At 57.9% G+C, this 57671-nt stretch carries 41 protein-coding genes (1 of these 41 only partly in view); 9 read left to right on the top strand and 32 right to left on the bottom strand.

The window, feature by feature from the left end; translation table 11 throughout:
• Positions 1 to 307: 307 nt before the first annotated feature.
• On the bottom strand, positions 308 to 877 hold the full coding sequence (gene dcd, locus PVT68_RS17295) for a dCTP deaminase (protein WP_280320296.1): 570 nt from the start codon (positions 875 to 877) through the stop codon (positions 308 to 310).
• A gap of 217 nt (positions 878 to 1094) precedes the next feature.
• Between dcd and imuA the strand changes: the two genes are divergently transcribed.
• From imuA to PVT68_RS17280, 3 genes are all read left to right on the top strand, one after another.
• Positions 1095 to 1781, top strand: a complete 687-nt coding sequence (gene imuA / locus PVT68_RS17290; RefSeq protein ID WP_280320294.1) for a translesion DNA synthesis-associated protein ImuA — start codon at positions 1095 to 1097, stop codon at positions 1779 to 1781.
• A gap of 112 nt (positions 1782 to 1893) precedes the next feature.
• On the top strand, positions 1894 to 3399 hold the full coding sequence (locus PVT68_RS17285) for a Y-family DNA polymerase (RefSeq protein ID WP_280320292.1): 1506 nt from the start codon (positions 1894 to 1896) through the stop codon (positions 3397 to 3399).
• A gap of 92 nt (positions 3400 to 3491) precedes the next feature.
• Positions 3492 to 6578 carry an error-prone DNA polymerase gene (locus PVT68_RS17280; protein WP_280320290.1) on the top strand — a complete coding sequence of 1029 codons (3087 nt, stop codon included), beginning with the start codon at positions 3492 to 3494 and terminating at the stop codon, positions 6576 to 6578.
• Positions 6579 to 6917: 339 nt separating this feature from the next.
• On the opposite strand, the gene PVT68_RS17275 is transcribed toward PVT68_RS17280, so the two are convergent.
• The 6 genes from PVT68_RS17275 to arfB form a co-directional block, all read right to left on the bottom strand.
• Positions 6918 to 8126, bottom strand: a complete 1209-nt coding sequence (locus tag PVT68_RS17275; protein ID WP_280320287.1) for a pyridoxal phosphate-dependent aminotransferase — start codon at positions 8124 to 8126, stop codon at positions 6918 to 6920.
• Entirely contained in the window at positions 8123 to 9577 is a 1455-nt protein-coding gene (locus tag PVT68_RS17270) for an amidase (protein WP_280320285.1), read from the bottom strand. The genes PVT68_RS17275 and PVT68_RS17270 overlap by 4 nt, the downstream gene beginning before the upstream one ends.
• A 223-nt stretch (positions 9578 to 9800) precedes the next feature.
• The gene (locus tag PVT68_RS17265; protein WP_280320284.1) at positions 9801 to 10607 is read right to left on the bottom strand and encodes a hypothetical protein; all 807 of its coding nucleotides are present in this window, start codon (positions 10605 to 10607) and stop codon (positions 9801 to 9803) included.
• Positions 10608 to 10767: 160 nt separating this feature from the next.
• Positions 10768 to 13365 carry a TonB-dependent receptor gene (locus tag PVT68_RS17260; RefSeq protein ID WP_280320282.1) on the bottom strand — a complete coding sequence of 866 codons (2598 nt, stop codon included), beginning with the start codon at positions 13363 to 13365 and terminating at the stop codon, positions 10768 to 10770.
• 143 nt (positions 13366 to 13508) lie between these two features.
• Positions 13509 to 14561, bottom strand: a complete 1053-nt coding sequence (locus tag PVT68_RS17255) for an Ldh family oxidoreductase (RefSeq protein WP_280320280.1) — start codon at positions 14559 to 14561, stop codon at positions 13509 to 13511.
• Between the two features lie 22 nt (positions 14562 to 14583).
• Entirely contained in the window at positions 14584 to 15000 is a 417-nt protein-coding gene (arfB, locus tag PVT68_RS17250; RefSeq protein WP_280320278.1) for an alternative ribosome rescue aminoacyl-tRNA hydrolase ArfB, read from the bottom strand.
• A gap of 115 nt (positions 15001 to 15115) precedes the next feature.
• On the opposite strand from arfB, the gene PVT68_RS17245 reads away from it, so the two are divergent.
• Positions 15116 to 17101, top strand: coding sequence for a BCCT family transporter (locus PVT68_RS17245; RefSeq protein ID WP_280320277.1), 1986 nt, complete (start codon positions 15116 to 15118; stop codon positions 17099 to 17101).
• A 131-nt stretch (positions 17102 to 17232) separates the two neighbouring features.
• On the opposite strand, the gene PVT68_RS17240 is transcribed toward PVT68_RS17245, so the two are convergent.
• The 3 genes from PVT68_RS17240 to PVT68_RS17230 are packed head-to-tail and all read right to left on the bottom strand — an operon-like array spanning position 17233 to position 20615.
• Positions 17233 to 18939, bottom strand: coding sequence for a sodium:solute symporter family protein (locus PVT68_RS17240; protein WP_280320275.1), 1707 nt, complete (start codon positions 18937 to 18939; stop codon positions 17233 to 17235).
• Positions 18940 to 18948: 9 nt separating this feature from the next.
• Positions 18949 to 19266, bottom strand: a complete 318-nt coding sequence (locus PVT68_RS17235) for a DUF4212 domain-containing protein (RefSeq protein WP_280320273.1) — start codon at positions 19264 to 19266, stop codon at positions 18949 to 18951.
• A gap of 29 nt (positions 19267 to 19295) precedes the next feature.
• On the bottom strand, positions 19296 to 20615 hold the full coding sequence (locus tag PVT68_RS17230; RefSeq protein WP_280320272.1) for a DcaP family trimeric outer membrane transporter: 1320 nt from the start codon (positions 20613 to 20615) through the stop codon (positions 19296 to 19298).
• 302 nt (positions 20616 to 20917) lie between these two features.
• Here PVT68_RS17230 and acs point away from each other — a divergent pair, with 302 nt between their 5' ends.
• Both acs and PVT68_RS17220 read left to right on the top strand, forming a co-directional pair.
• Entirely contained in the window at positions 20918 to 22879 is a 1962-nt protein-coding gene (gene acs / locus PVT68_RS17225) for an acetate--CoA ligase (RefSeq protein ID WP_280320270.1), read from the top strand.
• Positions 22880 to 23189: 310 nt separating this feature from the next.
• Positions 23190 to 23915: a response regulator transcription factor gene (locus PVT68_RS17220; protein WP_280320268.1), complete on the top strand. Its 726-nt coding sequence runs from the start codon at positions 23190 to 23192 to the stop codon at positions 23913 to 23915.
• Positions 23916 to 23948: 33 nt separating this feature from the next.
• Here the strand turns inward: PVT68_RS17220 and PVT68_RS17215 are convergent, their stop codons facing one another.
• Entirely contained in the window at positions 23949 to 27482 is a 3534-nt protein-coding gene (locus PVT68_RS17215; RefSeq protein WP_280320267.1) for a hybrid sensor histidine kinase/response regulator, read from the bottom strand.
• Positions 27483 to 27636: 154 nt separating this feature from the next.
• Positions 27637 to 29130, bottom strand: a complete 1494-nt coding sequence (locus PVT68_RS17210; protein ID WP_280320264.1) for a catalase — start codon at positions 29128 to 29130, stop codon at positions 27637 to 27639.
• 435 nt (positions 29131 to 29565) lie between these two features.
• Between PVT68_RS17210 and PVT68_RS17205 the strand changes: the two genes are divergently transcribed.
• On the top strand, positions 29566 to 29856 hold the full coding sequence (locus tag PVT68_RS17205; RefSeq protein WP_280320262.1) for a DUF1540 domain-containing protein: 291 nt from the start codon (positions 29566 to 29568) through the stop codon (positions 29854 to 29856).
• 206 nt (positions 29857 to 30062) lie between these two features.
• Here PVT68_RS17205 and PVT68_RS17200 read toward each other — a convergent pair whose 3' ends face one another.
• The 18 genes from PVT68_RS17200 to PVT68_RS17115 form a co-directional block, all read right to left on the bottom strand.
• The gene (locus PVT68_RS17200; protein ID WP_280320260.1) at positions 30063 to 31919 is read right to left on the bottom strand and encodes a glycoside hydrolase family 6 protein; all 1857 of its coding nucleotides are present in this window, start codon (positions 31917 to 31919) and stop codon (positions 30063 to 30065) included.
• A 92-nt stretch (positions 31920 to 32011) separates the two neighbouring features.
• Complete coding sequence (locus PVT68_RS17195) at positions 32012 to 34045, bottom strand: cellulase family glycosylhydrolase (RefSeq protein WP_280320258.1); 2034 nt, start codon at positions 34043 to 34045, stop codon at positions 32012 to 32014.
• A 209-nt stretch (positions 34046 to 34254) separates the two neighbouring features.
• A complete protein-coding gene (locus tag PVT68_RS17190) occupies positions 34255 to 34974 on the bottom strand; it encodes a hypothetical protein (protein ID WP_280320257.1) in 720 nt (239 codons plus the stop codon).
• The gene (locus tag PVT68_RS17185; protein WP_280320255.1) at positions 34971 to 36032 is read right to left on the bottom strand and encodes a TolB-like translocation protein; all 1062 of its coding nucleotides are present in this window, start codon (positions 36030 to 36032) and stop codon (positions 34971 to 34973) included. Before PVT68_RS17185 ends, PVT68_RS17190 begins: the two co-directional genes overlap by 4 nt.
• A gap of 535 nt (positions 36033 to 36567) precedes the next feature.
• Entirely contained in the window at positions 36568 to 37635 is a 1068-nt protein-coding gene (gene lipA / locus PVT68_RS17180; protein ID WP_280320253.1) for a lipoyl synthase, read from the bottom strand.
• Positions 37628 to 38338: a lipoyl(octanoyl) transferase LipB gene (gene lipB / locus PVT68_RS17175; RefSeq protein ID WP_280320252.1), complete on the bottom strand. Its 711-nt coding sequence runs from the start codon at positions 38336 to 38338 to the stop codon at positions 37628 to 37630. Before lipB ends, lipA begins: the two co-directional genes overlap by 8 nt.
• Positions 38338 to 38613 carry an HP0495 family protein gene (locus tag PVT68_RS17170; protein ID WP_280320250.1) on the bottom strand — a complete coding sequence of 92 codons (276 nt, stop codon included), beginning with the start codon at positions 38611 to 38613 and terminating at the stop codon, positions 38338 to 38340. Before PVT68_RS17170 ends, lipB begins: the two co-directional genes overlap by 1 nt.
• Positions 38614 to 38857: 244 nt before the next feature.
• Positions 38858 to 40006 (bottom strand): D-alanyl-D-alanine carboxypeptidase family protein, encoded by a 1149-nt coding sequence (locus PVT68_RS17165; RefSeq protein WP_280320248.1) that lies wholly within the window; start codon positions 40004 to 40006, stop codon positions 38858 to 38860.
• 189 nt (positions 40007 to 40195) lie between these two features.
• Entirely contained in the window at positions 40196 to 41110 is a 915-nt protein-coding gene (locus PVT68_RS17160; RefSeq protein WP_280320246.1) for a septal ring lytic transglycosylase RlpA family protein, read from the bottom strand.
• Positions 41111 to 41231: 121 nt separating this feature from the next.
• Positions 41232 to 42221 (bottom strand): lytic murein transglycosylase B, encoded by a 990-nt coding sequence (gene mltB / locus PVT68_RS17155; protein WP_280320245.1) that lies wholly within the window; start codon positions 42219 to 42221, stop codon positions 41232 to 41234.
• Between the two features lie 145 nt (positions 42222 to 42366).
• Positions 42367 to 43512 carry a rod shape-determining protein RodA gene (gene rodA, locus PVT68_RS17150; RefSeq protein ID WP_280320243.1) on the bottom strand — a complete coding sequence of 382 codons (1146 nt, stop codon included), beginning with the start codon at positions 43510 to 43512 and terminating at the stop codon, positions 42367 to 42369.
• Entirely contained in the window at positions 43505 to 45424 is a 1920-nt protein-coding gene (gene mrdA, locus PVT68_RS17145) for a penicillin-binding protein 2 (protein WP_280320241.1), read from the bottom strand. Before mrdA ends, rodA begins: the two co-directional genes overlap by 8 nt.
• A gap of 197 nt (positions 45425 to 45621) precedes the next feature.
• The gene (rlmH, locus tag PVT68_RS17140; protein WP_280320239.1) at positions 45622 to 46098 is read right to left on the bottom strand and encodes a 23S rRNA (pseudouridine(1915)-N(3))-methyltransferase RlmH; all 477 of its coding nucleotides are present in this window, start codon (positions 46096 to 46098) and stop codon (positions 45622 to 45624) included.
• A 50-nt stretch (positions 46099 to 46148) separates the two neighbouring features.
• Positions 46149 to 46511: a ribosome silencing factor gene (rsfS, locus tag PVT68_RS17135; protein ID WP_280320236.1), complete on the bottom strand. Its 363-nt coding sequence runs from the start codon at positions 46509 to 46511 to the stop codon at positions 46149 to 46151.
• A 23-nt stretch (positions 46512 to 46534) separates the two neighbouring features.
• The gene (gene nadD / locus PVT68_RS17130) at positions 46535 to 47188 is read right to left on the bottom strand and encodes a nicotinate-nucleotide adenylyltransferase (protein ID WP_280320234.1); all 654 of its coding nucleotides are present in this window, start codon (positions 47186 to 47188) and stop codon (positions 46535 to 46537) included.
• On the bottom strand, positions 47189 to 48469 hold the full coding sequence (locus tag PVT68_RS17125) for a glutamate-5-semialdehyde dehydrogenase (protein ID WP_407666159.1): 1281 nt from the start codon (positions 48467 to 48469) through the stop codon (positions 47189 to 47191).
• 81 nt (positions 48470 to 48550) lie between these two features.
• Positions 48551 to 51292, bottom strand: a complete 2742-nt coding sequence (locus tag PVT68_RS17120; protein ID WP_280320232.1) for a DUF2339 domain-containing protein — start codon at positions 51290 to 51292, stop codon at positions 48551 to 48553.
• A gap of 63 nt (positions 51293 to 51355) precedes the next feature.
• Positions 51356 to 51931 carry an LON peptidase substrate-binding domain-containing protein gene (locus PVT68_RS17115; protein ID WP_280320230.1) on the bottom strand — a complete coding sequence of 192 codons (576 nt, stop codon included), beginning with the start codon at positions 51929 to 51931 and terminating at the stop codon, positions 51356 to 51358.
• 195 nt (positions 51932 to 52126) lie between these two features.
• Here PVT68_RS17115 and ypfJ point away from each other — a divergent pair, with 195 nt between their 5' ends.
• Complete coding sequence (gene ypfJ / locus PVT68_RS17110) at positions 52127 to 53029, top strand: KPN_02809 family neutral zinc metallopeptidase (protein WP_280320228.1); 903 nt, start codon at positions 52127 to 52129, stop codon at positions 53027 to 53029.
• 127 nt (positions 53030 to 53156) lie between these two features.
• Positions 53157 to 53468, top strand: a complete 312-nt coding sequence (locus tag PVT68_RS17105) for a peptidylprolyl isomerase (protein ID WP_407666107.1) — start codon at positions 53157 to 53159, stop codon at positions 53466 to 53468.
• Positions 53469 to 53604: 136 nt separating this feature from the next.
• Here the strand turns inward: PVT68_RS17105 and PVT68_RS17100 are convergent, their stop codons facing one another.
• Complete coding sequence (locus PVT68_RS17100; RefSeq protein ID WP_280320225.1) at positions 53605 to 54441, bottom strand: hypothetical protein; 837 nt, start codon at positions 54439 to 54441, stop codon at positions 53605 to 53607.
• Between the two features lie 104 nt (positions 54442 to 54545).
• A protein-coding gene (locus tag PVT68_RS17095) for a YhdP family protein (RefSeq protein ID WP_280320222.1) crosses the window boundary here: on the bottom strand, positions 54546 to 57671 show its 3' portion. Its footprint extends 1164 nt past the window's final position; only the last 3126 of its 4290 coding nucleotides appear in the window; its start codon lies beyond the right edge, outside the window; the stop codon is at positions 54546 to 54548.

Here is a 57671-nt window from a genome sequence, read left to right as displayed (position 1 = left end):
CCTATTGATTTTAAACAAAAATGTTAGGAAAAGGACATCACATCATACGCGCTTAGTCCAGCCAGAGGGTGCGGGTTCAGTGCGTACCAGAGACCAAACAGCTTCCATGAAGCGGATAAAGAGAAGGGCGAAACCGGGTTATCGATGTTCACCGATACCGTTTGTGGCAGCGGCTCGGGGAGTCAGGTGGTGAGAAGTAAGATGGTGAGAAGTCAGGTGATGAGAAGTAAGGAACGAGGGTAATAACAGGCTTGCACAAATGCCCGGGGCTAAGCCCGGGCAGATAGATCGCCCTTCAGAGCGCGGATCAGGTCTTCGGCAGGGTCACGCCTCGCTGCCCCTGATATTTGCCACCGCGGTCCTTGTAGGACACATCACAGATCTCGTCAGATTCGAAGAACAGCATCTGTGCCACGCCTTCGTTAGCGTAGATCTTCGCCGGCAGATTGGTGGTGTTCGAGAACTCGAGGGTCACGTGCCCCTCCCACTCCGGCTCCAGCGGGGTCACATTGACGATGATGCCGCAACGGGCATAAGTCGACTTGCCCAGGCAAATGGTCAGGACAGAGCGCGGGATGCGGAAATACTCAACCGTGCGCGCCAGCGCGAAGGAGTTGGGCGGGATGACACAGTAATCACCGGTCACGTCCACAAAGCTGTCTTCGTCAAACGCCTTGGGGTCCACGGTGGCGGAGTGCACATTAGTGAAGATCTTGAACTCACTGGCGCAGCGTACGTCATAGCCGTAGCTGGACGTCCCGTAAGAGATCAGCCGATCGCCAGACTCCCCGTGGCGTACCTGGCCCGGCTCGAAGGGCTCGATCATGCCCTCACTTTCTGCCATACGACGAATCCACTTATCGGATTTGATACTCACCCTGTCCCCTCGCTTGTCTGGTCTTGGCCCATTTCTGGTGGTCATTAAAAGAGGCCGAATCATAGCCGGTTTGTCCTGTGCAAAAAAGTGTCAACCTAACTGGTACAGGCTTGCCGACACTGGATGACTACTGTATAAATCGACAGTAAATACTGTATGCACATCCAGCAAACCACCCCCGGGGAGCAAGCAGACCGTGAACAGCGCCGAAAACTTCATGCAAAACAATCAGTTAAGTGAACCGTCCGAAAAACAGCCGCTACAACAGCTACTTTCCCGGCCGGATATCTGGCAACTGGCCAGTCAGCAGCGCCAGCTCCGCACGGGCATCAGCACAGGCTATCGCGGTCTGGATGCCTTGCTGAGCAACCGCGGCTGGCCGCGCGGTGCCACCAGTGAGCTGCTGCTAGACAAGGGCGGTATTGGCGAAATCAGCCTGATTCTGCCGACCCTGGCAGAAATGACCCGCCAGAACCGTATGGTGGTCCTGATCGCTCCCCCCCATATTCCCTACGCTCCCGCCCTGGTACAGGCCGGTGTCCGCTTGGAAAAGCTCCTGATTCTGCACCCCAGAGGCCAGCGGGATCAGCTGTGGGCGGCAGAGCAGAGCCTGCAGTCCGGGGCCTGCGGCGCCCTGGTCAGCTGGCAGGGGAAAGAAAACCCCGCAGACAAAGATCTGCGACGGCTACAGATTGCCGCACGGGAAGGCGATTGCCTGCACTTCCACTTCCGCCCCGGTTCCTGCGCCAGCGCGCCCTCCCCTGCGTCCCTGCGGCTGCAACTGCGGAGCGACGGTGAGCAATTGGCAATCCAGCTGTTGAAGCAGTTGAACGGCCGGTCCGGCCAGCGTGTTCATCTGCCACGCAGCCCCAACCTCACCCGGCGCGACCAGCCACTGCACTGAACGAACCACACAACCATCCTGTAGGAGCCTGCTTGCAGGCGAACAAGAGAAGTCCGTGGTACCCCTTCGCCTGCAAGCAGGCTCCTACAGACAGGAATCAGAAAGGCACCCCATGCTCTGGCTCTGTATCCAACTTCCCAAGCTCCCCCTGGAAGCCCTCACCCGCGCTCACCGCGCCGGTGATACCGTCCCCCTGGCGGTAACCCAGAGCAACCTGGTGATCGAAGCGAACCTCGCCGCCGGTAACCACAACATAGAACCCGGCCTCAGCATCGCCACAGCCTGTGCCTATTGTGCGGAATTGCAACTACTGGAACGGGATAGTGAACGGGAAGAACAACTGTTACGGCAACTGGCTCAGTGGGCCTACAGCTTTACACCGGTGGTCTCTCCCCGCAGTGCCGAGCAAAGCAAAAGCCAGCAGGATAACAACCCTGCCTGCCTATACCTGGAACTGAGCGGAAGCCTTAAAGCCCATGGCGGACTCGCCCCCCTGCTGCTACAGCTGGGCAAAGAACTACACAAAATGCGCGTTACCCACTTTATGGGGCTCGGCCACAGCCCCAGCGCGGCACACCTGCTCAGCCAGTTACCGGAACACCGCCAGTGGCTGGCAGAAACCGGTACCGCCCCCTCGCCCCAACAATGGCGCCAGTGGATCAGCTTCGCCCCCAGTAAACTGCTGGACTGCAGTAACAAGGCCATCGCCAAACTCTATGCCAGTGGTATCAAACGGGTGAGCCAGCTGCTCGCCATTCCCCTGTCTGAAGTGGGAAACCGCTTCGGACGCAACTTCATCGACTATCTCGCGCGGCTCAACGGCACCCGCCCGGATCCGGTTGCCAGTTACCAACCGGCACCAGAATTCCACAGCGAGCTGTTTTTCCCCAGCCCACTGGATAACAGCGAACAACTGCTGTTCCCCGCCGGCCGACTGGTGCGCGAACTCTGTCGGCAGCTGCAGCGTCGCCAGCTATACAGTCCGCAACTGTGCTGGGTGCTCAACTTCGGCAGTCGCGGCACTCAGGAGGTCAACGTCGCGCTGTCTCGCCCTCTGTTCGATCCCCAGCGCCTGATTGCATTGACCAAACTGCAGCTGGAGCGGGTAGAGCTCCCGGAGCCAGTACAGGCCCTGGGCCTCAAGTGCCAACAGTTGCGTCCGCTGGAGGCGCAATCCCTGCGGGAAGATTTTTTCGACGAAGGCAGCACACTGCACGACACTTATCAGCTGATCGACAAGCTCAAGGCCCGCCTGGGTCACCAGGCGCTGTCCGGCGTCACCCTCAAGGAAAGTTATCTGCCGGAACAGGCCTGGGCCAGCGCCGACAGCCTCACCCTGCAGAGCCGCCAGCGGGGCCACCAACTGGCCCCCGTAAGCGCCCCCCGCCCCAGCTGGCTACTGTCACGCCCCGACAAAATTCACCAGCGGGACCACAGACTTTTTTACGATGGCGAACTACAACTGCTCCAGGGTCCCGAGCGCATAGATGGCTACTGGTGGCAACACCACCGCCACGCCCGCGACTACTACATCGCCCGCAGTGAACAGGGCAGCCTTTACTGGGTGTTTCAGGATCTGACTTCAGAGGAGTGGTATCTGCACGGGGTTTATTCATAAACAGCCCTGCGCCCATCTTCCCCCCCCAACCAGTGTGGCCACACATTGAAGACCGGCACGTGCCGGTAGGACGATATCGGATATTTATCGGTATGCAGTACGCCGAACTTTTCTGTCAGAGCAATTTTTCATTTCTGCAGGGTGCCTCACACCCGCAGGAGCTGATCGCGACCGCACACAAGCTAGGCTATAGCGCCATCGCCATTACCGATGAATGCTCCATGGCCGGTGTAGTCCGCGCCTATTCCGAGCTGCAAAAATGGAAAGCCGAGGGCAGCCAGCTCAAGCTGATATACGGCAGTTTTTTCCGGCTCGAGGATGCAAACCAGCAACTGGTATTACTGGCCCCGGACAGGGCTGCCTACAGCGAAATCTGCCAGCTGATCAGCACCTCACGCCTACGCACGGAAAAAGGGCAATACCAGACTTTTATCAGCGATATCACGCAACACTGTCAACGTGCTCTCTGCCTTTGGCTGCCCTCCAGTATGTCTCTGGAAATTCCATCAATACTGAAAATCCACTTCAAGGACCGGCTCTATATCGCCCTCAACAATCGCCTGCAACCACAACACAACCTGCACCTGCACGAGCTGATGGAATTTTCCCATGTACAGGCTCTGCCACTGGTCGCCACCAGCGCGGTACTGATGCACAACCGCAGCCGCAAACCGTTGCAGGATGTGCTCAATGCCAATTACCACAACTGCACTCTGGATCAGCTGGGCTACCACCTGGAACAGAACGCCGAGCGCTATCTGCGATCCCTGACGGAAATCGAAAGCCTCTATCCTGTCAACGCCATCGCGAATACGCTCGCCATTGCCGGGAAGTGCAACTTCTGTCTGTCGGAACTGCGCTATCAATATCCATCGGAAGTACTGCCGGCCGGTAGGAATGCCAGTGACTACCTGCGCGAGCTGGTACAGGCCGGCATCAGGCTCCGCTGGCCCCGGGGGCCGGAGCCGCGGATTCGGGAGCAGATAGAAACCGAGCTGGCACTGATCGCAGAACTACACTACGAGCATTATTTTCTCACCATTTACGACATCGTCCGCTTTGCCCGCACTCAGCATATTCTTTATCAGGGCCGCGGTTCCGCCGCCAATTCGGTGGTCTGTTACTGCCTGCTGATCACCGAGATTGACCCACACAAAATCGGCCTTCTGTTCGAGCGTTTTATCTCTCGTGAACGCAACGAGCCACCGGATATCGATGTGGATTTCGAACACGAACGGCGCGAGGAAATCATCCAGTACATCTACCGCAAATACGGCCGCGAGCGTGCCGGACTCGCGGCCACCAAAATCACCTACCGCTTCAAAAGCGCACTGCGAGATATCGGCAAAGCCCTGGGTCTCAGCGCCGCCACGATCAAGCACCTGCAGGCGGAGCGTACCTGGTGGGACAAACTGGAAGATTTCCCCCGGCAAATGCACAAAGCCGGTATCGCTCCAGGCAGCACCGCGGGCAAAATGCTGCCGGTATTACTGGAACAGATCTACGGCTTTCCCCGGCACCTGTCCCAGCATGTGGGTGGTTTCGTGATTACTGAACAACCACTGCATCAACTGGTACCGATTGAAAATGCGGCCATGGATGAGCGCACTATCGTGCAGTGGGACAAGGAAGATATCGAAGACCTGAAACTGATGAAGGTAGATATCCTCGCCCTCGGTATGCTCACCGCCCTGCGTAAATCCCTTGCGTATATATCCCTGTATGGCAAAAAAATGCGTTTACAGGACATTCCTCCGGACTGTGGAAAAACCTATGAAATGCTGTGTCGGGCGGATACCGTCGGCGTGTTCCAGGTCGAGTCCCGCGCCCAGATGAGTATGCTGCCGCGCCTGCAACCGCGCCGATTTTACGAACTGGTGATTGAAGTCGCGATCGTGCGTCCGGGCCCCATCCAGGGCGGCATGGTCCACCCCTACCTGCGGCGCAAGCAAAAACTGGAGGCCCTGCGCTATCCCCATGAAAGCCTGCGCCCGGTACTGGAGCGCACCCTGGGAGTACCAATTTTTCAAGAGCAGGTAATCAAGCTCTCCATGGTCGCCGCAGGCTTTAGCGGTGGCGAGGCGGATTCCCTGCGTCGCGCCATGGCCAGTTGGGGCAAGAATGGCAACCTGCTCCAGTTTCGGGAAAAGCTGATTGATGGCATGCTCGCCAATGGTTACAGCAGCGAGTTTGCCGAGCAGCTGTTCGAGCAGATGAAAGGTTTCGGCTCTTACGGCTTCCCCGAATCCCATTCCGCCAGCTTCGCCCTGCTGGCCTATTTTTCCGCTTGGATCAAATGCCACCACCCAGCCGCCTTTTACTGCGGCCTGCTCAACAGCCAGCCCATGGGTTTCTACGCACCCGCACAGCTGGTGTACGACGCCCAGCGCCACAACGTCACCGTGCTTCCTATCGATGTGCAGCACAGCCACTGGGATCACACCCTGGAATTTCCGGCGTCTCGCAGCGGGCGGGATGCCAGTACCCCACGACTGAGGCTGGGCATGCGCCTGATCAAAGGGCTCAAACCGGAAACCGCTGAGGCCATCGCCGCCCAGGCTCAACAGCGGCCCTTCACCAGTCTGCAGGACTTCCATTGCCGCGTCGCCATTGCCCCGGAGCAACGCGCCGCCCTCGCCAGTGCCAACAGCTTCCACACCCTGGAGGAAAACCGCTATCAAAATACCTGGCAGGCCCTGAGCTTGCAGCTGGAAAACCTCCCCGCCAGTACTCACCTTCCGGATAACTCCCTGGAAGACAATACCTACAGTGATTACACCAGTACCGGTCTAAGCCTGCGTGAACATCCCATCGCCCTGCTGCGCAAACAACTCCAGTACCGCAATCTCTACCGGGCCTGCGACCTGCCAGATTGCCGGGACGGCCAGCCGATTAAAATTCTGGGACTCACAACCTGCCGACAACGCCCCGGTAGCGCCTCGGGGGTGATGTTTCTGACACTCGAAGATGAAACAGGGGTAGTCAACGTGGTGTTGTGGGAACAGGTACAACAGCGCTACAGGGCGGAAATCAAGGGGGGAAATATCTTATTGGTAGAGGGGCAATTGCAGATCAGTAGCGAAGCAGGCGGGAAAAGCTATTCCGTAATTCATCTCGTCGGGCGCAAGCTGCACTGCCTGAAGTGGAGCGAAATCCAGAGTGTCAGAAGCTTCCACTAAAAGTCTGTTCTGTGCTTATTAGTTCTGTGCTTATTAAAAACTCCACGAAAGATCCGTCGTCCCGGAAGAACAAAAGATCCTAACCCAGTCCATTTCCCTCAGCAGGTATTTTTTTGTTGGCTTCCTTTATGGCCTCAAGCTCCAGTAGTTTGATTGCCCTTTTGTGCCCCAGATACAGGATGAACATTACAAACACCAAACTGAAAATGACGCAGATACTCAAAAATGTCCACAAATTGACTTCCATGCGCAATCTCTCCCTATTCTGATTATTGGTTGGTTTTTCGTATTTTTATGCGAGTGCAGGACGCAACCGAAGAGTAAACAAAGGTGTACCGATCAACCAAAGTCCTGCTTTTCCATCCACGGAATAATCCGCTCAAAGGCACGTTCGATATTTTCGATTGACGTCGCGTAGCTAAACCGCAGTGCATTGCGGCTGCCCTCACCGAAGGTATCGCCGGCAATGGTGCAGACACCGGTTTCCCGCAACAGACGCAAGGCAACATTATTGCCATTCACCCCGGCAGGTAAAGCCGGAAACATATAGAAGGCGCCCTCTGGAACATAGCCTTCCAAAAATGGGGTTTCGTCCACCAGTTCTACCAAACGATTACGGCGCCGTTTATACGTATCCACCACATCGCCAATAAAACGACGGTCTCCTTTCAATGCCGCCACCCCGGCCCACTGGCAGGGCGTGTTGGCCACCGTAGTGGTAAACATATGGTAGCGACGCAACTTGCGAATTGCGCCCTGGCTGGCAATCAGCCAGCCGATACGCATGCCCGCCATGCTGAATGTTTTGGAAAAGCTGCTGATCACCATCACATGATCCAGGTCCGAGCAGCAGGACAGCACACTGGCGTAATTGTGGTAACCGCGCTCGTCGTAAATCAGGTGGTCGTAGACTTCATCACTGATGACGTAGATCCCGCGATACGCGGCTTCCTGCACAATGGTTTCGACAGTTTCCCGCGGATAAACGGTTCCGGTAGGATTACTGGGCGAGTTCAGGATGATCGCGTGGGTGTTGCTGTCGATTGCATCAATCACTTCCTGCGGGTCCAACTGATGATTGTTTTCCGCCCTCGTCGGGATATATTTCACCTCCCCGCCGTTCATACGGATCAGTGGTGCGTACAGCATGAACGAGGGATCCGGCACAATAAATTCCCGCCCCGGCGCGGATACCGCGGTAAGCGCGAGATAGATGGCTTCGGTGGCACCGGTCGTAATCAGTATGTTTTCCGGAGACAGCGCACGGCCAGAGCGCTCGCCATAATATTCCGCCAGCGCGTCCAACAATTCCGGCAACCCCGCATCCATGGTGTAGCCGGTCTGGCCTGCATTGAGTGCATCCACTGCAGCGTTCACCACATGCGGTGGTGTGGGCGCATCCGGTTGCCCGATGGAAAGGTGGATCACATCCTCCATGGACGCGGCCATATTGACCATTTTGCGGATACCGGGCACTGGAATGGTCAGTAATGCAGGATTCCAGACCGGATCTTCCGACTCGTAAAAATCGAAATCCAGCCGGCTCACGGATTTGCCTCCAGCTGACCGCCCTGCGCTGTGTGCGCATAAAACAATTCCGGGCGCGTGTCCGTCAGCGGCGCCGCCAGCTGATACGCCTGGGCCGCCCGTAGAACAGCGGCATCGTTAAAACGTGCGGCCACCAACTGCAGACCAATGGGCAACCCTTCGCGATCAAATCCACAGGGAACGGAAATGGCCGGTTGTCCGGTCATGTTGAAGGGATAGGTGAACGGCGTCCAGGATGGCCAGCGGGTGCTGGGCCAGTCTTCCGGTACTTCGCGACCGGCCTTGAAAGCAGTAATCGGCAAGGTGGGCGTCAGCAACAGATCGTATTTTTTGTGGAAGGCCGCCATGCGCTCACTCAATGCCGCGCGTTCGTTCACGGCTTCGAGATAGTCGAGCATAGACAGTTGCGCCGCCTTTTCGGAAACCGCCACAAGTTGAGGATCCATATCCAGGCGCTGTTTCTTGCCAACACCGCGCAAAGCATTCGCCGCACCGCCATAAAAAAGATGGCCGAAGGCGGCCAGCGGATCATCAAAGCCCGGAGCCACTTCCGTTACCTCCGCCCCCAGGGATTGCAGAAGTTCGGCGGCATGGCGCACCGCCTGCTCCACTTCCGGATTGACATTGACATAACCCAGCGTGGTACTGAAGGCAATATGCACACCGCGTAGCAGCTCCTCCGGCTCGCCATCAATTGCCGCCAGGTAGTCGATATTACGGCGGGGAACGGCATTGGTATCCCGACAGTCCGCTTCGGTCAATACATTCATCAGCAGTGCGCAATCTGCCACGGTCCAGGTCATCGGGCCGGCGTGGGCGAGTGTGCCAAATGGGCTGGCGGGCCAGTGAGGGACCTCGCCAAAGCTGGGTTTAAGGCCGACCAGTCCACTAAACCCCGCGGGGATACGGATCGAGCCGCCGGCATCGGTCCCCAGCGCCAGTGGCCCCATACCCAATGGCACCGCCGCGGCACTGCCACCGCTGGAACCTCCGGCGGTTTTGTCCGGATTCCAGGGATTGCGGGTTACGCCATCGACGGGATTATCGGTAACCCCCTTCCAGCCGAATTCCGGCGTAGTGGTTTTCCCCAGCGGAACGGCACCGTGGTGACGGAGGGCAGCCACGCTGGGGGCTTCCTTGCCCAGGGTAGAGTTGGGGTCAATCGTCTTTGAGCCCTTGATTGTAGGCCACTGGGGAGTGAGAAATACGTCCTTGATGGCTACGGGTACGCCGTCAAGCAAACCTTTGATATTTCCCGTTTGATAACGCTGTTCCGACTCACGAGCGCTGGAGAGTGTGGTTTCCGCATCAACCAGGTTGTAGGCGTTTACCACCTGATTACACCGTTCGATCTGCCTGAGCATGGCCTGAGTCGCATCTACCGGGGAAAACTGTTTTTCGCGATACCCCTTGAGCAGATCCAGCGCGGTCATACTGAGCAGATCTTCCATAGTTACTTTCTCCTTATTGCGAGTTCCTTATTGCGAGCACAAGATCATTGGTCGAACTTATGGCGGTACAACCAGCTCAATAGCTATTGCCACCAAGCCTCGACATCAAACCTGGACACGAATGGTTTTTGCAAAATTTATTGCAAACCAACCCCTATCCTAGCTCCACTTGGCGCCTATTTGACGAAATTAAGGCAAATTCGCGTCGAACAAGCCGCCCCGATTACTCCCGATTGAAATTACCACCCTCTCTCAGCACGCCATCCAAACGGCCTATCCGGGTTAAAGGCGATCCGGGTAAAATCTCCGGCATCTGCATTCGGAATACCTTTCTATCGCGCTTGCGAATTCCCCACAGCGTGTTTGCAGGGCCACTTCGATCCCAGGCCAGGCCCTGCCCGTGGATCTCTGGCGCTAATACGGTGGAAACCCACTGCAATGCGGCGCCCTGTTCCGGCAACTGAACTACGTAGATTTCCGGGTGATCATGCCCGGTAAGATAGAGATAGCCGTCCGCTCCCCAACTTCCACCGGAATTACTCATCGGTGCGATACGCTCGAGAATACTCGCAGGTAGAGTCCAACGCTGCAGAACCCGGAAGTCGTCATCCATTTTCACCACCTGGGTATTGATCGTCTGCCCGTAGGGGTGGTCCTGGCCGCGCTGAACCTTGTCGTAGTTGCCGAAACCACCCCACCAGAATCCCTGCCACCGATCCAGCCAGGTAAACGAGCCCAGGTCGATACCGAAGCTGTGGCTGCCCACATGCTCAAGCGTATTGGTATCCCAGATTTCTACCGAGCTGGCCATCGGCCAGGCGGGATAATTCGAGTGCGCCGCATACAGCTTGCCATTCCAGACCACGCCACTGTCCAGATGCACCAGTGGGCCCGCGTCACTGATCCCATCCCACTGAAGAATGGCCTCGCCAGATGTTTTGTCGTGTTTGGTGATACGGAAATTATTGATCGCGTAGAAATGATTGCGGTCTACCGCGACCCCCTGACGGGCGTCAAAGGTGTCAAACACTACCGTGTCCAACACCGTTTTTTTATCTTCAGCCCAACACGGCGAGGCGGAGACGGTCGCCAATACAAGTACAAACAAAAAAATAAAATAATTCACAGCAATTCCATCCATCATAAAAAAAGCCCCCCGGAATCGGGAGGCTTGATTAACCGCGAAACGATCAGAACGCGTAGGTAGCGCCCAGATAGTAGCTGGAACCCACATACTCGTACTCGGTATTCCAGCGTTCGTTGCCGCCCTGGAATTCCGTCGTCGGTTCATTGTTCAGGTTGTTGATATCCAGATAGACAGAAAGTTTATCAGTAGCGACATAGGACGCGCGCAGATCCCAGCGCCCGAACTCCCCCTGATCGATATCGTCCGACAGGTCTTCCAGGTTATTGAGATCGGTCAGGAACGAAGCGTTGTAGTTGTAAGTAAGGCCCGCATAGAAACCGTAATTTTCGAAAAACAGGGTAAAGCTCTGAATTTCTTCCGGTTGCCCCTCAAGCTTGCGGTTAACCCCCAGATTGCTGTCGAAAAAAGTCGCATCGATGTTCGTATAGGAAAAGCTCGCCCCCAACCCATCCAGGGGTGCCGGCAGATTGCTGAACTGATGTTGTACGTTGAACTCGTAACCGGCGACATCGGCAGTATCGGAATTCTTGACCGTGCGCACGGTAAGTTCTTCAACGCCGTAATCGCTTCCCAGATATACGCCACCATCCACCAGCACTTCATCATTGACGATGATGTTGTCGATATCCTTGCGGAACCAGGCCAGTGACACCACGCTCGACTCGCTGGGATACCACTCCACGGAAAAGTCGTAATTATCCGCTTCATAAGGTTTCAGGTCAGGATTGCCGATCGACAGTAGCGCATCACCATCATCGTCGATGGAAAAACGGGAAACCGCGCTCAGGTCCGCGTAATCCGGACGACCCATACTGGTGGTGTAGGAGGCGCGAGCAATCAGGTTATCGCGAATGACATACTTGGCCACCAGAGAGGGCAGCAACACATCGCTGTTCCCGGATATAGCGATATCCGAATATGCGCCCTCGGCATTCCGCTGTTTCGCGCTGGAGCGAATATCCGTCTGTTCATAGCGCAGACCGACAATCAGGTCCAGCTGATCCAGACTGAAGGTATTCATCCCATAGATCGCCGAAGTATTCTCTTCTACCAGGCGATCCCCCCCTAGAATGGCCGCGCGGTTATCGGCTTCACTGAACAGGCCCGGGTCGCTTTCAAAGAGGCGGTTCAGCGCGCTGAGATCAAACCAGAGGTTATCGCGCATCTGGCCGTCCACATCGTTGCGGAAGCTGCCACCGGTTACCGAGTAATCACGGATTGCAACCCGGGCCACATCATACTCGCGACTATTGAAATCGAACTGCTTTTCACTTTCGGTGTATTTCACACCCATCTTCAAGGTGGCGTCTACGCCGGCGACACGGTACAAATGCTCCGCATCGAGTTTGAAGCTCCGCGTATCCTGTTCAACGCGATCATCCTGAAGCCCCATGGAATGAAAGCGCAGGTTGTCTGCAAGATTGTGCTGTGTACCCCCAGCACTGAACTCCACAACCCCTTCGCCATTGATGAAAAACGCATCAGGGCCGAGTTCCACACTCCCGAGCTGGCGGAAGTCCCACTCAGAATTGGTCTCGCGCAGTTCGCTGCGGCTGATATTGATGCCGTAGTCAAAATGCCAGGTATCCAGGTCAGTGGTTGCCGCGAGGCTGAAATTGGCCAGTTGCTTTTCCGTGTCCTCACGACGTACATCGGCACGGACATAGCTCGCGCCCTCGGCCATGGTTACGGTATCTCCGGCGGTTGCCAGAATCAGGTCGGCATCCGGCTCTACCCCCTGGCGGAAGCGGTTGCGATGCTGAAACTCTTCGAAATTACTGTAAAAGCCCTGCGCCAGAATATCCGTACTGTCATTCAGGCGATATTCCAGGCCACCGATAAGGGTGGCACGATCGCGGCCGACAACATAGTAGTTATTCTTCGACTGCTCCGGAAATGCCAGGCCATCAATTACTGTCCAGTCGTCCTGATAAATTCCCTGGGCCAGATATTCCCTTGCGGTTGAGGATGCGCCCAGGTTCCAACCCAGTTTTTCAGAAAATTTCCCGGATGCGGCGACATCAAAATTATGCGGATTTTTACCATCATAATAAGGGTTATCCTGATCCGCCTCTTCCATTCCCATACGAACATTGGCAGTGGCTTCAAACCCTTCCCCCGCCAGTGGGCGCTTGGTGACAATATTGATCGCACCACCAATACCTTCCCCGTCCATATCCGCGGTCTTGGCCTTGTAGACTTCAACCCCCTGCAACAATTCACCACCGAGCAAATCCAGCGGCATGGAACGACCGCTGCCATCCTTTTCCGGAGAGCCGGTAACAAAGCCGTTTACGTTCACCCGGTTCCAGTCCGGTTTGATGCCACGAATCGAGGCAAAGCGTCCCTCGCCCTTTTCAATAAGAATCGAGACACCCGGCAAACGGTTCAGGGATTCCGCCGCATTCTTGTCCGGTAGCCGGCCAAGTTCATCGGTGGCCAGCGCGTCCATTACCACCGCACTATTGCGCTTGATATCCAGTGACCGGGTACGCGCAAGGCGCTGGCCGGTCACACTGATTTCCTCCAGCTGTGCTTGTCCGGGATCAGCGGATTGCTGCTGCGCAAACGCTGTGTTGCCACTCGCCAGAATGGCCAGTGTCAGTGCGGATAGCGGAAATGAAAGACGAGAAACTGTCATGATTGCCCCCAAATCGTATGTGCCGTAAAAGGTGGGGTCTTGGCCCCACCGTGTGGTGGACGGAACAATACGCAGACAAAATGACAAAGATGCGCCACTTAGGTGACGGTAGAGTGAAAAAATGGTTACGGGATGATTGGCAACTAGTTAACCGGGGGTGGCATATCCAAAGCGTACGATTCAGCCAGCCCGCGAAGATCTTCCACGATGGTTGGATAGAGTTCCACCCCGTTTCGCAGTTGCTCCTTTCGCAACTGCCACGCGCGCCGTCCAGGGATACGAACGGCGGAATCATCATCGCTGTCACAGGCTTCCCACAACTGCATTAGCGCTCTGGTCTGACGTAGAAAATTTTCACTATTACCAAAGGCTGATGGATCAATGATCTGCAGAAATACCGAGTTGGCTTCATCATCATCGGCCACCATATCCCCACGACCATACCCACCGAGTCCCATGGATAAAACTTCCAGCATGGCCGACAGCGCTGCGCCCTTGTAGCCGTGATCAACACCCCCAACCGGCAGGATGCTACCCCCTTGCGCAAACGCCTGCGGATCATTCGATAAATTGCCATCACTATCTTTTAGGTACTGCTGGGGCAGCATGTTTCCTTCTCGTGCAGCACGAGACACATAGCCGCCCGCAGTTACCGACATACTGATGTCAAACAACAGCGGGTAATCCCCTGCCGGGGCACAGAAGGCGATCGGGTTTGCGGAAAACAGCGCGGTTTTACTGCCCTGTGGCGAAACCGTATGCTCAGCGGGCGTCGAACAGGTCAGGATACCCACACAATTGCCCTGGACGATTTTCGGAAGGTAGGCCGCCAGGCAGGCAATATGCTGGCTGCGGCGAATGGTTGCAGTGACCACACCATATTCACCCGCCCGCGCCAGCGCCTGGTCAATCGCCAGGTTGACAACCCAGGGCCCCGGCAGAAACTCGGCATCCCAATTGAAACAGTTGCCGCGATCCGCCAGCACATGGGGTTCACCACGTTTACGCGAAGCGCCACTCTGCAGCCAGTGCAGGTTACTCGCAACCCGGTTCAAGCCATGCGTAGTGAATCCCATCAGATCCGCCTGCAGGAATGTATCTGCCATAACATCCGCACGATCCGACTCCAGTCCCGTACTTGCAAACAGTGCACTGGCGAAACCTTTCAACGCCTCTGCACTATAGCGATCGCTCATGTAACTTTCTCCTGGATGTCACTCAGTGATCTGAAACTTTTCCCCTAAGGGACTTGATGGCTCCGCGCCGCGTTTTTTTCTGTAGGCGGCGCTCTTTCGAGCCTTTGGAGGGCTTTGTGGGGAGGCGTTTTTTCGGGGTTTTCAATGCGCTGGCAATCAATAGGCGCAGACGCTCCAGTGCATCCTCCCGGTTTTTTTCCTGGGTGCGAAAGCGCTGCGCCTTGATGACCACCACACCGTCAGTGGAAATTCGCTGATCCCGCATCTCCAGCAGACGCTGCTTCACTTCCGCAGGAAGCGTAGACGCGGCGATATCAAAACGCAGGTGTATCGCGGACGAGACCTTATTGACATTCTGCCCACCAGCCCCCTGCGCCCGCACTGCGCTCATTTCTATTTCGTCCAGAGACAAAGCCACATGGTTAGAAACGTTGAACATATAGACCCTGGCTCATATTTCCTAAATTCATACCCTGTATGATCGACTATGCTAATCCCGAAAGGCGCAAATTTATACCGCCCCACAGGCCACTGCGCCCTATATGGACCAGCTCATGAGTGCACACACTACCGAACAGCAAGCCCATTTCAACCCCCCGGTATTTTACGCCGCCACCGCAGTCCTGTTACTGATGGTCACTTATGCGGTCATTTTTCCAGAAAATGCCACGACCAACTTCAAAGCGCTGCAATCCTGGATCGTGGTCCACATGAGCTGGTACTACGTCCTGGTAGTGGCCATCATACTGATCAGCACCGTCGCCATCGCCATGTCGAGGTTTGGCGAAATCAAGATGGGGCCCGAACACTCGGAACCGGATTACGATTTCACCTCCTGGTTCGCCATGCTGTTCTCCGCCGGCATGGGCATCGGCCTGCTGTTTTTTGGCGTGGCCGAGCCAGTGATGCACTACTTGGAACCACCGGTGGGAGAAACCGGTACGGTATACGCCGCGCGCGAAGCCATGGTGATCACGTTCTTTCACTGGGGGTTTCACGCCTGGGCCATCTACGCCATCGTGGCCCTGATCCTCGCCTACTTCAGTTACCGACATAAACTGCCACTGACCCTGCGCTCGGCCCTGTACCCGTTGATCGGCGAGCGGATATACGGCCCTATCGGCCATGCGGTGGACGTGTTCGCGATCGTTGGCACCGTTTGCGGGGTTGCCACGACACTTGGCTACGGTGTGCTGCAAATCAACTCCGGACTCAATCACCTGTTTGGCCTGCCGGTAAGCCCCGGGATTCAGGTGGTACTGATTGTGGTCACCACTCTTCTCGCTACGGTTTCCGTGGTGCTCGGCCTCGATGCCGGTATCAAGCGCCTGTCGCAGCTGAATATGGTCCTTGCCGGCATTCTGCTGATCATGGTCCTGCTACTGGGCAGTACCATTTATCTACTGCAGGCCTTCGTACAGAATTTCGGCAGCTACCTTTCCGAGATTGTTGGCAAAACCTTTAACCTGTTCGCCTATCAGCCTACCGACTGGCTGGGAGGCTGGACCATTCTCTACTGGGGCTGGTGGATGTCCTGGTCGCCGTTTGTAGGCCTGTTTATTGCGCGTATTTCCCGCGGACGCACCATTCGCGAATTTGTGGTCGGCGCAATGCTGGTACCGGCGCTGGTGACCATGTTATGGATGACGTTCTTTGGCAACTCGGCGATTCATATGATCCTAGACCAGGGCCTGACCCTGCTGGGAGAGATAGTCGCAAAAGACCAGTCGGTGGCCCTGTTCCAGTTTCTTGAGCAGTTTCCGTTTTCCTCGGTATTTTCCTTTGTCGCGGTGATCATGGTGGTGGTGTTCTTCGTCACTTCCGCGGATTCCGGGGCGCTGGTCGTCAATATGCTGTCGTCCCACGGGCGCGACGATACTCCGCTGTGGCAACGTATTTTCTGGTGTTTCCTGATCGGTGTCGTGGCTATTGCACTGCTGCTGGCCGGCGGGCTTGGATCCCTGCAGACAGCGGTTATCGCCAGTGCCCTGCCCTTTTCCGCAATTTTGCTGGTCGCCATCTATGGTTTGGTCGCAGCGCTGCGCACCGATACGGTCAAGCGCATCACCCAGTCCGCGGTGGTCGCCCCCATCAGTGCGCACAACCCCGTAAGCTGGCAACGACGTCTGAAGAACGCCCTGCGACTGCCCTCGCTTTCGGAGGTACGTGAATATATCCGCGAAATTGGTGAGCCTGCACTTGAAGAATTCGCGGCTGAAATACGAAAAAATGGTTACCAGGCTGTTGTAACCAAAGGCGAAAAACGGTCTGTACAACTGGAGGTACTACAGGGCGATGAAGTCAGTTTCATCTACGGCCTGCACCCGAAAGCCACGATAAAGCCAGATGCGGTCAACCCGGAGCAGGAACTCGACGACAGTTTTGACGATGGCTCTCCAGACAAATATTTTCGCGCGGAAGTACACCTCTATGAAGGTGGTCAGGATTATGACGTGATGGGCTGGACCCGGGAGCAGCTGCTCACCGACATGGTGTCTCAGTACGAACGACATCTGCAATTTTTGCACACGCTGCGCTAACGCTTTCCAGCGGCATGCCATCCTGGCACCGATTGAAATTAACGCGTCTATCATGATGCAAGATGCAATATCCATTATAAAAAAGGCGAGCCTCTGGCTCGCCTTTTTCATTTTTCACCTCGAGTGTCGAATCAGTGTGCGCTGGCCTCTCCCGCCCCTTTCGGGAAACGGATATCCGCCACCAGTTGCTGCACCTCTTTCGGTGCTTCCGCAGTAAAGCGTGCCACCACCACAGCAACCGCAAAGTTCAACAGCATCCCCAGGGTTCCAATACCCTCCGGGGAAATCCCGAACCACCAGTTTTCCGGCGTGTTGGCCGAAGGATCGACGAACTTGAAGTAGATGATATACGCCGCAGTGAAGGTAATACCGGAAATCATGCCGGCAATGGCCCCTTCCTTGTTCATGCGCTTGCTGAAAATCCCAAGAATAATTGCGGGGAAGAAGGAGGACGCCGCGAGTCCGAAGGCAAAGGCCACCACCTGTGCCACAAAGCCCGGTGGATTGATACCCAGGTACCCGGCGATGCAGATTGCCACCGCCGATGCAATGCGCGCGTAACTCAACTCCTGCTTGTCACTGATATCCGGCATCAGGTTGCGCTTCAACAGGTCATGGGATATCGAGGTTGAGATCACCAGCAAGAGACCAGCAGAGGTGGACAGTGCCGCGGCAATGCCACCGGCGGCAACCAGGGCAATCACCCAGGCCGGCAGGCCCGCAATCTCCGGGTTTGCCAACACCATGATGTCGCGGTCGATGGTCATCTCGTTACGCTCATCGCCGGAATAGAACATCTTGCCATCGCCATTCTTGTCTTCCCAGGAAATAAGCCCGGTGTTTTCCCAGTTACTGATCCAGCTCGGCGCTTCTTCATAGGCGGTGCCCTGGGCGTCCGTTCCGTTGATGGTGTCGATCATGTTGACCCGGGCAAAGGTGGCGATCGCCGGTGCGGTGGTGTACAGCAAGGCGATGAACAACAGCGCCCATCCGGCCGATTTACGCGCGTCGCGCACTTTCGGCACGGTAAAAAAGCGTACGATCACGTGAGGCAGACCTGCTGTGCCCACCATCAGCGCTGCGGTAATGAAGAACACATCAATGGTGCTTTTGGTCCCGGAGGTGTATTCGGCAAAGCCGAGCTCCGTTGACAAACCGTCGAGCTTGTCGAGCAGATAAGTCCCGGAACCATCGGCCAGTTCGGATCCAAATCCGATCTGCGGGATCACATGCCCGGTCATCATGATGGAGATAAAGATCGCCGGCACCAGGTAGGCACAGATCAGTACGCAGTACTGAGCGACCTGGGTGTAGGTGATGCCTTTCATGCCGCCGAGCACCGCGTAGAAGAATACGATCGCCATGCCAATGACAACGCCGGTGGTAATGTCCACTTCCAGGAAGCGTGAGAACACCACGCCCACGCCGCGCATCTGCCCAGCCACATAGGTAAAGCAGACGAAAACCGCACAGATTACTGCCACGGTGCGGGCGGTGTTGGAATAGTAGCGGTCGCCGATAAATGCCGGCACCGTGAACTTGCCGAACTTGCGTAGATAGGGTGCCAGGCACAGGGCCAGTAACACATAGCCACCAGTCCAGCCCATCAGGTAAACAGCCCCGTCGTAGCCCATAAAACTGATCAGGCCCGCCATGGAAATAAACGAGGCTGCGGACATCCAGTCCGCCGCCGTCGCCATGCCATTGGCCACAGGGTTGACGCCGCCACTGGCTACATAAAAATCGTGGGTTGACCCGGCGCGCGACCAGATCGCAATACCGATGTACACCGCGAAGGTCGCACCGACAATCAAAAAAGTAAGGGTTTGAATATCCATGATCTGCTCCTACTGACCGAATTCTTCTTCGAGTGCATCTTCGAACTCTTCCGGCTCTTCATGATCCTCGTGTACGTTGTACTTGCGGTCGAGCTTGTTCATCTTCACCACGTATACGACGATCAGTGCCAGGAATACATAGATGGATCCCTGCTGGGCAAACCAGAAACCGAGTTTGAAACCGCCGAGGCGGATCGCATTCAGTTCATCGACAAATAGAATGCCGCAACCGAAGGACACCACAAACCAGACGCACAACAGCGTAAGCATCATGCGCAGGTTTTCCTTCCAGTAGTCATCGGCGTGTTGTTCACTTTCGAAACTCATGGCGAATCTCCACAGTTATTGTTTTGGGTTTAGAAGACGTATTTCACGGAAAACTGCAGTCGTTGCAAATCACCGCTGTCATCGGCCAATAAGCCGCTGGCATTTTCCACTTCCTTACGGGCGAAAATGTACTCGCCGCCCAGTGACAACTTCGGCATCGGTGAGTACATCAGATTCAATTGCGCGCTCTGATAGGCGCTGGGAGTCATGTCACTGACAAAGCCGGGGTTATCGGCAGCGGTCGCCGACAACACCAGATTGCTGCGCCACTCTTCGCTCCAGAAGTGGCGCAACGCAATAAAACCACCATGCTGGTCAATCAGTTCAATATCGCCATCCACATCGATGATTCCAGCGCGGTAACTGTTGAGCCCCAGATAGCGACCCAGCGCGTTTCCGTAGCTGTACATAAAACGGATATCGTCTTTGCCAATAGGCATCTTGCCGGCCAGACTGATGGCGTATCCGCGCCGGGAATCCTCGTCCGCGCCATTTTCATAGGCCAGTTCCCGGCTCATGGAAGCGACGGAATAGCTCAGATCGCCAACGCTATTGTTGTAACGCAATACGATATCCGGGGTGCGGTTATCGTCATACGGATTTTCCGCACCGTTATACAGCGTGGTGGCGGGGTTTTCCGCCGCAAACTGGATCTGTCCACTGCCCACTTTGTGCGAGTAGCGCAACTGTGGCTGGCGTTCGAATATGGTGCCCACCGGCCCCACAAAATCCAGCCCCTCCGGCAGCGCGCCGACATTGAAAAAGGTCGACCAGGTCTGCCCCGCCAGAAGACTGCGGTTCTCATCCATCTGCCAGTCTACGTAGGCATGGCGCAAACGCTGCGCGTAGGAATTGCTGATGCGCTCATCGCCCTGACCGCCCGCCATGGCGTCGATTTCGAGGTGAGTGTTTATGGTGCCGGCACCGGATTCGGTGCTCGACTTGATAAACAGCCGCGTAGACTTCGCATGGGCGTGGTAGTGAATATCGCCACTCTCTCCACCCACCGGTATGGTGGACGCGACAAGGAAATCTTCGCCGATTGCGGCAGTGGCGGAACTGCCATCCGAGTAATCGCTGAAAAGGCTATCCAGTTTGATATAGCCGCCGATCTGGATATTCGTGTCGCCGAAGGTGTTACTGCGTGCGGGCTCCGGGTTTGCCGCCAGTACCTGTTGCCGCGCGGCCAGCTGATTCACCTGCGCCTGCAGCTCAACAATGCGCTGCTGCAGCTGCTCCGCGGTCATATTCTCTGCTTCTGCAAATACTGCCACAGGTAAACCATTCATCATCACAGCCAGCGCCACAGCACCGGCCAGTTTGCAGTTTTTTATTGTTTTTACTGACATAACCGTTGTCCTTGCCGTTGTTTGCCATTTGGGAATCGGAAATCCAAGCAAACAACTTCGCAGAGCACCCCGGTATTAACCATTGGTCTAAAACACGAGGGAATTTAGACCAATGTCTATGCGGTACCCATACTATCTGGCGCCGACCATTACTGCATTTCGACTTTTGTCTAATACGTCCCGCCAAAGGCCCGGTGCCAAAATGCCACCAGCAGAAAGTCTGACAACAAATCTTTAGCGATAATCCGTAGAAAAAATCCGTAGAAAAGGTAAAAAAGAGAGTACCGATGGGAGAGCAGCCAGTGACCAATAACGCAGAAACTTACCTCGTCCCCGCAGAGTACGCGGCCAACAGCCTGTTGGATGAGATGCAGTATTTCGAGCTCTACAAGCGCTCGCTCGACGACAATGAAGGCTTCTGGCGTGAGCAGGCGCAACGACTCGACTGGATAGAGCCCTTTACCCAGGTCAAGGATGTCTCCTTCGCCAGGGACGACCTGCATATCCGCTGGTTCGCCGACGGCAAGCTGAACGTCGCCGCCAATTGTCTCGACCGTCACCTGGCGGAACACGGCGACGATACCGCCATCCTGTGGGTGGGTGACGAGCCCGGCACTTGCCGCGAGATCAGCTACCGCGAACTGCACCGGGATGTATGCCGCTTTGCCAATGGCCTCAAGAGCCTCGGCGTAACCAGGGGCGATGTGGTAACCATCTACATGCCCATGGTGCCGGAGGCGGCAGTGGCCATGCTCGCCTGTGCCCGCATCGGTGCCGTCCACTCGGTGGTATTTGCCGGCTTCTCTCCGGAGGCCCTCGCCGGGCGGATGGACGACGGCCGCTCCCGCACCCTGATCACCGCCAACGCTGGTCGCCGTGGCGGCCGCTCGGTGATGTTGAAGCAGAACGTGGATAAGGCTGTCGCCCTGTGCAAGGAGACCACCGTGGCGCATGTGGTGGTGTTCAACTACACCGACGATCACACCGACTGGAACCCGGCCATTGACCGCGACTACGCCGAATTGATGGCCGCCCACAGCGATGACTGCCCGGCGGAAGTGATGGGCGCGGAGGACCCACTGTTCATCCTCTACACCTCCGGCTCTACCGGCAAACCGAAAGGTGTACTGCACACCAGCGGCGGCTACCTCACCTATGCGTCACTGACCCACGAATACGTCTTCGACTACCGTCGCGGCGAGCGCTACTGGTGCGCCGCGGATATCGGCTGGGTCACCGGCCACAGCTACATTCTCTACGGTCCGCTGGCCAACGGCGCCACCACCGTGATGTACGAGGGCGTACCCAACTATCCCGATGTCACCCGAGTGGCGCAGATTATCGATGATCACCAGATCAATATTCTCTACATCGCCCCTACCGCAATCCGCGCACTGATGGCGGAAGGCAACAAGCCCGTCGCGGGTGCCAGTCTGGAAAGCCTGCGCCTGCTGGGCACCGTGGGAGAGCCGATCAATCCGGAAGCCTGGAAATGGTATCACCGCACGTTCGGCCGCAACCGCTGCCCGATCGTGGACACCTGGTGGCAGACCGAAACCGGGGGCGCCATGCTGACACCCCTGCCCGGTGCCACCGCCCTCAAACCCGGCTCCGCCACCCGCCCCTTCTTCGGCGTACAACCGGCACTGGTGGACAACGAGGGCAATATCCTGGAGGGTGCTGCCGAGGGCAATCTGGTGCTGCTGGGCAGCTGGCCCGGGCAGATGCGCACCGTGTTTGGTGATCACCAGCGTTTTGCCGAAACCTACTTCAGCACCTTTGAAAACATGTACTTTACCGGTGACGGCGCCAGACGCGACGAAGATGGCTACTACTGGATTACCGGCCGCGTCGACGATGTGCTGAACGTGTCCGGTCACCGTATGGGTACGGCGGAACTGGAAAGCGCCCTGGTAGCCCACGAGGCCGTGGCGGAAGCGGCAGTCGTGGGCTACCCCCACGACATCAAGGGTCAGGGGATTTATATCTATGTCACCCTGAACAGCGGCGTGGAACCCAGTGAAGAAATGCGCCAGACCTTGCGCGAATGGCTGCGCTCCGAGATAGGCCCCATCGCCACCCCGGACCAGATCCAGTGGGCTCCGGGACTGCCGAAAACCCGCTCGGGCAAGATCATGCGGCGCATCCTGCGCAAGGTGGCAGCGGACGAGTGCGACCAGCTGGGCGACATCTCCACTCTCGCCGATCCCGGTGTGGTGAACGATCTGGTGGCCAACCGCGCGGCGGCGACTGCCAGCGCATAACAAGAGTTAATCCATTGATCGCAGTGCCGGGCTCGATGTGAACCCGCCCCCTTTCGCGGTGCCGCTGCGGCGGCCGTTTGCGCTCCCGCGAATTCGGGTTTCCATCCTGTCCGGCTGACGCAGTACACTCATCCCGATTTTGTACGGCAAATAAGAATAAAAACCTGTGTGATCCCGAGGATCCACAGCAGACTTCCATAAAAAATAACAACAGGAACCCGTGGAATTTTCCCGGTACAATTTTTCGCCGGAGCTCTGTCAGAAGCACCGGATTACCGAGAAAATCCCACGACGTTAGGGATGCATAGCGATGAATACTCATACCGACAGCGGGCACCCCGCCCGGCATTTCATTATTGCGGACGATCACCCCCTGTTCCGCAATGCCCTGCGCATGTCCATTCAGCAGACATTTCCCGGCGCGATCGTTTACGAGGCCTGTGATATGCAGAGCCTGCAACAGTGTGTGGCGGGGCATCCACACTGCGATCTGCTGTTGCTGGACCTGCACATGCCCGGCGCCCACGGTTTCAGCGGACTGATTTTCCTGAACGGCCAGTACCCACAACTACCGGTGATGGTGGTTTCCGCCAATGAAAAACCGGAAATCATGTGCCGCGCCATCGACTACGGCGCCTGTGGTTTTCTGCCAAAATCCGCGCCGGTGGCAGAGATCGCCCAGGCGCTGCAGCGCACGCTGGCAGGGGACATCTGGCTGCCGCCAACGGTGGCGGAGCGCTACGAATCCGGCGGCGCGACGAGTGATAATGGCGTGATAGATGTGATTGCCACCCTCACTCCGCAGCAGTTTCGTGTCGCCACCATGTTGGCGGAAGGATTGCTGAACAAACAGATCGCCTATGAAATGCAGGTGACCGAGGCCACGGTGAAGGCACACCTCACGGCGCTCTTCCGCAAGCTGGAGGTCAACTCGCGCACCCAGGCGGTACTGGCGTTGAGCAGTCTGGATGTGGAAGCGCCCGGGCAGTTTGCGCCGCCAGAAAAGCCCGACGAAAAGAGCCGGCAGCTGAACTGAACCAATTTATTTCACGCGACCGGAATCGCAGCATCAAACTCGCGCCAAGCGCCGCACCATATTGCGCAGCGCCGCCGGCTTCACCGGTTTCGGCAGATAGAGCCAGCCGCGCTCGGTGGCTGCACTGCGAATTTCTTCGGACGTATCCGCACTGACAAGAATTCCCGGCAGCTCGGTCTGCCAGTGCTTGCACAGGGCCTCCAGCGCATCGATACCGGTGGCATCGCGGTCGAGATGGTAGTCCGCAATCACCAGCGCCGGCGGTCTGCGCTGCCCCCAGCGGGCCAGAGCCTCTTCCAGTGAAACCGCAGTCTCCACCCGACAACCCCAGCCGCTGAGTAGGCTCTCCATGCCGCGCAGAATCTGCCGTTCGTTATCGATACACAGAACCGGTATTGCGGATACATTCACCACTTCGCCGATACTGGGCGCTTCCGCCTGGGTTTCCCTGGCTTCTCCCATCGGTACGCGGATGCTGAACATGGAGCCGCGCCCGGGCGTAGATTCGAGCCCCAACCGGTGCCCCAGCAAATCCGCACTGCGACGGGCGATGGCAAGGCCGAGCCCCAGGCCCTTGTCGGTGCCGCGCTCACTGCTGCCGATACGCACAAACTCGTCAAAAACCCGCTCGCGGGCCTCGCTGTCAATCCCCGGCCCGGTGTCCCACACCTGGATTTCCAGCACCGTGTTGCCGTCCTGTTCGCGGCGCCGGCGCACCCCCAGCAGTACGCGGCCGCGCGCGGTGTAGTTCAGTGCGTTGCTGAGAAAATTCTGCAAAATTCGCCACAATAAGTGACGGTCGCTGATTACCCAGGCGTCTGTGGGTACATAGTGCAGCGCCAGACCTCGCTCACCCGCGAGTACCGAGAACTCCCCGTTGAGTTCATCGAGCAGCTGGCGCAGAGGAAAATGATCCCGCTTTGGCGTCAGATTACCCGCGTCCAGACGACTGATTTCCCGCAGCCCGCCAATCAGTTGTTCGGCGGAGGTCAGAGCGCTGTCGATGTAGTGAATATCGTCGCCCATCTCTCGCCAGCTGCCGGCGGCGGCCTTGTTTTGCAGTGAGGCGATGAACAGGCGCGCGGCGTTGATGGGTTGCAGCAGGTCGTGGCTGGTGTGGGCGAGAAAACGGGTCTTGGCCGCGTGCAGTTCACGGATTTTCACCTCCGCTTCACCGCGGCGGCGGTTCTCGTCCTGCAGCGCGCGATTGCTTTCGGACAGTTCCGCGGTGCGCTGTTGCACCCGATCTTCCAGGCTGCGACGGGTTTCTTCCAGCGCGTCCACCGCCGCGCGGTATTCACTGATGTCGGTGAAGGTGGTGACGAAACCGCCACCGGGCATCGGGGTTCCGCGGACTTCGACGATGGCACCGGAGGGCAGGCGCCGCTCAAAGCGATGGGCACTGCCGTGGCGCAACAGGTCCAGACGCCGCTGTATATGCGCCTCCAGTGCTTCCGAGTCCTCACTGTCGCCATACAGGCCCCGCTCGGCGTTGTGGCGGTAGAGGGAGGCCACCGGGCAGCCGATATACAGCAACCGCTCCGGGTATTCGAACAATTCCAGATACTGACGATTCCAGGCCACCAGGCACAGGTCCGCATCCACCACGCTGATGCCCTGGCTGATGGTTTCCACCGTGGTCTGCAGCAGCTCCTGACTGAACCTCAGGCGCTGGGAGGTGCTGTCTACCAGTCGCGCGATATCCTCGAGCTGCAGCGGGCGGTTACTGTAGAGCAGTCCGACCACCTGATGCGCCGCCGCCGATCCCACAATACCCGCGAGGATGCGCTCCGCATCCGTAATGACAAAGCGCGCGGCGGCATCATCCGGCAACAGCCGTTGCTGGCTGCGGCGCTCGAAATCACCCCAGATTTCCTCGAGCCGCGCTGGGCCAACGAAAGGTTGCAGCAGACTGCGTACCTGGCCCATGGGGATACCGGTCAGAACCAGGTCCGGCGCTGGCTCACCGAACTGTTGCGGCGACACAAATGCCTCCGCCTGGCGCCGGTCATTCTCATTCTGCCGGCAGACCAGGGACACTCCCAGCAACAGAGCCAGGTTACCCAACAGGCTCCAGAATACCCCGTGGCTGAGTGGGTCCAGCGCCGACAATCCGAACAGCTGCTGCGGACGCAGTACCTCCAGTCCAAACAAACCGCGCGCCAGCAAAACTGCGTCGGGAAATACCGCGGGCAGCACCAGACAGAAAAACCACAAACCATAGCCCGCAATCAATCCCGCCCATACACCGCGCCGGTGCGCGCCGCGCCAATAGAGCGCGGCGATCAGCGGCGGTGCCAGTTGCGCTGCCGCCGCGAATGACAGCAAACCGATGGACGCCAGTGCTTCAGTACCGGAAATCGCGCGGTGCATGCCCCAGCTCATCAGCATCAATAACAGGATACTGAGCCGGCGGATCAGCCGCAGATGATTGCCCAGAGACACCGCGCTGAGGCGGGTGAAGCGACTCAGGTAGAGCCATACCGGCGCCACCAGCTCGTTGGACACCATCACCGCGAGCGTCAGCACGGCGACAATCACCATCCCGGTGGCGGCAGAAAAGCCACCAATATAGGCGAACATGGTGAGGGTAGTGTGGTCCCCCAGCAGCGGAAGAGTCAGCACCAGGCTGTCCGGCTCACTCAGCCCCGCCGCCACCAGCGGCTGGCCGGCGAGGGAGATGGGCAGGATCAGTACCGAGAACAGCATCAGATAAGCCGGCAACAGCCAGCGCGCGGTATTCAGGTCTGCGGGATTGCGATATTCCACCACCGCCATATGGAACTGCCGCGGCAGGCAGATGATCGCCGCCATCGCCAGCAGGGTCTGGGTGACGAAATTGATATCCGGCGCCAGCCACTGGAGGCTGGCGCGCCACTGCACGTCCGGCAGCCCACTGCCACCGGTAACCAGCAGCCACAGCGCCAGCACTGCGACCGCGGTGAAGGCGAAGAGTTTTACCAGCGACTCCAGGGCAATGGCCGCCACGACCCCCAGGTTGCGCTCGCGCCCTTCCAGGTGGCGGGTGCCGAACAGGATCGCAAACAGCCCCATCATCAGCGCGGTGGCGAGCGCGGTATCCAGGTTGGCGAAACGATCGCTGTCACCGCTGCTGCCACCAATCACATCCCAGCCCATGGTCACTGCGCGCAACTGCAACGCGATATAGGGGAGGCTGCCAACAATGGCGAGCAGTGTCACCAGCGCGGAAAGACCGCGGCTTTTGCCGTAGCGAGAACCGATAAAGTCGGCGATTGAGGTGACTTTCTGCCGCTCTCCCACCTGCACCAGTTTGCGCAGGAAGCCACCGGCAAACAGGAACAGGAGGATAGGCCCGAGGTAAATCGGCAGGTAACTCCAGGTATTGCTGAGGGACTGCCCGACCGCGCCAAAAAATGTCCAGGAACTGCAGTACACCGCCAGCGTAAGGCCGTAGATGATGGGCCGGAAGTGCTGCATCCACTGCTGATGCCGGCCCGCGCGCCACGCGACCACGAACAGCAGTACTACATACAGCAGAGCGAAAAGTAGTAACAGGGGTTTGCCGATCATGGATTCCTCGCGCACCAGGTCAGGACACCTGTATAACCGATGGCGAGGACCGGGGGCAATTGGAGAAAGGTCGAAATTGTATCCACAAAAACTGCACCCCAAAAAAAGTGCGGCGGGTCATCCCGCCGCACTTTTCCATGTCATTGGTGTTTCCGTTTTCCGCAATCGACTATTGCGTATCCCTTTCCTGTGCATTCATTTCTATAGCCTTCATCACCAATTCAGCATAGGCCGGATCCGCCTTGGCGAACTGCGCCAGCATCCGAGTCTGAATGGAGGAGTTTGCCCTGCTCAGGCCACCGGCAATATTGTCGGCAAGCTGCTGCTTCTGGTCGTCGCTCATCAGGCGGAACAGAGTCCCTGCCTGTGAGTAGTAGTCCTCACCGTCCTGGCTGTATGGCTTGATCCAGGCATCCTGTTCCAGCGGCATCGGTGGCTCGGCCACCTCGGGTACCGGAGCCGGTGCGCCCTGGTTGATGCGATCATTGGGATAGAAATTCACCTCGCTTCCCTGGTTAAGCGCCCCGCTACCTTCTTTGCCGGTGACGGGACACATACCCGCAAAAGCACCATCACGCTGGTAGTGATGTACCGGGCAACGCGGGGCGTTTACCGGAATATTGTTGACATTCGCACCCACCCGGTAGCGGTGCGCATCCTGATAGGCGAGCAACCGGGCCTGCAGCATTTTGTCCGGTGAAGCGCCAATGCCTGGCACCAGATTACTGGGGGCAAACGCGGCCTGCTCAGTTTCCGCAAAATAGTTCTCTACGTTGCGACTCAACTCCAACACACCGACATCCATCAGTGGTGCCTCGCTATGAGGCCAGACCTTGGTGAGATCAAATGGATTCACCGACAGTTTTTTCGCCTGATCCTCCGAGAGGATCTGCAGCTGTACCTTCCATTTGGGGTAGTCCCCCTGATCAATGGATTCCACCAGATCCTGCTGCGCGCCAAATGCGGGATAACCTGCGGCATCTTCACTGCGCACGTTCTTGATACCCTGCAGGGTTTTCAGGTGCCATTTCACCCAGAAACGCTCGCCCTTGCTGTTCCAGAAACTCAGTGTGTGCGAACCGAATCCATGCATATGGCGATAGCTGAGGGGAATACCGCGATCGGACATCAGGATTGTCATCTGGTGCAGGGACTGCGGGTGGTTGGCCCAGTATTCAAAACTCGCGGCGGGGTCCGGCAAATTGGTGCGCGGATTTTTTTTCTGGGAGTGAATGAAGTCCGGAAACTTGGACGGATCATTCAGAAAGAACACCGGCGTATTGTTACCGACCAGATCGAAATTACCTTCTCTGGTGTAGAACTTTACTGCAAAGCCGCGGGGATCCCGGGCGTAATCGCTCGAATCCTGGCCGCCGCCCACCGTGGAGAAACGCACAAACACCTCAGTATCCGTGCCCGCCTTTTGCAGGAAATCCGCAATGGTCCAGTCACTCAGGTCTTTATTGAGACGGAATGTCCCGTAAGCACCAGTACCTCGGGCATGCACTACCCGCTCTGGAATCCGCTCGCGATTGAAATGCGCGAGTTTTTCAAACACACGAAAGTTATCAAATGTCAGTGATCCGCGCTCACCTGCGGAAATACTGTTGTTGTCGTCGGCAACGGGTGCGCCGGCAGATGTGGTCAACTTGGTATGGGCCATTGAGTTACCTCGTTCATTCAAGCTTTCGTCTGCGCTTCAAAGTTTTCTTCTGAGCTTCGCTCTCCCACGTTGTCAGCAGCAAAAAATGCGCAGTAAGAATCTGAGCGGGGATTCTTCCCCCTCCGGTAAAAGTGACGCTTGATTCAGGTCAAGGGAAGCCGACAACAGCCCTGACCGACAAGTTTCAATACCGGCGGCGTGACGGAACGGACATATTCCAAGCAAGCTGAACGAATAATGACGAGATCAGAAGAGAACCTAAAAGAACAAGAGAGATATCGGCGAGATACGGAAAAAAAACAGGAGAGAAACTGGAAAGAAACAGGAAAGAAATAAAAAGGGCACTGTGCGCCATTCGTTTGACACCCATAGACGCTGAACTAGGCTCAATGCGGGAGTTTGACCCTTCGACAATAATCCAATGAGAATCGCGCCATGATCATTGCCACCGATATGCCCGAAGTCAGCCGCTGCGCGGCCACCGAATGCGCCTACAACAGCGACACTGCCTGCCACGCCCGCGCCATCACCATCGGCGACGGTGACGCCCCCGATTGCGACACTTTCTTCAGTAATAACCGCCATACCAAGCGCGAGCGCACCGCCGGAGTTGGCGCCTGCAAAATTACCGCCTGCAGCCACAATGTGGATTTCGAGTGCGGCGCGGACCAGATTGAGCTGGGTTACAGCGGCGATACCGTCAACTGTCTGACTTACGCTCACTGATCCGATTTTCCCACGTCGATTGTACCGATAGCAGCACCACGGATTTCCGCTTTTGACCGCACTGGGTTTGTCTTCATGGGTGCGAATCCACAGGTATTTCGCATATTGATTGCATATCGCACGTGAACGTTTAGATCAGTCAAGTCTTAAAAAAAAACCGGCGGACAATGCCCGCCGGTTTTTTTCTGACAAAGGTCAATACCGGATTATTCTTCCAGCGGTGGGTAGGCGTTCTCCACCAGTATCTGGAAGGCTTCCGGGAACCAGCGGCCCGCGTGCGGCGCATTGTCCAGTGCACCGGTACCGACAGAATTGTCGTAACGGTTCTGAGCGTTCGGGTCACACATTGGGTCGTGCTGCTTGGCCGGATCATTGGGGTCCGGTGTGAAGTTGGGATCGCTGACACCGTCGGACTCACCTTGCGGTTTCACCCAGACATAGGCATCGATTCCTGCTGCCGGCGCTGCCTGTGGACGGAAACCGACACCGCCGGCCTGGTTGCACCAGTTACCGCGATGAACCCGGCGATCGATCCGCGACTCGTTCACAAAGGTATTGAGATCGGTACTGGTGGATTGCCCAGTGGGTCGACCTGCGCCGCCCCAGCCGTTGCGGCCGGTATCGATCAGCATTCCGATGGTGCTGGGGGCACCGCGCGCAATCATGGCATCGCGCCAGTCCTGGGCGAAGGTCAACTCTTCCAGGTAGTCGTTCCACTCATAGAAGTCCGCCGAGCGCACCGGCTGGCCGCCCACATTCACGGTCGGATCCGGCAGATAGGGTTCTTCCACCGGGGTGTAGTTGGCCGAGTTGCTGACAAAACCGGCGACGCTATCCCAGCCTGCATCCGTGCTTTCCACTACCTCGCCAATCAGGTTCACCGCCGGGCCGAAATTGCTGCTCCAGCCGAGCCAACCAGAGTGGGCAATATCGATGTAGGAGTAGACGTTGTCGAGCTGTGACAACTGATTGAGCGCATAGCGGATACCATCGCGGTAACCACCGGGACCACTGGCTTCCTGACACTCGGGCAAACTGATATTGGTAATCAGGTTGGGCAGCGAATCCACCTCAATGATGGTAACGATATTCAGATCCGCATAAGCCGGATCCGCGAGTATCTCCACCAGCGGGTTGATGTATTCCAGCTGGTAGCGCTCGAAACCGTTTTCGGCAATCAGCAGCTCACCGTTAGAGGCCAGTGCGGCGCAGTCGCGATTGGGGAGGTTGTAGACCACCACCATAAACAGGTCTGCTCCCTGAGCCAGCGCTTCGTCCAGGTGACCACGCAGACCCAGGCCATCGGTGAGCGCGCCGATACGATCCATCCACACCGCGGAGCTGACGTTGGCAATGGCGGCACCACCCGGCTCATTCATGGCATTCGCGGCCCAGTCCGGGTTTACATACCACTTGCTTGAAGCAGCGAACGGGTTATCGTGGCGCAAGCCAGTGCCGCTGGAGCCACCAGAAGAGCTGCTTGAGCTGGAACTTCCACCCGAGGAAGAACTGGAAGACGAAGAGCTGGAAGAGGAAGACGAACTGGAAGAGGAAGAGCTCGACGAGGAGGAGCTGCTCGAAGAACTGCTACTCGAAGAGCTGCTTGAGGAGCTACTGCTAGAAGAACTACTGCTCGAAGAACTGCTGGAGGAAGATCCACCAGAAGAGCTGCCGCCGCCCTCCCCTTCTACAGTGACGTCCACTGCAGGCTGGCCACCGGGAAAGGCGATAAAGCCCACACTTACCTGGCCACCCGCAGGAATCTGATTGTTGTAGCCGGCGGAGGCAACCATATAGTTGTCACCGCTGTGGGAGGTAATTACACCATTCCACATGTTATTGATGTCCACCGGCATATCGAACTCAAGGGTCCAGTCTGTCAGCGGCGCATCGCCGTCATTGACCACGGTGATTTCTCCCTGGAAACCACCACCCCAGTCATTGACGACTTTCATGGTTGCCTGGGCGGCGAAGGCCTGGACCCCGTAAAACAGGGATCCCAGCGCGCACACGCACGCCAGCAACAACTTTTCCGTTGTGCGTTGTTTTTTAAACAGGTTCATGATCGCTATCCGTAAGATTATTTTTTTAGAAAATGAACATCGCGGAGAAACCGGCGCCCGCAATTCGGGCACCGGTACTTCAGGGCCTGTATTTACTCGGAGGAAGAATTGCTCCACAGGCGGTTCAGCAGATTGGTTTTACGCTGGTCGAAGTCGAGCCACTCGCCCCAACCGGTGGTGTTGCTCTGCGGATCGTAGGCGTGGCCATACCAGCCGCCGGTGTCACCGGATTCCGGGTTGATGGACCAGTAGCAGCCCTGGATATTTTCCTCGACCATGTAATCGACGAAGATCTCCTGCCACTGCTGATCAATTCCCGGAGTGATGTGTCCCCAACGCGCCTGATCGCGCAGGGTGGCTTTATTCGGCCAGTCCATGTTGCCGCCGAACTCGCCAACAACCACCGCGTAGCCCTGATCGCGCAGGTAGCCGAAGTGCTCTTCCCAACCTGAGCGCATGTGTTCGGCGTCCAGCACGATATTACAGTTGGCATCACCGGCTTCATCGCCTTCCAGACCTTCACACTCTGGCTGCGCGGCTACATCCATGTAACTGGCCTGCACGAATACCGACGGGCCGTAGGTGTGCGGAGACCAGACCAGGCGATCCTTCGGTACGTCGGGCAGGTTGTCGCCGGCCTCGAACAGGTTTTCACCCCAGTTCGGGTTGGTGGAGACATCACCGTGGGGAACCTGGGTGATGGTTTCCGGGGTACCGTCCTGGTTGTTGGCGGTGGCGGAAATACCCTGTACGAACAGCAGCGTGTCCTGGTTGACTTCATTGATGGCGACGTAGGCGTCTTCCACCAGGCTCTTCCAGTCTTCCCAGGTGTAATCCCACGGCTCGTTGAAAATATCGATACCGATAATGTTGTCGACACCCAGTTGCTGTTCCAAGCTGGCCAGTTCACGCAGGTTGTCGAGCCAAATGTCACGGTCATAAGCCTGAACGCGGGTTACACCATCCGGATTGTTGGTGGCGGCACAGGAGCTGTCTTCCCGCGGGAAGTCGTACATATCGCGGGTGCGATCCACATAGGGTGGGCGCGCATCCAGACGTCCGGCACGCCAGCCGACGTAGTTGGAGCAGGAGTGAATATCCAGCATCACCTCAATGTTGTTCGCATCCGCAGCAACGATAAACTCTTCCATCGCCTGGCGGGCATTGGGCACCAGCACCGAAGCGTGGTTTTTCAGCACACTGCCGCTACCTTGGGGATCGTTTGGATCCAGCGTCTGTGGCGCTACCGGGAAGCGCACCACGTTCACGCCCATCGCAGTAATTTCACTCATTGTCTGCTGAATGGTGCGGCCAGTGCCGGAGTTGCCATTGGCCCAGAAGGTGTTACCGATATACAGCTCCATCGGCGCACCGCTGGGGTTACCCGCATCATTGGACGGCTCGTGACGGCCCTCGAGGCCAAACCAGGAGCCACAGTTCATCGGAATGACCTCTCCGTTTTTGGTGATGTTGCCCGAGTCGTTCACACGGAAACGACCGGCGCCCGAAGAGCTGCCTCCGGAAGAGGAACTGGAGGAACTGCCGCTGGAACTGGAGCTAGAACTGCTGCCACCGGAACTACTGGAGGAACTCGAGGAGCTGCCACCGGAGCTACTGGAAGAGCTCGATGAACTCGAGGAACTGGAAGAGCTCGACGAGCTGCTGGAAGAGCTACTGGAGGAACTGGAGGAACCGCCGGAAGACGAACCACCGCCATCACCATCCACCGTCACCACTACCGGAGACTGACCACCGGGAAAAGCGATGAAGCCCACCGATACCTGCGCGCCCGGCGCGATCGTATTGTTGTAGGCTGCTGCCCCAACTACATACTGACTGGCGCTCTGGGATTCGATAACCCCGTTCCACAAGTTATTGATGTTCACGTCCATATTGAACGTTAACGACCAGTTGGTGAGAGGTTCATTACCATCATTGACGACCAGGATTTCTCCCTGAAAGCCGCCACCCCAATCATTGATAATCCGCATTTCCGCCTCTGCTGCCAACAGTGCGACAGAGGATGTACCCAGCCACAGGGCCAGACCGGCCTGGGCGAAGGCGCGGTACAGCGATCGACGCTGTATTACCGGCGTTCGTGCCATTCCCATTGTTATTTCTTCCATCACTTCTCTCCAAATCGCTGAGATTCATTTCAGTTATTGTGTGTTACAGATATGAACCGCTCCCGCCCAGAACAGCGAGAGCGGGTTGCGGCCCATTCCATCGTTGGCGTCCTGCCTTTTACCGCTCCTTCACTTCTCTTGTGCAGCGGACGATCCCGCCCGCTCTACTGCAAAAAAAACCATCCTGTGTGAGAGTTACTGCGATACGTTTACCTGTGTGTCTCTACCGGCGCGTCGACCAGCGAATACACCCGCTTATGCACGTCATCCTCGCGCAAAAACTCCAGCTGTAATTCGCCGAAATCCGACAGATACGTCATATCGATAATTTCACCCGTATCACGGTCGAGCATCCGGTATCCACTGCCATCGGGAAGACTGAATGCGAGGCTTTTCCGATCTTCCTCGGTAAGCTTTCCGTCGCCGTTGGTATCCTGATCGAGTAATTGATACAGGATGCGTACGGTGGTCGCGCCGTAGCCCACATTGTTGTGATACAACGGCCAGTAACCGGTGACGATCTGGGTGTTATTGGAAAACAGACGGCGGGGAAGAATGCCGTCGCGGATAAAGAACTCGATATTGCGTATCGGCCCATCGCCCGCGGCTCCGGCATGCAGCTCACGCAATTGAATGGAAATACCGAGCAGGTCCACCGACTTTACCGCGAGCACTTCTTCTGCCGCCTGCTCGGAATAACCGGACGCCTCCAAGAGCGCCGTTCCTTCCCGCTCTACCGTCGCGGGTACGGCAGTCGTCCGGGAAATTTCTTGCTTCTGGATTGAAGTGTCGCTTTCCGTTGTTCGGCCATCGGTTTGGTTGGCTATCAGCGTCCACAGGATTACAGACAGCGTCAGCACAATGACCAGCAACGAAAGCAGACTCACCCAGTCTTTGCGCCACGTATCGGGAATAGCGAGTGAATTCACGGTTTGACCACCAGTATTGAATTGGGAGAAACACCATCAAACAACCGGTATTCCGCTCCATCGTTCAGGTCTTTCACCATCAGTGAAAATTTCCGCGCCCCGAGATGCTCCGACTGCAGATAGGCAATCCGGTTTTCCGCGAGTACCACCGGGGCCCGTGCGGAAACCTGGTCCCGGGTAAGATTCTGTTGCTGTCCATTCAGGTCAGAGCGAAACAGCTGCATCGCACCCTGATAGACTTTTCGCTGTGATACCTCGTCGAAATAAAGCCGGTAGTCCACCAGGGCTGCATATAGCAGCGACTGTCCATCTGGAGACCAGCTCAGGGGGTTCTGAACCTGTTGGTTCGCGGTGGAAAGACGTGTCGCTTTGCCGGTCTGCACATTGAACAAGTGCAGGCTGCGAACGCCTTTGGTGTCGGGGTGGAAGATATAAGAGAGCCACTCCCCATTCGGCGACCAGCGCACACCATCCACACTCCCCCCAACCACCGCATTCTCCCGCGGGCGCTCGTCAAGGGCGTCCTTGCGACGTGGAAACGTCTTTAATTCCTGCAGGGTTATCAAGCCTTTGAGGCAATCCGTCTCGCAAAGAGCAAGTACGATTTTTCCCTGCTCCGAATTGCGCGCGGCAATTGCTACCCCATGGCCGTCTGGCGACCAATCGAAATCCAGAATCTCCGCCGCGGCATACAGCACTCGCTCCGCACCAGCATCCAGATCCAACACCACCAGCTGCTCACGACTGCGCACAAATGCCACCCGGTGTCCGTCAGGACTGAATCGCGGCAACATCTCGTCTTGTGGTGTCGCTGTCAGCTTTTGCAACGCCCACTGGTCGCTTCCCTGCTCGCTTCCGGGCGATGACTTCGCGAGATAAATATCGAACATTTCCCGCGTTCGCTCGATATCCATAGCTTCCGACGCTTCCCGGTTGGAAGAAAAAACCACGGTACCGTCGGCTGCCACATCCGCATCAAGATCCCGCCAACGAATATTTTCCGTAATTTTTTTCAGACCGTTCTGGCGAATCGCATTCTCATCTTGAGCTTCGTTCATGGACACGGAATATATGTTCGATACCGGCCCCATTACTTTCGCGGAGAACACAATTTCCTCCGCTAGAGAAGATGCAGAAAACGTACACGCACCAACAATTACAACCCCGAAAAAACGAGAAATCAGCCAGCAGATACCACTCGAAAACTGTTTTTTCTGCAGTCGCAGACTATCCATGACACCCCGTGATCATCACGTTTATCCACAAAATAAACTTGCGTAACTTGCGCAATTTGCGCACCTGTACCAATCAGGTGACATCCGCACTGTTGCAACGTGCCTGAAATCCAAATCAACCCCACAAAAAGATGACTTGTGAGCCAAATTTTCAGAAATGCGGAAGTCAGGCGGCGGAAAAAAACGGGATGTGAAAAGAACGGCAACAAATGCGACAACATCGTCACACGTGTTTTGTGGAAAATTCCATGAGGATATTCAGGCCCTTGTAGAGATCACCGACAACAGAATCAGAGGGCACTGGATAGAAAAATCCCGGCACGGAGGCCGGGATCAGAAGGAGGGTAAGAAAAGTTTTTCAGCTGACTTTTTCGCCGTGCGCCTGTTTGTCGGCATGGTAGGAAGAACGCACCATCGGGCCACAGGCCGCGTGTTTGAAGCCAATCTGTTCCGCATAGCGGCGATATTCTTCGAATTCGTCCGGGTGTACGAAGCGCTGAACTGGCAGGTGCTCTTTACTCGGCTGCAGATACTGGCCGATGGTGAGCATGTCGATATCGTGCTCGCGCATATCGTCCAGTACTTCGAAAATCTCTTCTTTGGTTTCACCCAGACCGACCATCAGGCCGGATTTGGTGAGCACGTCCGGGCGGCGCTTTTTGTATTCCTGCAGCAGCTTCAGCGACCACTTGTAGTTGGCCCCGGGACGGGATTCACGGTAGAGACGCGGCACGGTTTCCAGGTTGTGGTTAAACACATCCGGTGCTTCTGCTTCCAGAATATCCAGAGCCACTTCCATACGACCACGAAAATCCGGCGTGAGAATTTCCACCTGCAGATTCGGCGACAGTGCGCGGGATTGCTTGATACAGTCGGCAAAGTGCTGGGCGCCGCCGTCACGCAGGTCATCGCGGTCCACCGAGGTGATCACTACGTAGCGCAGACTCATGGCGGCAATCGCCTCTGCCAGGTGCTGAGGCTCGTTGGGATCCAGCGGATTCGGTTTACCGTGGCCCACATCGCAGAAAGGACAGCGGCGGGTACAGATTTCACCCATGATCATGAAGGTGGCAGTACCGCCACTGAAGCACTCACCGAGGTTCGGGCAGCTCGCCTCTTCGCACACAGTGGCGAGTTTCTGCGAGCGCAGGATACTCTTGATCCGCTCGACTTCCTTCGCGGCCTTCTGGGAAGGCACCTTGACGCGAATCCAGTCCGGCTTACGCAGGGTCTGGTCGCTGGCGATTACCTTTACCGGGATACGCTCCACTTTGTCGCCATCGCGCAGCTTTTCACCCTGCTGCAGGCGGCGGGTACGTTTTACCGGCACGATTTCCGGCTGCCCGGTCTCCACTTGCTCTGTTTCCACCTGTACGGTGTCCGGCTGTGAAGTTTCCGGCGTTTCGGCATCCAATCTTTCAGACATTGCTCGTTCCTGATTCGGTGTCGGGCACCAAAAACATATTCTCTTCCACCGGCTGCCAACTGGCTTCCGGCAATTGCAAGGTGCGCTGTAGCGCCGCCACAAAAATTTCCGCCACAGCCAGCCAATCCGGGGTGGGCTTGATGATCTCCGCCATCTGCACCATCTGCATGCCCGCGTATCCACAGGGGTTGATCCGCAGGAAGGGCGCTAGATCCATATCGATATTGATCGCGATACCGTGGAAGCTGCATCCACGGCGTACCCGCAGGCCAATGGAGGCAATCTTGTTGCCGGCGCGGGGGCCATCGCCGAGGTAAACACCTGGTGCATCGGCGCGCGGTGCAGCGGTAATTCCAAACTCCGCCAGCATATCGACGGTGGCCTGCTCCAGCGCGGTCACCAGATCGCGTACACCAATTTTGCCGCGACGCAGGTCCAGCAGTGGGTAAACCACCAGCTGGCCAGGACCGTGATACGTCACCTGACCGCCGCGATCCACCTGCACCACCGGAATATCACCGGTATTGAGGAGGTGCTCGGCCTTGCCAGCCTGGCCCTGGGTAAAGACCGGGGGATGCTCCACACACCAGATCTGATCCACGGCCTCTTCGCCGCGGGTATCGGTGTAGTGGGCCATGGCGCGCCATACACTTTCGTAATCGCGTCGGCCCAGGTTGCAAATGACCGGTTTCAAAGCCGTCATCAAAGTACCATATGCACGCGTGGATGAGCCTTCAGCTCATCAAACAACGCCTGCAGTTGCGGCTCGCCGGTAGCCAGGATAAAGAAGGTTACCGAAGTGAACTTACCGTTGCGACTGGGCGTGAGCTTCAGTTTGCTCTCATCCAGGTCGGGGGCGTGACGGCGCATGACTTCCATGACGAAGGTATGCACCTCGTCATCAGACTCGCGCACCACCTTGACCATATAGTCAACGCAGGGAAACTCAATTTTGGGAGGCTGCTGCTCTTGGGTCATACCACACTCACGTGGCCGCAGGTCGGAAGTGGAGGCGCAGGGCTGAGCCCAGCGGAGGTTGCGGCCGGGCGGCGATTATACAGTGATGACCGGGGACTGGACAGGGAGGAAAAATTGCAGATGAAACGGCTATGAGATGGCCGACAGGGGAAAGGGATGCCCGCCACCAGATGGTGCCGGGCTGTGAATATACCGTCAGTTGTTACTGAACCGTAGCTCCAGAAAAGTTGTAACCGGCAAGTCGTTACTGGAAGAAGCCCATCACAAAGCGCTTGATGGAATCCCACAGGCGCTTGAAGAAACCGGCCTTTTCAACGTCTTCTGACACTACTGCAGGTACGTCAGCGACGGTTGCGCCATCCAGGGTCACCACAACCTTACCCACCTGCTGCCCCTTGGCCAGCGGCGCTTTAAGCTCGCCGTCGATGATCAGGTCAGCCTTGATGCTCTCTTCACCGCCGCGGGGAATGGTGACAAACACATCGTTCTTCACCGCAACACCCACGGAGTCGGCCTTGCCGCCCCACACGCGCTCGGTCTGCAATACATCGTTGCTGCCGTATACCTTGTGGGTCTGGTAGTAGCGAAAACCGTATGCCAGCAGCTTCTGGGTCTCGGCGGCGCGTTTCTCGTCGCTTTCGGTTCCCACCACTACGGAAATCAGACGCATGCCCCGCTTCACCGCGGAAGCCACCAGGCAGTAACCGGCCTCTTCGGTATGACCGGTCTTGATGCCATCTACCGCCGGGTCACGCCACAACAGGCGGTTGCGGTTCGGCTGATTGATGCCGTTGAAGTTGAAGTACTTCTCCGAGTAGAGCGCGTAGTGGCTCGGGTGATCGTTAATCAGTGCGCGGGCCAGCTTGCCCAGGTCGCGAGCGGTAGTCATATGCCCGTCGGCCGGCCAACCGGTCGCATTCACAAAATGGGTATCGTTCATACCCAGGAGCTGCGCCTGCTGGTTCATGACTTCGGCGAAAACTTCTTCGCTGCCGGAAACGAACTCGGCGAGGGCGATACTGGCGTCGTTACCGGACTGCACGATCACCCCGCGCAACAGATCAATCACCGGCACCTTGTCGCCCACCTTGACGAACATTTTGGAACCGCCCATACGCCAGGCTTTTTCCGAAATATTCACCAGATCCTGTTCTTTGATGGCACCTTTATCCAGCTCTTCTGACACGATGTAACTGGTCATCATTTTGGTGAGGCTGGCAGGAGGGATCTGCTTGTCGGCATCGTGCTCCACCAGCACCTGACCGGTATGGGCATCAATCAACAGGTAAGCGGTGGCCGCCAGCTGGGGCGGCGCGGGTATCAGCGGTTTATCAGCCTGGGCCACACTGGTGCTGACAATCAGGAGCAGACAGGCGAATAAGCGTTTGAACATGGGTCTCTCTTTATCCTTGCGTTCATTTTCAGGGCTTGTCTGAAAATCTACTTTGGGTAAGCCAGGTGGCATCCGCTCACGGTGATTTTCAGAGGTGCCCAAGTCTCAAAAACCCGGCTCCCGCCGGGGTGTGCGCTGCGGTAAATCAATGACCGAGCAGATCGGTCCAATAACCGCCATCAACGCACCTCAATCAACCACAACCTGCGGCTGACCATAATCCTGTTGCTCCACCGATTCCCGCAAGGCGGCCAGAGCCCGTTGCTGGGCAATAGGGCCAATGCGCACCCGATAGAGCATCTTTCCGTCGCGCTTAACCGGGCTGACGGATACAGGATAGCCGAAGGCAGCAGCGAGCTGTCCGCGGACCTCCTCGGCCTGGCTGGCAGAGCCGTAAGCGCCAACCTGCAGATAGGTATTCTCGGGCAGTTTGAAGCTGGCATCTTCCGGAAGCCCGTTGCCCGCGGCGGCCTTTTCCTTCGCCAGCATTTCAGTGGCACTCGGCAGGCTGGCCGGGTCCAGCGCTTCCACTTCCACCCGTGCAACCCCTCGATCGATATAACCGAGCTTCTGTGCCGCAGTGTAACTCAGGTCGATGATACGACCGGGTACAAAGGGACCGCGATCGTTGATACGAACAATGATGCTGCGGCCGTTGTCCAGGTTGGTGACCTTGGCGTAGCTCGGCAGCGGCAGGGTTTTGTGCGCGGCCGACAGGGCGTACATGTTATACACTTCGCCGTTGGCCGTCTTGCGACCATGGAATTTGGTGCCATACCAGGACGCTTTACCGCGCTCGCGGTAGCCCTTCACGCCCTTTAGCACCTGGTATTTGACCCCGTTCACAACGTAGGGAGATTTGTTGCCGGCAACCCCAATGGGTTCGCGCACCGGCGTTACTTCCGGTGCAGCCAACATGTCCACGGGCGCGGCGGGACCGCTGTCGCGGACCTGATCGAAAGGTACATTTCCAGCTGTACCCGTATCGGTACCGCCTTCAGATTTGTCTTTGGTTGACAGGGGCACGGTGCTACACGCAGAAAGCAGTGTTAACGCACACGCGGCACCCAGCCGGGTAAATTTCCCGACGGCTATTTTTTTCATGAACTTCCCCCGGAGCGGGTCAAACAACGCCCGCAACCGCGATTTATCCTGTTATTTATTCCGCTACGGGCGTACCCAGCGCTCGAAAACGGTTATTTGCGATTGGCTTCCGTGCCGTTATTCAGGAGCGCCCACCGCGCGCCTTGATGATTTCCTGTCCCAGCTCGTATACCGCCATGGCATACAGCCGGCTGTGGTTGTAGCGGGTAATAGTGTAGAAATTATTCAGTCCAATCCAGTACTGCTGCCCATCTTGAGTATCCAGTGAAAATACGTTGGCCGGCATATCCTTGGTTACTTGGGCGGTGGTAGGGAAACCTTTCGCCTCCAACTCGCCGATGGTCCATTGAGGTTCAAGGTTGTCGTTGACGATGGTCATGTCCGCATTCGGCAGAGGTTGGGTGATCACTGCAATTGGCTCACCGGGCTTCCATCCGTGCTCGACAAAATAATTCGCCACACTGCCGATGGCGTCTTCGGTATCGGTCCAGATATCCACCCGACCGTCACCGTTAAAATCCACCGCAAAATTGCGGTAACTGGACGGCATAAACTGACCGAACCCCATGGCACCGGCGTAGGAACCTTTCAGACTGAGGGGATCAATTTTTTCATCCCGGGTCAGCAGCAGGTAGTCTTCCAGTTCCTTGGTGAAGAATTTGGCGCGACGCGGATAATTGAAGGCCAGGGTCGTCAGCGCATCAATCACCCGGTAATGGCCCATATTCCCACCGTAGCGTGTTTCCACGCCGATGACCGCCACGATCATCTCTGGTGGGACACCGTATTTTTCTTCAGCAGCTTTCAGCACATCGGAATTTTTGTCCCAGAAATCCACACCGCCGCGAATGCGCGCATCGGTCAGAAAAACTTTGCGGTATTCGCGCCACGGCTTGGCTTTTTCTGCGGGGCGCTTGATGACCTTGAGAATCGACTCTTTGCGTCTGGACTCCTGAATCAGGGCCTGCAGCTCATCGCGATTGAAATTGTGCTCAGCCACCATGTAATCCACAAAGGCTTTGGCCTGGACATTATCTCCATGTCCCTGCTCCTGGGCGCAGGCAGTGAGTACTAACCCCAAAGCCGCCAGTAATCCTGTGGTCCATTTCACAACAACCGCTCCTGTTCCCAAGCGAGTACTTCCCACTAATTCCCCCATTATTGATTTTGGTCTTTGCTATGACTGCAAAGGCGCCAAAAAGTGGCACAGATTGAGGGAAAAAATAGGTTATCCGGGGAACATCCTGTGAGGCTCCCTAGAAAAGTACTCTGCGTCTTTCCGTGCTGATGGCCATCAGAATACCGAACCCGGCCATCAATGTGATTACCGACGTACCACCGTGGCTAACCAGTGGCAGCGGGACCCCCACCACCGGTAACAGGCCCGTGACCATACCGATATTCACGAATACATAAACAAAAAACGTGAGGGTAATACTTCCCGCCAGCAGGCGTCCGAAAACATGCTGGGCCATAAAACTAATATAGATGCCCCGCGCGATGATCAATAAATACAGAGTCAGCAGGATCAGCGCTCCGCGCATACCCCACTCCTCCGCGAGCACGGCAATAATGAAATCCGTGTGACTCTCCGGCAGAAAATCCAGCTGGGACTGGGTTCCCTGCATATACCCTTTGCCGTCCCAACCACCGGAGCCGATTGCGGCCTTGGACTGAAAAATGTTCCAGCCAGCACCCAAGCGGTCCGCGTCCGGATTAAACAGGGTAAGAATCCGCTGCCGCTGATAGTCCCGCAGCCCCCACATCCACATGGGCCAGGCCGCCAGCACACCCATGACCACGGCACTGCCAATCATCTTCCAGCTCAGTCCGGACAGGTAGAGCGCGAAGAGCCCCGAGGCAGCAATCAGAATCGATGTTCCCAGATCCGGCTGGCGCACGATGAGCGCTGCCGGTAGCGCGATGATCAGCAGAGCACCGACCACAGTGACAAACGACGGCGGCAGGCTGCGCCCGTGCAGATAAGCGGCTACCGCGATGGGCACCGCCAGTTTCAGCGCTTCCGACGGCTGGAAGCGAAAGCCACCGATTTGCAACCAGCGCTGCGCCCCCTTGGCGCCAACGCCAAAAAACAAGACCGCCACCAGCAAACAGCAGCCGGCCACATAAAACCAGGGCGACCAGCGCCGGTAAAACTCCAGCGGAATCTGCGCGGCGATGAGCATCCCCACGAATGCCAGCGCCATAAAAACGGCCTGGCGTTTGACATAGTGCACTTCGCTCCCGGAAGCGCTGTACAACACGACCAGGCCGACACCGGCCAGGGCCAGCAGCAGTAACAGCAGCGGCAGATCGATATGCCAGCGACGGGAAATACTCTCCGGACGGCGCAGGCTGCTGCCCACATCCGGCAGTCGATGCATATAGTCGCGACTAGCCACGAATGCGGACCTCCTCAAGAATCTGCGGCTGCGGCACCAGCGGCGGGTGCCAGGATGGCAGACTGGCGGTTTCTTCCAGCGGCCGCGACATCCATTCAGCAAACACTTCTCGCGCCACAGGCGCGGCCATCCTACCGCCGCTCTCGCCATTCTCCACCAGTACCGACACCGCAATCTGCGGATCGTCTACTGGCGCGAAAGCGACAAACAGGGCGTTGTCACGGAGGCGCTCCTTGAGTGCCTCCGAGTCGTATTTCGCGCCCTGGGCGATACCCACGATCTGCGCGGTGCCGGATTTGCCGGCCACGCGAAAATCCAGATCCGCCCCGGCGCGCTTACCGGTGCCGCGGGTGTTATAGACCACCGCTTCCATACCCTTGAACACCAGATCCCAGGATTCCGGGCGCGCATCAATGTGATGTAGAACTTCCGGCGGCTGTTCCACGCCGTCGATGGCCATGACTATCTGTGGACGAAAGTGAGTGCCGCGGTTGGCAATAGTGGCTGTCATCACCGCCAGCTGAAGAGGCGTTGCCAGTACAAAGCCCTGCCCCAGTACCGCATTCAGACTGTCGCCCGGAAACCAGGGCACACCGCGAGCGCCGCGCTTCCAGTCCCGCGACGGAAACAGCCCCGGTCGCTCCACCGGCACGTCGATGCCGGTTTTGGTGCCGAGACCAAAACGGGTGGCAATATCGTGCATGCCATCGATATTCCAGCGCGCGGCCATATCCCAGAAATAGGTATCGCAGCTCTGCTCCAGTGCCTGGATCAAATCGACCTTTTTGCCGTGCCCCCAACGCAAGTGATCGCGGTAAATACGCGAATCATTGGGCAATTTATAGAAGCCGGGGTCGTTGACCGTGGTATTGGCGGTGATGATTCCCGCTTCCAGCGCACCCAGACCCATCATCGGTTTCAGCGTTGAGCCCGGTGCGTATTGGCCCTGCACCGTGCGATTGAACAGGGGTACGTCTAGTGAGTCCCGCAGCGCGCTATAGTCGCCGAAGCTGATGCCGGTCACAAACAGATTGGGATCAAAAGAAGGCTTGCTGACAAACGCCAGTACACCGCCGGTTTTGACGTCGATGGCCACTACCGCGCCGCGGTTTTCCCCCAGGGCCTCCGTAGCCACCTGCTGCAGGCGTGTATCCAGGTGCAGGGTCAGTTCGGCGCCGGGTTTCGGGTCCTGACGCTCGAGTACCCGCAAGACCCGTCCACGAGCATTGGTCTCGACATTTTCGTATCCAACCTCTCCGAGCAGCAGGTCTTCATAGGAACGCTCCAGTCCCACCTTGCCGATGCTCTGGGTGCCGCGATAACGGCGGACATCTTCCTCGGTAAAGCTGGCCAGATCCCGCTCTGCAATACGTCCCACGTAGCCGACGCTGTGGGCGAAGAGATCCTGCTCGGGATAGTAGCGCACCAGCTCCGCCTCGACAGACACGCCCAGCAGATGGAATTCGTTGACACTGATGCGCGCAATTTCTTCCTCGGTCAGGCGGAAGCGCAGGGGCACCGGCTCGAAGGGACGGCGGCGAACCAGACGGCGTTTGAACTTCTCTACATCGCCATCGTCCAGTTCCACCAGCTGACCGAGCAACTCCAGGGTCGTATCCAGATCCTTGACCCGCTCGCGCACGATAGAAAGGGTATAGCTGGGGCGGTTATCCGCCAGCAGCAGACCGTTGCGGTCGTAGATCAGGCCGCGGGTAGGTGGCACCGGCCGCACCTGGATCCGGTTCTGGTCGGACTGGGTGCTGTAGCTCTCGTAATTAACCACCTGCAGGTTGTACAGGCGCGCCACCAGTACGCCGATCAGCGCCGCCACGCAAACGATGGCCACCAGCATACGATTGCGAAACAACCGTTGCTCTGTGTGGTGATCTTTGAAACGCAGGTTTTCTGACATGGTGGCCGGTATAAGTTGAACAGTGGCGCGAAAATGACCACGAAGTGTACACAAGTTTGACGTCCCTGCAGAGTCTGGACACCAGTGAGATTGTGCCACCCGCACAAGGAGGAAGACGCCAGCTACTCAGGGAAAACAGCTAGGACTCGTGTCACGCCAGCAAGTTCAAATCACACAGCGGAATGATAGACACCGGGCTACTTGTGGTAAGGATGCCCCGCCAGCAGGGTCCAGGCGCGGTACAGCTGTTCCGCCAGCAGCACACGCACCAGTGGATGGGGCATGGTGAGTGCGGACAGCGACCATTTCTGATTTGCCCGCGCCAGGCAGTCCGCCGACAGGCCATCGGGGCCGCCAATCAACAGGCTGACGTTGTCGCCGGACATCTGCCAGTCCGCCAGCTCCCGGGAGAGCTGTTCGGTACTCCAGGATTTGCCCTTCACCTCGAGCGCCACCACATGATCCCGCGGGCCAATGGCCGCGAGCATCGCCTCGCCCTCTTTCTGGCGCGCCTTTTCCACCAGCGCGGCAGAGTTTTTCTGGCCGCGGTTGCCCAGTGGTATTTCCACCATTTCCAGGGTGAGTTCCCGGGGCAGGCGCTTGGCGTACTCGTTGTAGCCCTCCTGCACCCAGCCGGGCATCTTGCCCCCGGCAGCCAGGATGCGAACTTTCATGACGGGAACTTCATCGGCGGACTCTTATCGGCGGGGACTCGAAAGACAGTTCAATCCTGATGCGGATCACTGCCATCGGCGTTATCGCGGGTATTGGGAGTCATGGACCAGAGTTTTTCCAGATCGTAGAAGTTGCGGATTTCCGCCTGCATCACGTGGATCACCACGTCACCGTAATCCACCAGGACCCACTCGCCCTGCCCCATGCCTTCCACACCGATAGGACGGACGCCGGCTTCCTTACCATCTTCAACCACATTATCCGCGAGGGATTTCACCTGCCGGCTGGAGGTACCGGTGCAGATGATCAGGGTATCCATCACATCGCTCAGCTCAGAAACGTCGATTGCGACGATGTCTTTACCCTTGAGGTCTTCCAGGGCATTTACGGCAATTGTCTTGATATCAGTCATAACATCTTAGGGAGCCGAAGCTCCTACTGTTCACTCTTGTAAAGTTGATGAGTTTGAATGTAGTCGAGGACGCGCTCCGGCAGCAGAAACTGCGGTGAGCGGCCGCTCTTGATCAGGCTGCGAATTCCAGTGGCGGAAATCGGCAGCAGCGTCTGTTCCCGCAACAGTATGCGGCCGGCGGCTTCCCGCTGGAGGTCCGCCAGCTCACCCCGGTGGCGCAACAGCAGTTCTGCCACTTCCCCATCCCGGGGAATCTGCCAGCCCGGGCGGGTAACAACGACCAGATGCGCGAGCGTCAGCAATTGTTCCCAGCGGTGCCAGGCGGGCAGCCCCAGCAGCGAATCGAGCCCCATACAGAAACTGATGGAAACCTGATAACCCAGCTCCGCACGGAGCTCCTCCAGGGTATCCACCGTATAGGTGGGCCCATTTCGCTGCAGCTCGCGCTCGTCCAATTGCAGTTCCGTGCAATGTTCCAGCGCCAGCGCCAGCATGTCCCGCCGCGCCTGCGCGGAAACCCCGGGCTCGGCCCGGTGCGCCGGCTGGTGGGAAGGCAGCAGGCGCATCTGGTCGAATCCCAGCACTTGTTTCAGCTCCAGCGCCATACGCAGATGGCCGAAGTGCACCGGATTGAAGGTGCCGCCAAACAGGGCGATGGTCTTCAATGTGCTGGCCAATTACTGACGAATCTGTCCGTCGCCGAACACGATCCACTTCTGCGACGTCAGCCCTTCCAGACCCACGGGGCCGCGGGCGTGGATTTTGTCGGTACTGATGCCGATCTCGGCGCCCAGCCCGTACTCGAAGCCGTCGGCAAAGCGGGTGGAGGCATTGACCATCACCGAGCTTGAATCCACTTCCGCAAGGAAGCGCCGCGCACGGGTATAGTCCTCGGTGACAATGGACTCGGTGTGGCCGGAGCTGTATTGCGCGATGTGATCCATGGCGGCATCCATATCGGCCACCACGCGGATCGACAGTACTGGAGCCAGGTATTCCGTCGCCCAGTCTTCCTCCGTCGCCGGCAGGGCCTGGGGCACTATGGCGCGGGTCCTGTCACACCCCCGCAGCTCGACACCTTGTTCCAGGTAAGCCACCGCCAACCGCGACAAAAACTCTACGGCTACCGCTTCCGCCACCAACAGGGTCTCCATCGCGTTGCACACCCCGTAGCGATGGGTCTTGGCGTTCAGCGCTATCTCAAACGCCTTTTGCGGATCCGCGCGATCGTCCAGATACACGTGACAGATACCGTCGAGGTGTTTGATCACCGGCACCCGCGCCTCGCGGCTGATGCGCTCGATCAGCCCCTTGCCACCACGGGGCACAATCACATCCACAAATTCCGGCATCGCGATCAGCGCGCCTACCGCGGCGCGATCGGTGGTATCCACCACCTGTACCGCGGTTTCCGGCAGGCCCGCCTGCTTGAGGCCGGCGGCAATGCAGGCGGCAATGGCACCATTGGAATACAGCGCCTCACTGCCACCGCGCAAAATGGTGGCATTGCCGGATTTCAGGCACAGGCTGGCGGCGTCGATGGTGACGTTGGGGCGGGACTCGTAAATGATCCCAACCACCCCCAGGGGTACACGCATCTTGCCCACCTGGATACCACTGGGGCGATATTTGAGATCGCTGACTTCCCCCACCGGGTCCGGCAGTTCAGCAATCTGTAGCAGACCTTCGATCATGGCGTCGATGCGCGCATCGGTCAGTTCAAGGCGGTCCAGCAGTGCCGCGTCGAGACCATTGTCGCGGCCCCGCTGCATATCTTTTTCGTTGGCCGCCGCCAGTTGCGGTCGCTGCTTATCCAGCTCCGCGGCGATGGCTTTGAGGGCAGCGTTCTTGGAGCCGGTATCAGCCCGCGCCATCAGGCGCGCGGCAGCGCGCGCGGCGCGCCCCATCGCCTGAACTTTGGCTTCGGTGGAATCCTGACTGGTTTCAGTGGCACTGATCGTGTTCACGGCTCCTCTCCTTGACGACTGCCCGGAATTTTGGGCGCGCAGTATACCGTAACCCGGCTTTGATACGGTCGCTTAATTAACCTGAGAATTAACTGAAGAAGTAGCCGCCTTGTTGTCAGAAGGTGCACTACCACCACCCAGTTTCTGATGCAGGTAGGCGATGGCGAGCAGGGCGAGCCCCAGCCCCATAAATGAGGCCACGCGCAGCAAACCCTCCAGCCCCGACATATCGACCAGGAACAGCTTTACGATCACCACTGCCAGCACCGCCATGCCCCCCTGGTAACAGCCACGCCACCCTCGCCAGCTTCCCAGCAGAATCGCCGCCACCGCCAATATCAGCCAGACCGCCGAGTAGCTGTACAGCTCACCGGTCACCGCGGGCAGGTCCATGCGGATAGTGCCGAGCCACAGATGGCGCACCTCCAGGGACACCCAGATGAATCCGGCCAGGGCCGCCACCCAGGCGGCAAATTTCCGGGAAACGGGCAGGTAATAACGACTGGCCACCAGCGCCAGCAGAGCCGGCCCGGCGAATGCCGGCAGCAGCATATTGAACAGCGGCCGCTCGCCAATGGCCTGCCACACCCAGGGCTGGCTGTCTGCCACCGCCGCCAGAATACGCAGATAGATACCGAACGCTGCCATCATCAACAGACGGCCGTAGCCGTCGTACCAGCGGGAGAAACTGCCCGCAACCAAACTTTTGCGGTAGTAGACCATCCCCAGCCCGGCAAACAGCCAGATATCGATCACCGCCTCGACAAAACTGAATTCCGTCGCCAGTGCATTGCCACCGTACAGCCAGTATCGGCACTCCGCCCACAGCGCCAACACCAGCAGATGCAGTGCCGCGGCCTCGCACCAGCGGGCCAGCGGCAGCAGACCGGGCGCCAGCAGTCTGGCGGCACCCCAGGCGCACAGTGCGGAGCCTCCGTAGGTCCAAAGGGACCAGTGAGTCGAATCCGTATAGGACAGCAGCCACGGGTTGAAGGTCAGCCGCACTACCACCAGCAACAGCACCGCCTTCAGCAACCAGCCCAGCGCCGGCGCGTCAAAACGTCGGATTAGCCACGCCAGCGAAACGCTTTGCAGCGCCAGCGCGAGTGTCAGGCTCGCCTGTTCCAGCCACAGACACACCGCCAGACTATAGGCAAAATGGGCCGCCGCCAGCAGCCACACCACCATGGCCCGGGACCACCCCCGCCCCGCCCCGCGACTACCGAGAAACATCAGTACACCGCCAAACACTGCTGCATACAGGCACCACCAGTACAGCGGCAGATAGTCTGCCGCCAACAGGTAACCCAGCAGCAGCGCGAGCAACGGCGCCATCACCGCCAAAGATGCCCACCAGTAACGCGCCTGGCCCAAGCGGTAATTGCGCAGCCCCAGGACCGAAAAGATCAATGCGGTCACTCCGAGGTACAGCAGAAAACCGCCCCGCTCCACTTCCGGCCAGGGCACCAGCTGCAGCTGCTCGCCGATAAATTCCACGCGCCGGGCGATCCAGACTGCGCACTGCCCCAGCAGCAACGCCCAGGACAAAGGGGCGAGTTGTGCTCGCGCACCGGCGGCAACCAGCAACACCACCGCCAGCGGACTCCACGACCAGATCGCTTCTGCGTGTAATCCCTCGCGAAAAATCGACACGCACTGCGCCGCAACCAGTACCAGCAGGCCCGGCAGCAGCAGCGGTTCTGAAAGTGTGACCGGACTCTGCAGCGAGCCCTGAGCGCGACGATCGGCTCGCGATCCCCACACCCCGAGCAACCAGTCCCCCGGCACTACGGCCAGCAGCAAATAGGCCAGTACTGCCAGATAGGGACCGCGCCAGCCGTCCGCCTGGTGTCCGAATAGCGAGATCAACCACCAGGCCAGCGCCCCGGCTAACAGCCCTATCCACAGCCAGCTGCGGTACACATGGCGCAGCAGTAACAGGACCGAAGTGGTGATAATCAGTGCATAGACCATCGCACCGAGCACATTGCCACTATCTGTAGCCACCAGCGCCGGCACCGAATAGGCGCCGAGCATACCGATGGCGGCCAGTACCGGTCCGTGCAACCTTGCCATCCACATGGTGACCACCGCCACCAGTGCCAGGAGGGCAAATGCGAGCCCCGGCGCGAAAAGGCTGTAGAGGTGTACCGCCGACAGAATTGCGGCAAATGCGGTAATCGCGCCACCCCCGGCCAGCGCGGCGAACGTAGGATGGGTAGCACCGGACGTGCGCCGCAGCCATTCCGAGGCCGCATACAACGTCCCAGCCAGGACCAGCCCCATGGCTACCCGCACGCGGGGCCCCAACAGCCCCTGCTCGATACCGTAACGGGCGAGGAAAATACCCGCGAGTGCCACGCAGGCCCCGCCGAGCCACACCATCCAGTTGTCCTGCACCCGCGACCAGAACCGGCCGGCCCCCGCGCCCCCAGCGGTTTTGGCCGCTGGGGGCGCTTTCGCTGCAGCCAGATCTTTCTGCCGCTGTTGAATACCGGCTTGCCGTACCCTGGGCGCGGCAAATTTCGCCGCAACCGGCGACTCAGGGATCGCCCGCTGCTCATCAGTTGCCCGCGGCTCTACGTCGGATACCGGCCCCGCCTGCGGTGTTTGCCCCTCAGGTTCATTAACTCGCGGCGCGGACGGTGAAAAAGGTGAAGGGGAAATAGGCAATTGCCGGTCGTCCAGCATGTCTCGCAGGCGGAGCACCTCCCGCCGAAGGTTTTTTACCTCGAAAAACGAGAAAATGCCCATCACCGAGCCAACCAGCACGGTGAGAATCAACAACAAACCCAATACGACGACGCCGTCCATGAAATCCCTTCTCTTATTTTTTTATGGCGATCGGTGTTAGCCCCGGCCCGGTAAGGTATCCGGCTACTGCCTCGTCCAGCGATCCAGATTGGCGGCAATACTGGCGAGGCGCTCCAGCGGATCGGGACTGGCCAGCAGCTCCACCCGCGCGGCATCTTCCAGCGGCAGCAATTGCGCCAGCTGCCAGGACAGGGCCTCAGCACTGTCTACCGGCGCGAATTTTAGAGACAACATAGACGCGTGCTGCTTCAACTCATTCAACACCGCCAGCAGACCATCGCAACTTTCCGGCACCGGGTGCGATTCTTCATCCGGCAGCCATTCGACATCGCCCATCAACAACCCATCATCCTCGCGAAAGGTATCCAGTACCCTAAACCGCGTTTCGCCCGCGATATCGATGTGCAACAACCCCTCCTCACCCTGACTCCAGTCGACTATGCGCACATAGAGACCCAACGGCCAGACGTCCGCCGGCCCCACCTCCCGTCCTTCCCGGATCAGCGCAACCCCGAAGCCGGTGTCCGACTTGAGCGTTTCCGTGACCAGCCGCAGGTAACGCTGCTCAAAGATCCGCAGCGGCAGGGTCACACCGGGAAACAGCATCATATTGAGGGGAAATAGCGGGATTAACGACAACGTTTCGACTCACTCAGGTTATGTGCAGGTTGGATGGCAAGAGTTATGGCACGCGTTGTGCCAGTAACAAAGATACCACCGCCCGATCTGGCACAAGGATAATCTCCCAAAGAATAAACAAAAAACCGCGCCAGCTGTTCTATGCTCAAGACAATACGCTGATGTGAATCGAGACGTAAATCAAGAGGTGCCTGCATGCGCTGGCGTAAGGGTCGCAGAAGTTCGAACGTGGAAGACCGTCGCGGTGAACCATCCCCCGGCGGTGGCGGACTGGGAGGGCTGGGCAATCTGTTGGCGCTGGCGCCGTTCCTGCTACGCAGCAAGAGAGGCTGGCTGATTCTGCTGGCACTGGCCGCCCTCTATTACTTCGGCGGTCATCTGTTCAGCGGTATGTCGGGTTCCCAATCACCCAGCCTGGGGCCGGATTCCCAGACCGCCCCCGGAGCGGCACCGGATGACGAGGTGGCCCAGTTTGTCTCGGTGGTTCTGGCGGATACCGAAGATACCTGGGGGCAAATGTTCCGGCAGGCAGGCACCGAATACACCCCGCCAAAGCTGGTGCTGTACAACGACGCCGTGCGCTCTGCCTGCGGTCTAAGTTCCGCCGCCGTTGGCCCCTTTTACTGCCCCGGGGATTTCAAGGTGTACCTGGACCTGAATTTCCTCAACGAACTGAAAAAACTCGGCGCCCCTGGGGATTTCGCCTTCGCCTATGTGATTGCCCATGAAGTGGGTCACCACGTGCAAAACCTGATGGGCACTTCCGCCAAGGTACAGCAGGCGCGGATGCAAGCGGACAAGGTCACCGCCAACCGTCTTTCAGTAATGTTGGAACTGCAGGCGGACTGCTTTGCCGGCGTCTGGGCGTTCTACGCCCACCGCGACCGCCAGATGCTTGAGCCCGGGGATATCGAAGAGGGGTTGCGCGCTGCAGCCGCGGTGGGCGACGACCACCTGCAGCGTCGCTCCGGCCGCGCCGTTTCCCCGGATGCCTTCACCCATGGCAGCGCGGAACAGCGGGCCTACTGGTTCCGCGAGGGCTTCAGCACCGGCGATGTGAATCAGTGCAATACCTTCGGAGCGCTTTCAGGACAGTAACAACACCCGAATCGAAGCGACGAGCGATGCGCCTTGAGCTGAGAAGCGCGGCGAGTCCATCGGTTTAATTTGTAAAAGCGACTGGCCCCCAATCGTCGCAACCACTAAGCTTGCGCGCTCACAGAATATGTCATTCATTGTAAAAAGGGAGAGCCCCGTGCCTAGAGCAACCGCCCGCCACATTCTGGTAGAAACAGAAGACAAGTGTCTGGATCTGAAAAAGCAGATCGAAGAAGGCGCCGACTTCGGCAAGATTGCCCAGCAACACTCCAAATGCCCCTCCGGCCGCAACGGTGGCGATCTGGGAGAATTCGGCCAGGGACAGATGGTGCCGGAGTTCGACAAGGTGGTGTTCAGCGGTGAGCTGAATAAAGTCCACGGCCCGGTAAAAACCCAGTTCGGTTATCACCTGCTGGAAGTTACCAGCCGTAAAGGATAAACAGATTTTCCAGCGAAGGCCTGGTGGTCCAAGCGCGCCAGGTTGAAACTAAGACAAGGTGCTGGTGCGAGAATTTCTCACCAGCACCTTGGCGTCACAGGCGTTTCTTACGAAGCACAGGCTTCCGAAGCAAGACTCACTCCGCGCTGGTCTCAGCCTGCCACTCGAACAGGTTCATCTCGATAAAGAAGAACGCCACCAGCCACAGGAATGCATCCCAGAAGTCCAGAAAACTGCCGTTGAAGCCCCAATAGATCGCGCAAACCAGCAGCGTGATATACAGCATGGCTTTGATCACCTGGGAGTAGCGCATGATCGCGTCAGACAACTGGTGACGCATTTGCAGCCACACATCAAACGCCAGAATCGCCACGACTAACAGCCAGGCACCGGCATTGATCACATCCACCCACGCCAGCCACTGGATTTCCCGCCATACCGCCGCGTCCCCAATAACCTGCGTGCCCGCCATTTGCAGCAGATGCGCATCGGACAGAGAAGTGCAGTTGACTGCGGTCAATACCTCATAGGTATCCTGCTCCAGCACCATCGACCAGCCGCCGTTGGCAAGATCGCAGGCCGCCTGTGTGACCGGCAACAGGTGCGACAGTGACACCATTTCCGACACGTAGCCGTAAAAGGAATACACGATAAATACATAGCAGCAGCTGGAAATGACATTCAGCAGCCACTTGGTGCCACCCTTCAGCCTTTCATCGGAAAGCACCCAGGTTTCCAGCTCGAACACCAGTAGCAGCAGCACCCAGGCGAGGGTATCAATGGAATCGTTGTAGGCTTCAATGATCTTGCCGAAACTGACACCATCCTGAAAAACCGTTCCGGCCGCGGCCTGATTTTCCAGGAAAAAAGCGTAGACGTTGTAGGCCAGCAGGCAGTAAACAGCGTACTTGAATACTCGAAAAAGCGTGTAGCGAGTGACGGGAACCCCGGCCAAAGAGACCACCTCTGACATTAGCGACGCACCTCTGATCCAATCATTATTGTTGTGCGGACAGATTTATCCGTTTTGAACAGGGCCAATATCGAACAATTATTCGGTTTTTGCAACTCTAGCCGTTAACCTGCGCCTGTGCCTGCACCAATTGGAAACCGGAGCTGCTCCGGCGCCCAGGGGCCAGGCGGTGTCGTACCGGATGTGGAGCGGACCTCAGACCCTGCCTCAGCACCCGGTTTCCCGGCACTATCGACACTTTCTATACTTTGCTGCGGCAGTTCCTCCAGGTATTTCAACTCCTGTATTTTCCGCGCCCGTTCCGCTACTGCATTCTTGCCTTCGCGGCCTGCCGCACCATCGTCAAACAGCTTGTCGAAACGCACTTCAGGATCCGACCACTCACCGTTGATGCGGTAACTGACACTGGCAACCCGGTCCACCTGCTTTTTGAATACCTTACTGATCAGGTATACCCCCGCCGCCGCCGGCAGGCCTCCGGCGAGCGCGGCCACAAACGCGAGGTTGTTGCCCACCGGCAGAGTAGCGACCAGCGTGAGGTTCAAGTCTTCCCGCTGTAGGTTGACCCGCCCCGCCATCTGCAACTCGCTGGTAGGCCCCTCCACCTGAATCGGTACCGCGATCAACAACTCGCCGTCGCCTTCAAAGAAGACCTCTCCATGCACCCGGTCGAAGGTCAGACCACTCTGTACCAGGTCAGAAAAATCCAGGCGCAGGCGCCGCGCCCAGGTATCGAAGTTGAACAGTGAAAGCAAGCGCAATAGTGAAGTACCGGCATTGTCGCTGGCGCGCAGGAAACGGCCATCGCGGATATCAATGCGGATCTCACCATTCATGCTGTTGGGGTTCACCATTGCCGGTGAGCCGTTCCAGCGCAGCGCGGTATCGAACACCGCGGCACTACTTTCGATGGCCGCTTCCTGTCCCCAGGCCTGCAGTACGCGGCCGAGGTTTTCGCTGCTGAGGCGGCCGATAAACTGGGAGGATTCGCGGCCATTCTCGTCCCGCATCCACATCAGCTGGGCACCCAGACGATTCTCCGCTTCACCGCGGCCTTCGATACGAATGCCGCGCATGGCACCACTGATATCGCTTACCACCAAACGATCCTGTGAGGGCCGCAACTCGAAGGACCAGGGACCCATGTCCTCATCCCCCAGCCACAGGCTGTCGGTACTGAAGTCCATCTTGGGCAGACCGGAAAAATCGAACCCCTGCCAGCGGTCCTCCGGCGAGGCGCTCGCCCCGGCAGGTTCGCCACCGTCACCCGCCCCCGCAGATTTGCCGGACGGCAAGGCGGGCAGACGCAGGTGGCTCAAATCCAGCTGCATCGGTGTTTCGGCATTCATCACGCCGTGCAGGTTGCCCGCGGCCATTTCACTGTCGAAATCCAGTTGCCAGTCGGCACCCAGACCGCGGCCGCGCACGTGTATATTTTCGATCCGGGTCGACTCGGAGAGACGCAGCAGATCGGTACTGAGATCCAGGCTGATGGGCAAAGGTGATTCGCTACCGAATGACGCCTGGCCCCCGGCAGGCCCGTCGGAGGTGTAGATTTCCAGGGCCCGCTTCCAGGGCGCCAGATCCACCAACGACAGGTCACCGACAACAGAAATTCCCGGCGCTTCGGGCAAACGCACCCCCGCATTGAGCGCGATCGCCGCCCGCTCCAGCTGACCGCCCACCTGCCAGATCTGCCCCTGCAAATGTTCACCGTAACTCAGGTGGTACAGGTTGCCCTCATCGCCAATGGGTACACGAAGTACAAAGCGGGATTTGTCCCCCGGCGCCTTGCCCAGGGGGGCGGGTAGATTGACCGCGACCCCGTTGAGATCCGACGAGAGCTCCAGCACCGCGCCGTAGGGTTTTTTCTTGGTCTGGGCGGGAATGGTGATGCGCGCAGTGTATTCAAGACTGCCGTCCACCCACTGCAATTCCGGTCGCCGGCTCCAGCTGGCAATACTGTTGGTGCGCGCCTCACCGCGAACAACCACCTGGGTATCCCGCTCTTCTCCTGTGCCCACATGCTGAATGCTCGCACGCAGGGGGCGTCCCCACAGGGTGCCGCGAAAGCTGGAACCTTCAAGGCCGTTCTCGCTGTGGTAGCGCACATCGCCACTCAGCCCATCGATATCCAGTTGCAGGCTCTGCAGGGAAAGGTGTGCGTCCGCCAGGGACAGGTCCACCTGCTGGCTGGGCTCGAATTCTGCGCCGCCAAGGGGTTGGGTGATCTGCAGGGTACCCTGCATATTGCCCTCCAACGCCCAGTTGTCGAACGCGTTCCCCAGCTTGTCCCGCAATGGGGAATCCCGCAGCAGCTTGAGACCATCCGCGGCAGGCCCCGCCAGCTCCGCGCGTACCTGTAGCCGTGAGCCGGTGGTCTCCGGAGACACCCGCACCATCACATTGGCACCATCGACATCCCACAACCGCGCCTCCGGTGCCACCACCACGACTTCGCGATCGCTGATTCCCAGATACCCGCGAACATTTTCTGCCGCCGGCCAGTCCGGGGCATATTTGAGACGACTGTCAGAAATATCCGCTTGCAACTGCACCGTCTGGCGATTTTCGTGCTGTCCCAGAGCCAACAGCTCCGCGCTTTCGCCCTCGCTGTAGCTGTAGCCCCGGTATAGAAACCCCGCTTTGGAAATGCGGCCAGGGTTGTCGGCACCAACCCCTTCACTCAGCCAATTGCGCAGATCGTCGCCAACCACCGTCGGCACCAGATTACCCTGTTCGCTCACCGCGACATCGCGGAGGCCGAGGGCGAGGGTGAAATCCGTCGCGCGGGTATGGGGCTGAAAGGGAATCTGTAGCAGGAACTGGCCGCGGAAATTACCCGCCGCCGGCACCGTATCCGCTGCCGGCTCGGCAACGGCGTCTAGCAACAGCGGGCCGGAATACACGGAAACCGTATTTGCCGCCTTATCTATATCCCAGGCCACCGTGCCGCGCGCCGCGCCGAACGCGAAGGGGGCATCGTAGAGCATGGGAAAATGGGCGCTGAAGTCCGCGTCACTGTCCAGCTCGACGCGCCCACCCTGCCCGTTAAGGTTGAGGTATCCATTCACGCCAGTCACTGCAGGGGCACCGCGATGGGCACCGGCGGAGACATTGTGCAGGTTCGCCGCCAACGAGACCTCACCGTCGACACGGGACAGGCGCACCCGCTTCACCTCTCCTGTGGGCTCAAGCGCCCGCAGCCACTCGTCGGCTTTTTCCGGAAT

Origin of the sequence: Microbulbifer bruguierae, from assembly GCF_029869925.1 — a bacterium.
In the GTDB taxonomy this organism is placed as follows: Bacteria; Pseudomonadota; Gammaproteobacteria; order Pseudomonadales; family Cellvibrionaceae; genus Microbulbifer; species Microbulbifer bruguierae.
This window is presented reverse-complemented; position numbering and strand designations above follow the sequence as displayed.

Coding starts and splice junctions, on each gene's coding strand:
- imuA (WP_280320294.1), top strand. CDS start 1,095: ATGCAAAACAATCAGTTAAGTGAACCGTCCGAAAAACAGCCGCTACAA.
- PVT68_RS17285 (WP_280320292.1), top strand. CDS start 1,894: ATGCTCTGGCTCTGTATCCAACTTCCCAAGCTCCCCCTGGAAGCCCTC.
- PVT68_RS17280 (WP_280320290.1), top strand. CDS start 3,492: ATGCAGTACGCCGAACTTTTCTGTCAGAGCAATTTTTCATTTCTGCAG.
- PVT68_RS17270 (WP_280320285.1), bottom strand. CDS start 9,577: ATGGAAGATCTGCTCAGTATGACCGCGCTGGATCTGCTCAAGGGGTAT.
- PVT68_RS17260 (WP_280320282.1), bottom strand. CDS start 13,365: ATGACAGTTTCTCGTCTTTCATTTCCGCTATCCGCACTGACACTGGCC.
- PVT68_RS17255 (WP_280320280.1), bottom strand. CDS start 14,561: ATGAGCGATCGCTATAGTGCAGAGGCGTTGAAAGGTTTCGCCAGTGCA.
- arfB (WP_280320278.1), bottom strand. CDS start 15,000: ATGTTCAACGTTTCTAACCATGTGGCTTTGTCTCTGGACGAAATAGAA.
- PVT68_RS17245 (WP_280320277.1), top strand. CDS start 15,116: ATGAGTGCACACACTACCGAACAGCAAGCCCATTTCAACCCCCCGGTA.
- PVT68_RS17240 (WP_280320275.1), bottom strand. CDS start 18,939: ATGGATATTCAAACCCTTACTTTTTTGATTGTCGGTGCGACCTTCGCG.
- PVT68_RS17235 (WP_280320273.1), bottom strand. CDS start 19,266: ATGAGTTTCGAAAGTGAACAACACGCCGATGACTACTGGAAGGAAAAC.
- PVT68_RS17230 (WP_280320272.1), bottom strand. CDS start 20,615: ATGTCAGTAAAAACAATAAAAAACTGCAAACTGGCCGGTGCTGTGGCG.
- PVT68_RS17220 (WP_280320268.1), top strand. CDS start 23,190: ATGAATACTCATACCGACAGCGGGCACCCCGCCCGGCATTTCATTATT.
- PVT68_RS17210 (WP_280320264.1), bottom strand. CDS start 29,130: ATGGCCCATACCAAGTTGACCACATCTGCCGGCGCACCCGTTGCCGAC.
- PVT68_RS17205 (WP_280320262.1), top strand. CDS start 29,566: ATGATCATTGCCACCGATATGCCCGAAGTCAGCCGCTGCGCGGCCACC.
- PVT68_RS17200 (WP_280320260.1), bottom strand. CDS start 31,919: ATGAACCTGTTTAAAAAACAACGCACAACGGAAAAGTTGTTGCTGGCG.
- PVT68_RS17195 (WP_280320258.1), bottom strand. CDS start 34,045: ATGGAAGAAATAACAATGGGAATGGCACGAACGCCGGTAATACAGCGT.
- PVT68_RS17185 (WP_280320255.1), bottom strand. CDS start 36,032: ATGAACGAAGCTCAAGATGAGAATGCGATTCGCCAGAACGGTCTGAAA.
- lipA (WP_280320253.1), bottom strand. CDS start 37,635: ATGTCTGAAAGATTGGATGCCGAAACGCCGGAAACTTCACAGCCGGAC.
- lipB (WP_280320252.1), bottom strand. CDS start 38,338: ATGACGGCTTTGAAACCGGTCATTTGCAACCTGGGCCGACGCGATTAC.
- PVT68_RS17170 (WP_280320250.1), bottom strand. CDS start 38,613: ATGACCCAAGAGCAGCAGCCTCCCAAAATTGAGTTTCCCTGCGTTGAC.
- PVT68_RS17165 (WP_280320248.1), bottom strand. CDS start 40,006: ATGTTCAAACGCTTATTCGCCTGTCTGCTCCTGATTGTCAGCACCAGT.
- PVT68_RS17160 (WP_280320246.1), bottom strand. CDS start 41,110: ATGAAAAAAATAGCCGTCGGGAAATTTACCCGGCTGGGTGCCGCGTGT.
- mrdA (WP_280320241.1), bottom strand. CDS start 45,424: ATGTCAGAAAACCTGCGTTTCAAAGATCACCACACAGAGCAACGGTTG.
- rlmH (WP_280320239.1), bottom strand. CDS start 46,098: ATGAAAGTTCGCATCCTGGCTGCCGGGGGCAAGATGCCCGGCTGGGTG.
- rsfS (WP_280320236.1), bottom strand. CDS start 46,511: ATGACTGATATCAAGACAATTGCCGTAAATGCCCTGGAAGACCTCAAG.
- PVT68_RS17120 (WP_280320232.1), bottom strand. CDS start 51,292: ATGGACGGCGTCGTCGTATTGGGTTTGTTGTTGATTCTCACCGTGCTG.
- ypfJ (WP_280320228.1), top strand. CDS start 52,127: ATGCGCTGGCGTAAGGGTCGCAGAAGTTCGAACGTGGAAGACCGTCGC.
- PVT68_RS17105 (WP_407666107.1), top strand. CDS start 53,157: ATGTCATTCATTGTAAAAAGGGAGAGCCCCGTGCCTAGAGCAACCGCC.
- PVT68_RS17100 (WP_280320225.1), bottom strand. CDS start 54,441: ATGTCAGAGGTGGTCTCTTTGGCCGGGGTTCCCGTCACTCGCTACACG.